Source organism: Erythrobacter sp. LQ02-29 (assembly GCF_022576075.2).
Classification (GTDB): domain Bacteria; phylum Pseudomonadota; class Alphaproteobacteria; order Sphingomonadales; family Sphingomonadaceae; genus Alteriqipengyuania.
In genome coordinates, this window is the sequence record NZ_JANCNT010000001.1 from 575439 (window position 1) to 628368 (window position 52930).

At 66.4% G+C, this 52930-nt stretch carries 63 protein-coding genes (2 of these 63 only partly in view); 22 read left to right on the plus strand and 41 right to left on the minus strand.

The annotated features are described in order from the left end of the window. Nucleotides 1-1380, plus strand: the 3' portion of a protein-coding gene (gene mutS / locus MKP08_RS02755; RefSeq protein ID WP_373418094.1) for a DNA mismatch repair protein MutS. Its footprint begins 1221 nt before the window's first position; the window shows 1380 of its 2601 coding nt (coding positions 1222-2601); its start codon lies off the left edge, out of view; it ends in the stop codon at nt 1378-1380. A gap of 45 nt (nt 1381-1425) precedes the next feature. Continuing rightward, complete coding sequence (locus MKP08_RS02760) at nt 1426-1833, plus strand: YidH family protein (protein WP_241555515.1); 408 nt, start codon at nt 1426-1428, stop codon at nt 1831-1833. 3 nt (nt 1834-1836) lie between these two features. Here the strand turns inward: MKP08_RS02760 and MKP08_RS02765 are convergent, their stop codons facing one another. The 5 genes from MKP08_RS02765 to gluQRS are packed head-to-tail and all read right to left on the minus strand — an operon-like array spanning nt 1837 to nt 4855. After that, nucleotides 1837-2217: a hypothetical protein gene (locus MKP08_RS02765; protein WP_241554782.1), complete on the minus strand. Its 381-nt coding sequence runs from the start codon at nt 2215-2217 to the stop codon at nt 1837-1839. Nucleotides 2218-2268: 51 nt separating this feature from the next. After that, the gene (locus tag MKP08_RS02770; RefSeq protein ID WP_241554783.1) at nt 2269-3138 is read right to left on the minus strand and encodes a 3-hydroxyacyl-CoA dehydrogenase NAD-binding domain-containing protein; all 870 of its coding nucleotides are present in this window, start codon (nt 3136-3138) and stop codon (nt 2269-2271) included. Between the two features lie 37 nt (nt 3139-3175). Further along, entirely contained in the window at nt 3176-3751 is a 576-nt protein-coding gene (locus MKP08_RS02775) for a cob(I)yrinic acid a,c-diamide adenosyltransferase (RefSeq protein WP_241554784.1), read from the minus strand. 27 nt (nt 3752-3778) lie between these two features. Further along, nucleotides 3779-4009 (minus strand): HIG1 domain-containing protein, encoded by a 231-nt coding sequence (locus MKP08_RS02780; protein WP_241554785.1) that lies wholly within the window; start codon nt 4007-4009, stop codon nt 3779-3781. Nucleotides 4010-4018: 9 nt separating this feature from the next. After that, nucleotides 4019-4855, minus strand: a complete 837-nt coding sequence (gene gluQRS, locus MKP08_RS02785) for a tRNA glutamyl-Q(34) synthetase GluQRS (protein ID WP_241554786.1) — start codon at nt 4853-4855, stop codon at nt 4019-4021. 175 nt (nt 4856-5030) lie between these two features. Between gluQRS and MKP08_RS02790 the strand changes: the two genes are divergently transcribed. From MKP08_RS02790 to MKP08_RS02800, 3 genes are all read left to right on the plus strand, one after another. Further along, nucleotides 5031-5594 (plus strand): HNH endonuclease, encoded by a 564-nt coding sequence (locus MKP08_RS02790; RefSeq protein ID WP_241555516.1) that lies wholly within the window; start codon nt 5031-5033, stop codon nt 5592-5594. Nucleotides 5595-6164: 570 nt separating this feature from the next. Continuing rightward, nucleotides 6165-6758, plus strand: coding sequence for a PEPxxWA-CTERM sorting domain-containing protein (locus MKP08_RS02795; protein WP_241554787.1), 594 nt, complete (start codon nt 6165-6167; stop codon nt 6756-6758). Between the two features lie 129 nt (nt 6759-6887). Continuing rightward, on the plus strand, nt 6888-7334 hold the full coding sequence (locus tag MKP08_RS02800) for a DUF3429 domain-containing protein (protein ID WP_241554788.1): 447 nt from the start codon (nt 6888-6890) through the stop codon (nt 7332-7334). Between the two features lie 4 nt (nt 7335-7338). Here MKP08_RS02800 and kynU read toward each other — a convergent pair whose 3' ends face one another. The 6 genes from kynU to dksA form a co-directional block, all read right to left on the minus strand. Continuing rightward, complete coding sequence (gene kynU, locus MKP08_RS02805) at nt 7339-8568, minus strand: kynureninase (RefSeq protein WP_241554789.1); 1230 nt, start codon at nt 8566-8568, stop codon at nt 7339-7341. A 25-nt stretch (nt 8569-8593) separates the two neighbouring features. Then, nucleotides 8594-9388 (minus strand): tryptophan 2,3-dioxygenase, encoded by a 795-nt coding sequence (locus MKP08_RS02810; protein ID WP_241554790.1) that lies wholly within the window; start codon nt 9386-9388, stop codon nt 8594-8596. Between the two features lie 57 nt (nt 9389-9445). Next, nucleotides 9446-9862 (minus strand): DUF4112 domain-containing protein, encoded by a 417-nt coding sequence (locus tag MKP08_RS02815; RefSeq protein WP_241554791.1) that lies wholly within the window; start codon nt 9860-9862, stop codon nt 9446-9448. Nucleotides 9863-9886: 24 nt separating this feature from the next. Continuing rightward, on the minus strand, nt 9887-11347 hold the full coding sequence (locus tag MKP08_RS02820; RefSeq protein ID WP_241554792.1) for an ABC transporter substrate-binding protein: 1461 nt from the start codon (nt 11345-11347) through the stop codon (nt 9887-9889). Between the two features lie 47 nt (nt 11348-11394). Next, entirely contained in the window at nt 11395-11769 is a 375-nt protein-coding gene (locus MKP08_RS02825) for a PilZ domain-containing protein (protein ID WP_241554793.1), read from the minus strand. Between the two features lie 146 nt (nt 11770-11915). Beyond that, entirely contained in the window at nt 11916-12374 is a 459-nt protein-coding gene (dksA, locus tag MKP08_RS02830; protein ID WP_241554794.1) for an RNA polymerase-binding protein DksA, read from the minus strand. Between the two features lie 269 nt (nt 12375-12643). On the opposite strand from dksA, the gene MKP08_RS02835 reads away from it, so the two are divergent. Then, nucleotides 12644-12964: a hypothetical protein gene (locus tag MKP08_RS02835; RefSeq protein WP_241555517.1), complete on the plus strand. Its 321-nt coding sequence runs from the start codon at nt 12644-12646 to the stop codon at nt 12962-12964. On the opposite strand, the gene MKP08_RS02840 is transcribed toward MKP08_RS02835, so the two are convergent. Genes MKP08_RS02840 through MKP08_RS02860 form a run of 5 tightly spaced genes read right to left on the minus strand, consistent with a single transcriptional unit; the run spans nt 12965 to nt 16304 of the window. Further along, nucleotides 12965-14104 (minus strand): GNAT family N-acetyltransferase, encoded by a 1140-nt coding sequence (locus MKP08_RS02840; RefSeq protein WP_241554795.1) that lies wholly within the window; start codon nt 14102-14104, stop codon nt 12965-12967. It abuts the gene before it with no gap. Beyond that, nucleotides 14101-14883, minus strand: a complete 783-nt coding sequence (locus MKP08_RS02845) for a glycerophosphodiester phosphodiesterase family protein (protein WP_241554796.1) — start codon at nt 14881-14883, stop codon at nt 14101-14103. The genes MKP08_RS02840 and MKP08_RS02845 overlap by 4 nt, the downstream gene beginning before the upstream one ends. Then, nucleotides 14855-15316: a RidA family protein gene (locus MKP08_RS02850; protein ID WP_241554797.1), complete on the minus strand. Its 462-nt coding sequence runs from the start codon at nt 15314-15316 to the stop codon at nt 14855-14857. Before MKP08_RS02850 ends, MKP08_RS02845 begins: the two co-directional genes overlap by 29 nt. Further along, on the minus strand, nt 15313-15960 hold the full coding sequence (locus MKP08_RS02855) for an HAD family hydrolase (protein ID WP_241554798.1): 648 nt from the start codon (nt 15958-15960) through the stop codon (nt 15313-15315). The genes MKP08_RS02850 and MKP08_RS02855 overlap by 4 nt, the downstream gene beginning before the upstream one ends. Beyond that, complete coding sequence (locus tag MKP08_RS02860; protein ID WP_371819701.1) at nt 15957-16304, minus strand: DUF3572 domain-containing protein; 348 nt, start codon at nt 16302-16304, stop codon at nt 15957-15959. Before MKP08_RS02860 ends, MKP08_RS02855 begins: the two co-directional genes overlap by 4 nt. Here MKP08_RS02860 and MKP08_RS02865 point away from each other — a divergent pair. The 5 genes from MKP08_RS02865 (at nt 16298) to MKP08_RS02885 (ending at nt 20251) form a co-directional block, all read left to right on the plus strand. Beyond that, nucleotides 16298-16669, plus strand: coding sequence for a response regulator (locus tag MKP08_RS02865; RefSeq protein ID WP_241554799.1), 372 nt, complete (start codon nt 16298-16300; stop codon nt 16667-16669). The genes MKP08_RS02860 and MKP08_RS02865 overlap by 7 nt on opposite strands. 75 nt (nt 16670-16744) lie before the next feature. Further along, complete coding sequence (locus tag MKP08_RS02870) at nt 16745-16990, plus strand: acyl carrier protein (protein ID WP_215229551.1); 246 nt, start codon at nt 16745-16747, stop codon at nt 16988-16990. After that, nucleotides 16987-18237: an aminotransferase class I/II-fold pyridoxal phosphate-dependent enzyme gene (locus MKP08_RS02875; RefSeq protein ID WP_241554800.1), complete on the plus strand. Its 1251-nt coding sequence runs from the start codon at nt 16987-16989 to the stop codon at nt 18235-18237. The genes MKP08_RS02870 and MKP08_RS02875 overlap by 4 nt, the downstream gene beginning before the upstream one ends. A gap of 68 nt (nt 18238-18305) precedes the next feature. Further along, complete coding sequence (locus MKP08_RS02880) at nt 18306-19745, plus strand: cadherin repeat domain-containing protein (protein WP_241554801.1); 1440 nt, start codon at nt 18306-18308, stop codon at nt 19743-19745. 74 nt (nt 19746-19819) lie between these two features. Beyond that, nucleotides 19820-20251 carry an OsmC family protein gene (locus MKP08_RS02885; protein WP_241554802.1) on the plus strand — a complete coding sequence of 144 codons (432 nt, stop codon included), beginning with the start codon at nt 19820-19822 and terminating at the stop codon, nt 20249-20251. A 27-nt stretch (nt 20252-20278) separates the two neighbouring features. On the opposite strand, the gene MKP08_RS02890 is transcribed toward MKP08_RS02885, so the two are convergent. Together MKP08_RS02890 and MKP08_RS02895 are read right to left on the minus strand one after the other, a co-directional pair. Next, nucleotides 20279-21853 (minus strand): bifunctional diguanylate cyclase/phosphodiesterase, encoded by a 1575-nt coding sequence (locus tag MKP08_RS02890; protein ID WP_241554803.1) that lies wholly within the window; start codon nt 21851-21853, stop codon nt 20279-20281. A 118-nt stretch (nt 21854-21971) separates the two neighbouring features. Further along, on the minus strand, nt 21972-22322 hold the full coding sequence (locus MKP08_RS02895) for a VOC family protein (protein WP_241554804.1): 351 nt from the start codon (nt 22320-22322) through the stop codon (nt 21972-21974). Nucleotides 22323-22532: 210 nt separating this feature from the next. Here MKP08_RS02895 and MKP08_RS02900 point away from each other — a divergent pair, with 210 nt between their 5' ends. After that, nucleotides 22533-23021: a TetR/AcrR family transcriptional regulator gene (locus MKP08_RS02900; protein WP_241554805.1), complete on the plus strand. Its 489-nt coding sequence runs from the start codon at nt 22533-22535 to the stop codon at nt 23019-23021. An 89-nt stretch (nt 23022-23110) separates the two neighbouring features. Here the strand turns inward: MKP08_RS02900 and MKP08_RS02905 are convergent, their stop codons facing one another. Both MKP08_RS02905 and MKP08_RS02910 read right to left on the minus strand, forming a co-directional pair. Continuing rightward, complete coding sequence (locus MKP08_RS02905) at nt 23111-23725, minus strand: superoxide dismutase family protein (protein ID WP_241554806.1); 615 nt, start codon at nt 23723-23725, stop codon at nt 23111-23113. Between the two features lie 93 nt (nt 23726-23818). After that, nucleotides 23819-24463, minus strand: coding sequence for a YqaA family protein (locus tag MKP08_RS02910; protein WP_241554807.1), 645 nt, complete (start codon nt 24461-24463; stop codon nt 23819-23821). 257 nt (nt 24464-24720) lie between these two features. On the opposite strand from MKP08_RS02910, the gene MKP08_RS02915 reads away from it, so the two are divergent. The 5 genes from MKP08_RS02915 (at nt 24721) to MKP08_RS02935 (ending at nt 28214) form a co-directional block, all read left to right on the plus strand. Next, nucleotides 24721-25329, plus strand: coding sequence for a hypothetical protein (locus MKP08_RS02915; RefSeq protein ID WP_241554808.1), 609 nt, complete (start codon nt 24721-24723; stop codon nt 25327-25329). Continuing rightward, nucleotides 25322-25903 (plus strand): terminase large subunit domain-containing protein, encoded by a 582-nt coding sequence (locus MKP08_RS02920; protein WP_373418063.1) that lies wholly within the window; start codon nt 25322-25324, stop codon nt 25901-25903. Before MKP08_RS02915 ends, MKP08_RS02920 begins: the two co-directional genes overlap by 8 nt. Continuing rightward, on the plus strand, nt 25860-26180 hold the full coding sequence (locus MKP08_RS02925; RefSeq protein ID WP_373418064.1) for a DUF2793 domain-containing protein: 321 nt from the start codon (nt 25860-25862) through the stop codon (nt 26178-26180). Before MKP08_RS02920 ends, MKP08_RS02925 begins: the two co-directional genes overlap by 44 nt. A gap of 196 nt (nt 26181-26376) precedes the next feature. Beyond that, the gene (locus MKP08_RS02930; protein ID WP_241554810.1) at nt 26377-27519 is read left to right on the plus strand and encodes an OmpA family protein; all 1143 of its coding nucleotides are present in this window, start codon (nt 26377-26379) and stop codon (nt 27517-27519) included. Between the two features lie 110 nt (nt 27520-27629). After that, nucleotides 27630-28214: a superoxide dismutase family protein gene (locus MKP08_RS02935; protein WP_241554811.1), complete on the plus strand. Its 585-nt coding sequence runs from the start codon at nt 27630-27632 to the stop codon at nt 28212-28214. A 24-nt stretch (nt 28215-28238) separates the two neighbouring features. On the opposite strand, the gene MKP08_RS02940 is transcribed toward MKP08_RS02935, so the two are convergent. The 7 genes from MKP08_RS02940 to MKP08_RS14320 form a co-directional block, all read right to left on the minus strand. Further along, a complete protein-coding gene (locus MKP08_RS02940) occupies nt 28239-29843 on the minus strand; it encodes an MFS transporter (RefSeq protein ID WP_241554812.1) in 1605 nt (534 codons plus the stop codon). Nucleotides 29844-29854: 11 nt separating this feature from the next. After that, on the minus strand, nt 29855-30556 hold the full coding sequence (gene queC, locus MKP08_RS02945) for a 7-cyano-7-deazaguanine synthase QueC (protein WP_241554813.1): 702 nt from the start codon (nt 30554-30556) through the stop codon (nt 29855-29857). 52 nt (nt 30557-30608) lie between these two features. Further along, entirely contained in the window at nt 30609-31043 is a 435-nt protein-coding gene (locus MKP08_RS02950) for a hypothetical protein (RefSeq protein WP_241554814.1), read from the minus strand. Nucleotides 31044-31126: 83 nt separating this feature from the next. After that, the gene (locus tag MKP08_RS02955; RefSeq protein WP_241554815.1) at nt 31127-32044 is read right to left on the minus strand and encodes an Hsp33 family molecular chaperone HslO; all 918 of its coding nucleotides are present in this window, start codon (nt 32042-32044) and stop codon (nt 31127-31129) included. 58 nt (nt 32045-32102) lie between these two features. Next, on the minus strand, nt 32103-33035 hold the full coding sequence (gene argF / locus MKP08_RS02960; RefSeq protein ID WP_241554816.1) for an ornithine carbamoyltransferase: 933 nt from the start codon (nt 33033-33035) through the stop codon (nt 32103-32105). Next, nucleotides 33032-34225 (minus strand): aspartate aminotransferase family protein, encoded by a 1194-nt coding sequence (locus tag MKP08_RS02965; RefSeq protein ID WP_241554817.1) that lies wholly within the window; start codon nt 34223-34225, stop codon nt 33032-33034. Before MKP08_RS02965 ends, argF begins: the two co-directional genes overlap by 4 nt. Before the next feature lie 118 nt (nt 34226-34343). Then, nucleotides 34344-35132, minus strand: a complete 789-nt coding sequence (locus tag MKP08_RS14320; protein ID WP_306300113.1) for a cold-shock protein — start codon at nt 35130-35132, stop codon at nt 34344-34346. A 271-nt stretch (nt 35133-35403) separates the two neighbouring features. On the opposite strand from MKP08_RS14320, the gene MKP08_RS02980 reads away from it, so the two are divergent. From MKP08_RS02980 to MKP08_RS02995, 4 genes are read left to right on the plus strand one after another with little or no spacing between them, the layout of a single operon-like run. After that, entirely contained in the window at nt 35404-36198 is a 795-nt protein-coding gene (locus tag MKP08_RS02980) for a TerC family protein (protein ID WP_241554818.1), read from the plus strand. Nucleotides 36199-36205: 7 nt separating this feature from the next. Then, a complete protein-coding gene (locus MKP08_RS02985; protein WP_241554819.1) occupies nt 36206-36604 on the plus strand; it encodes a hypothetical protein in 399 nt (132 codons plus the stop codon). Nucleotides 36605-36611: 7 nt separating this feature from the next. Further along, complete coding sequence (locus MKP08_RS02990; protein ID WP_241554820.1) at nt 36612-37559, plus strand: sterol desaturase family protein; 948 nt, start codon at nt 36612-36614, stop codon at nt 37557-37559. A 42-nt stretch (nt 37560-37601) separates the two neighbouring features. Continuing rightward, nucleotides 37602-39191: a GMC family oxidoreductase gene (locus MKP08_RS02995; protein WP_241554821.1), complete on the plus strand. Its 1590-nt coding sequence runs from the start codon at nt 37602-37604 to the stop codon at nt 39189-39191. Nucleotides 39192-39350: 159 nt separating this feature from the next. Here the strand turns inward: MKP08_RS02995 and MKP08_RS03000 are convergent, their stop codons facing one another. From MKP08_RS03000 to MKP08_RS03055, 12 genes are all read right to left on the minus strand, one after another. Continuing rightward, a complete protein-coding gene (locus MKP08_RS03000) occupies nt 39351-40715 on the minus strand; it encodes an ammonium transporter (RefSeq protein WP_241554822.1) in 1365 nt (454 codons plus the stop codon). Between the two features lie 22 nt (nt 40716-40737). Continuing rightward, nucleotides 40738-41076, minus strand: coding sequence for a P-II family nitrogen regulator (locus MKP08_RS03005; protein ID WP_215229508.1), 339 nt, complete (start codon nt 41074-41076; stop codon nt 40738-40740). Nucleotides 41077-41239: 163 nt separating this feature from the next. Then, complete coding sequence (locus tag MKP08_RS03010) at nt 41240-41935, minus strand: endonuclease/exonuclease/phosphatase family protein (protein ID WP_215229507.1); 696 nt, start codon at nt 41933-41935, stop codon at nt 41240-41242. 4 nt (nt 41936-41939) lie between these two features. Further along, nucleotides 41940-42497, minus strand: a complete 558-nt coding sequence (locus tag MKP08_RS03015) for a pyridoxamine 5'-phosphate oxidase family protein (RefSeq protein ID WP_241554823.1) — start codon at nt 42495-42497, stop codon at nt 41940-41942. 31 nt (nt 42498-42528) lie between these two features. Further along, nucleotides 42529-44097 carry a peptide chain release factor 3 gene (locus MKP08_RS03020; RefSeq protein ID WP_241554824.1) on the minus strand — a complete coding sequence of 523 codons (1569 nt, stop codon included), beginning with the start codon at nt 44095-44097 and terminating at the stop codon, nt 42529-42531. 14 nt (nt 44098-44111) lie between these two features. Further along, nucleotides 44112-44864 carry an SDR family NAD(P)-dependent oxidoreductase gene (locus MKP08_RS03025; protein WP_241554825.1) on the minus strand — a complete coding sequence of 251 codons (753 nt, stop codon included), beginning with the start codon at nt 44862-44864 and terminating at the stop codon, nt 44112-44114. A 4-nt stretch (nt 44865-44868) separates the two neighbouring features. Beyond that, nucleotides 44869-47286, minus strand: a complete 2418-nt coding sequence (gene pheT, locus MKP08_RS03030; protein WP_241554826.1) for a phenylalanine--tRNA ligase subunit beta — start codon at nt 47284-47286, stop codon at nt 44869-44871. Continuing rightward, entirely contained in the window at nt 47283-48398 is a 1116-nt protein-coding gene (gene pheS / locus MKP08_RS03035; protein ID WP_241554827.1) for a phenylalanine--tRNA ligase subunit alpha, read from the minus strand. The genes pheT and pheS overlap by 4 nt, the downstream gene beginning before the upstream one ends. Before the next feature lie 139 nt (nt 48399-48537). Continuing rightward, nucleotides 48538-48897, minus strand: coding sequence for a 50S ribosomal protein L20 (gene rplT / locus MKP08_RS03040; RefSeq protein ID WP_215229501.1), 360 nt, complete (start codon nt 48895-48897; stop codon nt 48538-48540). A 51-nt stretch (nt 48898-48948) separates the two neighbouring features. Beyond that, nucleotides 48949-49152, minus strand: coding sequence for a 50S ribosomal protein L35 (gene rpmI / locus MKP08_RS03045; RefSeq protein WP_215229500.1), 204 nt, complete (start codon nt 49150-49152; stop codon nt 48949-48951). A 139-nt stretch (nt 49153-49291) separates the two neighbouring features. Then, nucleotides 49292-49699 carry a gamma-glutamylcyclotransferase gene (locus MKP08_RS03050; RefSeq protein ID WP_241554828.1) on the minus strand — a complete coding sequence of 136 codons (408 nt, stop codon included), beginning with the start codon at nt 49697-49699 and terminating at the stop codon, nt 49292-49294. A gap of 16 nt (nt 49700-49715) precedes the next feature. Further along, nucleotides 49716-50480, minus strand: coding sequence for an SDR family NAD(P)-dependent oxidoreductase (locus MKP08_RS03055; protein ID WP_241554829.1), 765 nt, complete (start codon nt 50478-50480; stop codon nt 49716-49718). Between the two features lie 117 nt (nt 50481-50597). On the opposite strand from MKP08_RS03055, the gene MKP08_RS03060 reads away from it, so the two are divergent. Then, nucleotides 50598-51347 carry an SDR family NAD(P)-dependent oxidoreductase gene (locus MKP08_RS03060; RefSeq protein WP_241554830.1) on the plus strand — a complete coding sequence of 250 codons (750 nt, stop codon included), beginning with the start codon at nt 50598-50600 and terminating at the stop codon, nt 51345-51347. Here MKP08_RS03060 and MKP08_RS03065 read toward each other — a convergent pair whose 3' ends face one another. Continuing rightward, nucleotides 51348-52166, minus strand: a complete 819-nt coding sequence (locus MKP08_RS03065) for an inositol monophosphatase family protein (protein WP_241554831.1) — start codon at nt 52164-52166, stop codon at nt 51348-51350. It abuts the gene before it with no gap. Between the two features lies 1 nt (nt 52167). Further along, nucleotides 52168-52930, minus strand: the 3' portion of a protein-coding gene (locus MKP08_RS03070; RefSeq protein WP_215229495.1) for a ribose-phosphate pyrophosphokinase. The gene runs 173 nt beyond the window's last position; the window shows 763 of its 936 coding nt (coding positions 174-936); its start codon lies off the right edge, out of view; the stop codon is at nt 52168-52170.

Below are 52930 nucleotides of genomic sequence, written 5' to 3' on the forward strand. Positions count from 1 at the left end.
GCGCTGGTCCCCTCCCCGCCGACGGAGCGGCAGAACGGCGGCTATATCGCGCAAGGGTACGACGCCGCGCTGGACGAATTGCGCGAGGTTTCGGGTAATGCCCGCCGGGCGATCGCGGCGATGGAAGCGCGCTATCGCGACGAGACCGGCATTGCCGCGCTCAAGATCAAGCATAACGGCGTGCTCGGCTATTTCATCGAGGTGCCGAGCAAGCATGCCGATCCGCTGATGGCCCCCGACAGCGGGTTCATCCACCGGCAGACCATGGCGGGTGCGGTCCGGTTCAACTCGCTGCAATTGCATGAGGAAGCGAGCCGCATTTCCGAAGCGGGCGGGCGGGCGCTGGCGGCCGAGGAATCGCATTTCGAGGAGCTGGTGGATACCGTCTGCGAGGCACGCGAGGCGATCGCGGCGACCGCGGGTGCGATCGCCCGGTTGGATGTCGCGGCGGGGCAGGCCGAACGCGCAGCGGAGGGCAACTGGTGCCGTCCAGAGATCACCGACGACACCGCGCTGGCGATCACTGCCGGGCGACATCCGGTGGTGGAGCAGGCGCTGCGCGCCGCCGGGAACGAGCGGTTTGTGCCCAATGATTGCCGCCTCGCGCCCTACGACCGGCTGTGGCTGATCGGCGGGCCGAATATGGGCGGCAAGTCGACCTTCCTGCGGCAGAACGCGCTTATCGTGCTGATGGCGCAGACGGGCGGCTACGTGCCCGCCGAAGCAGCGCGGATCGGGATCGTCGATCGCCTGTTCAGCCGCGTGGGCGCGAGCGACAATCTGGCGCGCGGGCGCTCGACCTTCATGGTCGAGATGGTGGAAACCGCCGCGATCCTGAGCCAGGCGACCGAGCGGAGTTTCGTGATCCTGGACGAGGTCGGGCGCGGGACCAGCACATATGACGGGCTCGCGCTCGCCTGGGCGGTGGTCGAGGCGGTGCACGGGACCAATCGCAGCCGCTGCCTGTTCGCGACGCACTATCACGAACTCGCCCGGCTCGCCGAAAGCTGCGATGCGCTGAGCTTGCACCATGTCCGCGCGCGCGAGTGGAAAGGCGATCTGGTCCTCCTCCACGAACTGGCCGAGGGACCGGCGGATCGCAGCTACGGCCTGGCGGTGGCCAAACTGGCGGGCCTGCCGAAGGAAGTGGTCGCCCGGGCGAAATCGGTCCTCGATAGACTGGAGAAAGGACGCGCCGAAACCGGCGGGCTGGCGGCCGGGCTCGGTGACCTGCCCCTGTTCAGCGCGGCGCTGAAGGCGCAGGAGGAGGAATGCGACAGCTTGCGCGAAACCCTGCGCGCGCTGGACGTCGATGCGCTGAGCCCGCGCGAGGCGCTGGACCGGCTTTATGCATTGAAACGCGAAGCGGGCGAGGACTGACATCCATCAATTGTAAAAGCGCATGCGCGCGCTAGCCTGTTGACCATGGCACAGGACGATCCTGAGGAAGACGATCCGCGGGTGAAGTGGGCGGAGGTCCGAACGGACCTCGCCGAAGATCGCAACATCATGTCGGTGGAGCGCACCTTTGCCGGGTGGTTGCGCACCGCGCTGGCCGCGATCGGCATCGGCGTCGCCTTCAGCGCGCTGTTCGGAGAGTTCGACCCGCCCTGGCTGGCAAAGGCGATCGCCACCGCGTTCATCATGGGCGGCGCGGTGCTGGCCTTCGTCGCTCAGCGGCGCGCCTGCATCACCCTCGCCAAGCTTTCGTCGCACCACTTGAAGCCGGCATCGCTGCCGAACTTCAAGCTGCTATCCTATGGCCTGATCCTGGGTGCGGTGTTGCTCGTCGCCGGGCTGTGGATCCTTAACGACGGGCTTGCCTTAGCCTGACGATCAGCTCTCCGGGACGTCGCTGCCGTCCGAAGTCAGCTCCTTGTCGAGCTTGTTCGACCGGCCGTACTTGTCCTCGTTGTCGTCCATATTGGGCTCGCCGCGATAGGCGTCCATGTCGATCCGGCCGGAGCTTTCCATGTCGCGCATGTGATCGACCGTGTCCTGCGTCGAATCGTTCATCAGACCCGACTTGTTGTCACCCTTCACGCTCTCGGTCGGACTGCGCGTCTCGCGGGTGGTCCCTTCCGCCTCCTCGGCGACTTCCTGGGCCTGGCTGCGGTGATCGTCCTGCTCGTCGTTGTGCATCTCGGGCGCCTGGTCCGCCATGCGCGCTTCCTTGCTCTCGCCGACGTCGGGGGTGGTCTTCTGGTCCTCGCTCATGCTGGTATCTCCTTTGCCCCATGAACGAGCGGCTTCGCGACCCGGTTCCGCCTACCTAGTCGGTACAGGCTCCTCGCCCGAATAATCGTAGAAGCCCCGGCCCGTCTTGCGGCCGAGCCAGCCCGCCTCGACATATTTCACCAGCAGCGGCGCGGGCCGATACTTGCTGTCGCCGGTGGTGTCGTGGAGCACGCGCACGATCTCCAGACAGGTGTCGAGACCGACGAAATCTGCCAGCTGCAGCGGCCCCATCGGGTGGTTGAGACCCAGCCGGCAGCCCTTGTCGATATCGGCGATGCTGGCGGTGCCCTGCCCCAGCACGAACACCGCCTCGTTGATCATCGGCAGCAGGATGCGATTGACGACGAAGCCGGGCTCGTCCTGGCTCAGCACCACTTCCTTGCCCAGGCTTTGCGCGAAAGCGGTCATCCGGTCGGTCGTCTCTTGCGCGGTAGCGAGGCCGGGGATGACTTCGATCAGCCCCATCACCGGCACCGGATTGAAGAAATGCAGCCCGATGAAGCGCGCCGGATCGGGCGCGTGGTTCGCCATGCGGGTAATCGGGATCGAGCTGGTGTTGCTGGCCATGATCGCGCCTTCGCCCAGCACCTTGCCCGCCTTCTCGAAGATCGTCTGCTTGATCGCTTCCTTCTCGGTCGCGGCTTCGACGATCAGTTCGGCCTCGCCCATCGGGGCGTAGTCCGCGACGGGAGTGATGCGGGCCAGCGTGTCGTTCGCCGCCGCCTGATCGATCTTCTCCTTGGCGACCAGCCGGTCCAGCCCCTTGGCGATGCCCGCCTTCGCCTTCTCGGCAGTGGCGAGGTCGATATCGGCCAGCAGCACGTCGATCCCGTGCGCCGCGACCGTCTGCGCGATGCCGGAGCCCATCTGGCCCGCGCCGATGATTCCCACCGTCTTCATGATCGTAATTCCCCTAAATTCGTTTGGCGGGTGCGCGCTAGCGATTGGCGCCCGGCACCCACAGCGGATCGCCGCCTGCATCGGCATTGGCGGCGCGGGCGAGTGTGAACAGATAGTCCGACAGGCGGTTGATGTAGGCGAGCGCCGCCGGATTGACGGGCTCCGCCGCCGCCAGCGCCGCCATGTCGCGTTCCGCCCGCCGCACGGTGCCGCGCGCCAGATGCAGGCGCGCCGCCGCCTCCGTCCCGCCAGGCAGGATGAAGCTGGTCAGCGGTTCGAGATCGGCATTCAGCCGGTCGATCCCCTGCTCCAGCCGGTCGACTTGCGCGGGGACGATGCGCAACACCATTTCCGATGGCGCGAAATCCTCGTCCTCGCCCGCCGGGGTCGCGAGATCGGCGCCCAGATCGAACAGGTCGTTCTGAATGCGGCGAACATCGTCCGCCGGCGCGCCCGACAGCTTGCGTATCGCGAAACCGAGCGCCGAGTTGGCCTCGTCCACCGTACCGATCGCGGCCATGCGCGCATCGTGCTTGGGCCGGCGCGAGCCGTCGACAAGGCCGGTCGTGCCGTCGTCGCCGGTGCGGGTGTAGATCCTGTTGAGCTTGACCACGTCGCGAAAGGGGGGAGGCGCGCGCGCCTAGCTGGCGACCGCGAGCAACACCGCGACCACCACGATGGCGAGCGCCTGATACTTGATGCGGTTGAACATCATCTTGTTCTGCATCAGCTGCAGCTCGCTCGCGCGATCGCTGGACTGATCCTCCAGATCCTCCCGCGTGCTTTGCAGAAACGCGATGATCCCGCGAACCAGCGAATAGACGACGAGGCCCATCAGGATCACGAGGGCGATGATGAGGATAGCGGTCATGGGTTCTATCTAGGCATTCTGCAGCGAAATGCCAGCGGGCCAGCGCCCTGCGCGCAACCGCTGCGCCCATGCCCGCCCGTCCTCGCCCGCGCGGCGGTGATCGGACAACGCCTTCGACCCCCGGCGCTTGGCGAGCTTCTTCCCCTCCGCGTCCAGCAGCAGCCGGTGGTGATGCCAGCGCGGCACCGGCAGATCGAGCAGCGCCTGCAGCAGCCGGTGCGTGTGCGAGGCGGCGAACAGGTCCATGCCCCGCGTCACCAGCGTCACTCCGTCCGCCGCATCGTCCAGCGTCGCGGCGAGGTGATAGCTGGCGGGCAGGCCCTTCCTCACCAGCACCGGATCGCCCGCGGCGAGCGGATCGGCGCGCTGCTCCCCCGCGATCGCGTCGGTCCAGGCAAGCGGCCCGGCGCGCTCCAGCGCCCGCGCCACGTCCAGCCGCCAGGCGACGGGTCCTTCGGGTTCGCCGGTGCGGTGGCGGCAAGTGCCGGGATAGACGGGACCTTCTGGTCCGATCCGCTCCGCCGCCGCCGCGATTTCGGCCCGGGTGCAGGCGCACGGATAGAGCAGCCCCATCCCACGCAACCGCTCCGCCGCCGCCGCGTAACTGGCGATCCTGGTCCCCTGCGTCGGCACCTCCTCCCATTCGAGCCCCAGCCAGGCGAGGTCTTCGCGAAACTCGTCGGCCAGTTCGGGGCGCGAGCGCGGGCCGTCGATATCCTCGATCCGCAGCAGGAAGCGCCCGCCGAGTTCCGCCCGCGCCAGATCGTGCGCGGTGATCGCGGACAGGGCGTGGCCCCAGTGAAGCTGGCCGTTGGGACTGGGGGCGAAGCGGGTAACGATCGTCATATCAGGGGCATCGGTGTTGCGAAGACGACTCGCGCACAGTGGAAAACATTGTGGATAGGATGTCTGTAACAGGCTTGACGCTTTTTGCCGCAAGTGGTGCTTTGATCGAAATCAGCTGGGGACGCACACCGTGTTCAAGTCCGATCTGATCGAAAACCGGTCCCGCTTCCGCACCATGGCGGAGGATGCGGGGTGCAATCTGTCGGCCTGCCCCGCACTGGTGCTGAACGCCGACTACACGCCGCTGTCCTATTATCCGCTCAGCCTGTGGCCGTGGCAGACCGCGATCAAGGCGGTGTTCCTCGACCGGGTGGATATCGTCGAAAGCTACGACCGGCGCGTGCACAGCCCCTCGCTCGACATGAAGATCCCCAGCGTGATCGCGCTGCGCGATTATGTGAAGCATTCGGAATTCCCCGCCTTCACCCGCTTCAACCTGTTCCTGCGCGACCGGTTCGCCTGCCAGTATTGCGGCAGCGGGCAGCACCTGACCTTCGACCATGTCGTGCCCCGTCGCCTCGGCGGCAAGACGACGTGGGAGAACATCATCACCGCCTGCGCCCCGTGCAACATGAAGAAGGGCGGTCGCACGCCAAGCCAGGCGCACATGCACCTCGCCTGCGACCCGATCCGCCCGACCAGCTGGCAATTGCAGCAGCACGGCAAGAGCTATCCGCCCAACTACCTGCACGAAACCTGGCGCGACTGGCTCTATTGGGACATCGAGCTGGAGGAGTGATCGCGGCACGCGTGGAACACCGAAGGGGGTGTTTTGCGAAACTGCGACTTTTGGATTTTCGGCTCAGCTTCAAGGGCTTGTCACGGGAAACCGAACGTTCGGCGTCAACTTCCGGCAACGGATCGGGAGGAGCTACGGCAGACATGACGCGTAGCTAATCGCCGTTGGGCCGGGTAGGAAAGCGGCCATCGCCGACCATACTCAGCAACGCGTAGACCGACGCGCAAGGTGTGGGGAGCGCGAAAGTTGCCGAGGACCCCGCGCTACCCTCAGCGGAGGAAGAAGCGCATGAACAGACGGCGCGATCCGCCCCATCAGGTGGCAATTGCAGCAGCACGGCAGAGCTATCCACCCAATCACACGAAACCTGGCGCGGCAGGCTTTATTGGGACACCGAGCCGGAGGAATAAATCGGGCAGCGAATGCAGGATTACGCGCGCGTTCGGCTCAAAACAATCAGCGCACCCTTGCGTTCCATCGGAATTTTGATTTGTTTTCAAAGAGCCTTTGATGGCTCGCGCGCCAAGGAACTGTTAACCATCGCAGCCGACGGGTAACAGGAGAATGACCTTGCGCAAGATTTCGATTAACCGGGCGATCCTGCTCACCACGAGCGCGCTCGCGCTTGGCCTTACCGCGACCACGGCGCAGGCAGCGCCCTTCATCGTCAAGCTCAACTCTGATTTCAGCGACACGCCGGTGAGCTTCGGCTTCATGGGGGGCACTTTCACCTTCAGCGGCACCGGCGATATCTTCGGGCCCCTCGCTGTATCCACCCGAGGCAACGCAGCCGTGCGCAACGTCTTCGGGAGCCCTTCGGTCGACTTCGTCAACCGCGGCACAGTCACCTATGATGATTCGACGCTGGGCGGATATGGCTCCTTTCCCCGTGCCACGGCGGCCCCCTATTCGAATGGCGACAATTTCCTCGGTTTGCGGGTCGGATCGGCAGGCAACTACTTTTACGGGTTTGCGTATACGACCAACACCACACTGAATTCGTTTGGATTCCAGACCACGCCGAACACCGCAATCACTGCCACCGCCGGCGGCGTGCCGGAGCCGGCTACTTGGGCGCTGATGCTGCTCGGCTTTGGCGCTCTGGGCTGGGCCATGCGGTCGCGCAAACCCCGCCTTCGCAGCGCCGGCCTGTCTTACGCCTGACGGTCGGAGCGCGCGGTATGCGTCGGTTCCTCGTCTGGCGCCGCGCATACCGCCGCTGCCCACATTCGGCGATATCGGACACAAAGCCCTGCATGCGGCATGCTGCGGACCCGATGGGTTGAGACCGGCATGAGCGACCGCGAGACTATCCCCCTCCCCAGCATCATATTCGGCTACGGCCCGATGCTGCCCTTCGTCGCGGGCGCGCTGGGCGTGTGGCTGGGCATGCCCGCGTGGCAGGCGCTGGCGCTGTGGCTGACGCAGGTGTGGGGTGCTCTCATCCTGTCCTTCGTCGCCGGCGTCCGGCGCGGCTTCGCGTTCGAGCGCGAGCGTGCCTCCACCCCGGTCGAGATCGCGACGATGATCCCTTACGTGGTGCTCGCCGGGCTGGGCGTGCTGTTGCCGCCGCTGTGGGGCGTGATGGCGCTGGCGCTCGGCTTCGCGCTGGCAACGCTGCTCGATACCCGCGCGGCGAAGCGTGGCAACGCACCCGCCTTCTTCGCGCGGCTGCGCCCGACCCAGTTCCCGATCGCCGTGCTCAGCCTGCTGGCGATCGCGGCGCGGGCGGTGGTCTAGCGGATCACGTCACCGCCGCCCGACAATTGAACTCGGGCCGCTGCCATTCGCCGCTCGCCAGCACCTCGGCGAGGTGGCGCGCGGCTTCGGCCATGTCCTCGAAGCGGAGGTAGGCGGGTGCGAAGCCCAGCCGCAGGATGTCGGGCGCGCGGAAGTCGCCGATAACGCCGCGCGCGATCAGGGCCTGCGACAGGGCATAGGCGTTCTCGTGGCGGAAGCTCAATTGGCTGCCGCGCCGTTCGGGGTCCTCGGGGCTGACGAGTTCCAGCTCGACACCGTGCGCGGCGAGGCAGGAGCGGAACGCCTCGGACAGCGCCATGGATTTTTCGTGCAGGCGATCGACTCCCATCTCCGCGACGAGATCCACCCCCACCTCCAGCGCGGCGAGGCCGAGGATCGGCGGGGTGCCGCACAGCAATTGCTCGATCCCGCCCGCCGCCTCGTAATCGTCGGTAAAGTCGAACGGGTCGTTATGGCCGAACCAGCCGGTCAGCGGCTGCGCGAGCTGCGCATGGTGTCGCTCCGCCACGAAGGCGTAAGCGGGCGCGCCTGGGCCGCCGTTCAGATATTTGTAGCCGCAGCCGACCGCGAAATCCGCGTGCGCCGCGTTCAGATCGACCGGCAGCGCGCCGCCCGAATGCGACAGGTCCCACAGCACCAGCGCGCCCGCATCGTGCGCGGCCTTCGTCAGCGCGGCCATGTCGAACAGCTCGCCGGTCTTGTAATGCGCGTGGGTGAGGAGGAGCAACGACACGTCTTCATCCAGCGCTCCGGCGATGCTTCCGCGCTCCGCCAGCCGCCGCTCGGCGAGGCCCTGCCGCTCCAGCCCCGCGATCATATAGATGTCGGTCGGGAAATTGCCCGGTTCGCTGAGGATCACCTTGCGACCGGGCCGCATTTCCAGCGCGGCGGCGATCAGCTTGAACAGGTTCACGCTGGTCGAATCGGCGACGATCACCTCGTGCGGCCAGGCACCGAGCAGGGGGGCGATCTTGCCGCCCACGTGCCGGGGCATGTCGATCCAGTCGGCGTCGTTCCAGCTGCGGATCAGGCCGGTGCCCCATTCGCCGCGCACGACCTCCTCCAGCCGCGCGGGCGTCGCCTTCGGCAAAGCGCCGAGCGAGTTGCCATCGAGATAGATCACCCCGTCGGGCAGCGTGAACCGGTCGCGGAATTCGGCCAGCGGATCGGCGGCATCCATCTCGCGGGCGCGGGCGAGAATATTGTCGGTCATGAGCCCTCCCCTTTCCGCTTGATGCTCACAACGCCGTCCTCACGCTCAGCAGTTCGGGGAAGAAGGCCTGCTCCAGCACCTTGCCGAGATAGGGCACGCCGGGCGTGCCGCCGGTCCCGCGCTTGAAGCCGATGATGCGCTCCACCGTTTTCAGGTGGCCGAAGCGCCAGCGCTGGAAATGGTATTCCAGATCGACCAGCTTCTCGGCCAGTTCGTACAGGTCCCAGTTGGCCTCGGGATCGCGGTAGATCGCGGCCCAGGCGGCCTCCACCGCCGCGTTGCGTTCCCAAGGGCTTTCCCGGTCGCGGTCGAACACCTCGTCCGGAATTTCGAAGCCGCGCCGCGCCAGCAACCGGACGCATTCCTCGTACAGGCTCGGCCGGCCCAGTTCGGCGCGCAATTCCGCGGCCACCTCGGGCGTCGCCTCGTGCATGGTCACCATGTCGGGATTGCGCCCGCCGAGGAGGAATTCCATCATGCGGTACTGCGCGCTCTGGAACCCGCTCGATCCGCCCAGATGCGGGCGAAGCTGCGAATAATCGTGCGGGGTCATGGTGCTGAGCACATCCCAGCTCTGAATCAGCTGCCCCTGCGCGCGGGCAACCCGGGCCAGCATCTTGAAGCTGGGCCGCAGATCGTCCGCCACGATGCAACGCCGGGCGCGCTGCAATTCGTGCAGGCACAGCTTCAGCCACAGCTCGCTCGCCTGGTGGACGATGATGAACAGCATCTCGTCGTCGGCACCCGAGACCGGGTGCTGCGCCGCGAGCACGCGGTCGAGATCGAGATAGGAGGAATAGGTGACGTCGCGTTTCGCCATGCCCGTTGCCCTAGCGCGGCCTGGTTGCGCGCGAAACCGGTCTAGTCATCGATCATGCTAGCCATCGATCGTGCGCTGGGCCGGATGATGCTTGTCGAGATGCTTCCGGATGATCTTCAGGTTCTTGCTGTTGGAGCGATAGAGGAAGTCGAACGCATCGCCCACCAGCGGCACCGCGCCCAGCGCGGTGTCGAAGGCGATATGGCCGCCCATGCGCCACAGCTTCCACTTCGGCAGACCGAGATTGCGCGCTTCCCACACGATATAGGCGCCCATCGCCGCGGTCACGAAATCGCCCACCACGGGAATCAGCCCGACGATCGAATCGAGCCCGATCGGGTAGTTCACGCCGGGCACGCGGAAGCTGCGTTCCAGCAATTGCTCCATCGCCTCGATCCGGCGGCGGATGGAGGCGGGATCGTTGCCGGTCGGCAGGTCGATCCCCATCGGGCGGGCGCGCTCACTGTCTGTCATCGTGTCGGGGTCCTCTCTCACCCCTCACGAGGTGGGGGCAGTGGCGATCGGGAACAAGGGATGCCAGCCCCAGCGGTTCTCGGCGAACCCGCCGAGCGAGCCGCGCACCATCGACCAGCGGATCGGCATGGCGAGGGGGATGAACACCTCCGCGCCGGTCAACGCCGCGTCCGCCTCCGCGATCAGGTTCGTGCTGAGCGCCGCGTCCGGCTCCGCCACCGCCTGCGCCGTCAGCAGATCAGCGTCCGGCGAGCAGATGCTGCGCGAGATCGTGCAGTTGAACTGGTTCAGGAACCAGCGGGGGGCGGCGTAGCGGGCGAGCCGGTCGACCAGGCGCAGATCGGCGGGGCCGCCCTCTTCCGCGCGTTCGAGCCGGACGCCGATCGCCGCGAAATCGCGCGCGAGGCCGGCGAACAGCAGATCGCCCCCTTCCCCGCCCGGTAGCGCGATGCGCAGCACCGGCGGCGTGGGGCTGCCGCGCGCCCAGGCCGCGATGCGGCGCGCGGCCTCCGCCTGGCGCTGCGCGATCGTCAGGTCGGGCCAGCGATCCCCTCTGGCCAGTTCGGTCGGCACCACCAGATCGGGCACCATCCGCGTCGCGTAGGTGATCCCGCCCACGTTGAACGGCTGCAACAGCGCCTCCCGATCGATCGCCATCGACAGCGCCTCGCGCCGCGCGGCATCGGCCAGCAGCCCGTCGGCATTGACGAATTCCAGCCCGAACAGGCCCAGCGCTGGATCGAGGCGAATGGTCCCGCGCGACAGCGGCCCGACATCGGCGAACGGCCAGTCTTGCAACCGGCCGTCGAAGACCGCTGCCAGAGCGCCGCTGTGGAACTGTTCGATCGCTTCGCGGGCGGGCAGCGCGCGCAGCGACACGACGCGTCGATCCTCCGCCGCGGGCTCGTCCGGTGCCCTTTCCGGAAAGGTCAGGATCGAGACGTCGCGCTCGGGGACCAGCCGCATCGGGCCGAGGCCCACAGCCGAGCGCCGCTTGCGTATTCCGAGTTCGGGTTGCGCGAGCAGGTGGAGAAATTCGGGCATGGCGCTGGTGAGGCGGACTTCGACCACCCGGTTGGTCAGCGCGCGAATATCGCGAATGCGCGCCAGGTCGAGGCCGAGCGAGGTGCCGGACAGCTCCTTGCGCGCGCGTTGGAGCGAATCGCGCACTTCGCGCGCGGCCAGCTCCGATCCGTCCGGCCAGCGGACCTGCCGCAGGCGAAAGATGAAGCTGCGCCCGTCATCGGTGACGATCCAGCTTTCGGCGGCGGCCGGCACCACTTCGCCCGCCGCGTCCAGCGTGACCAGACCCTCCGCCACGGCCCCGCGCACCTGCTGTTCGGCGTAGGACAGGCGCAATCCGGGATCGGCCGCGATCGGATTGTCGTCGATGGTGGCGAGCGCGACCCCGCCCTGCGGGTCGGAGCGGTCGCACCCCGCGATGGCGAGGGCCAGGAACAGGATCAGGATCGGCAACGCCCGCATCGGGCAAGGCCTAGCAGGCAAGCGGGGCGCGGTCAGCGGGCCAAATGCTAGATCTTGCGCCGGGGTCCGCCGGCGAAGCGGCTATCGTCGACCGCCGGGCGCAGATAGCGCGGCGTTTCGTACCCGTCCTCGCCCTTGGCCGGGCCGGGCGCGCGCACCAGCTTGGGATCGATTTCCTGGTCGAAGGCGATGCCGAAGCGGTCGTCCTGGGTCCAGGCCACGGTCCCGTCGATCCAGCCGATATTGCGCAGATTGATGTCGAGCTTCGCCCCGCGCTGCGGATGGATGTCGCCTTCCGCCATCATGCCGCCGGCAGACAGGTTGCGCACCTTCACGCGCACGGGCGTGCCCTCGCCAGCCGAAACCTCGGCCAGCAGCAGCAGGCTGTCCCGCGAGATGGATCGCGTGTCGACCGCAGACATGGTTTCTCGCTTTCTCCTCTTCGCTGGCCAGCGCCCGGGGCGCGGTGGCGGATATACCGAGATGGTTACGAGATAGCGCGCCGACGGCTAACGAAGGTTTAAGGCCACGGCTAACAAGCCATGAAGCCCGGATCGGTGGCGCGCGATCAATCGTCGCGCGAAATCTTCTCGCGCCGCTCGTGCGCCTCCTGCGCCTCCACGCTCATCGTGGCGACCGGCCGCGCGATCAGCCGCTTCAACCCGATCGGGTCGCCGGTGACTTCGCAATAGCCGTACTCGCCCTCGTCGATGCGCCGCAGGGCCGCGTCGATCTTCGCGATCAGCTTGCGCTGCCGGTCGCGAGTGCGCAGCTCGATGCTCCAGTCGGTCTCGCTCGATGCGCGATCCGCCACGTCGGGCTCGCGCAGCGGGCCGTCCTGCAGGTTCTGGAGAGTGGAGCCCGCATCCGTATGGATGGAGCGTTTCCACTCTATCAGCAGCTTGCGGAAATAATGCTGCTGCCGCTCGCCCATATAGGGCTCGTCGTCGTCGGGCACGTAACCGGCGTCGAGCACGGCGTTGGCCCGCGAGAGTATGGCATTGTCATCGTTGGGCAAAGCGGACATCCGATCCTCTTCAGCTCGTCCCGCCGGGCTCACTGACGAAGCGAGTGCGACCCCGCAACATTCCCCGCCGATCCACGAGCGGGCCTATAGGAGCCGCGCCGGGCGGGCACAAGCGCGCTCTGCAATTGGGCGCGGGACTAAGTGGGGACACCGGGCGGAGGGGTTTCGCAGCCACTACGCGCGCCATGCTTAACGAAGTTTTTACCATGCTATCGCACCTTTCGAGGTGGGGAGCCGGCATGTCCGGCGCAAAACAGGGGGAAACCCGTATGCAGATGAGAGCGATCGAGGCGGCGGGGGACATGCCGCCTTACATGGCCGACGCGCTGGTGGCCGAATGCCTGGCCGCCGCCGCCAACGGGCGAATCGAGGCGCTGTACGATCTCGGCGTGATCTTCTCGACCGGCAGCCACAGCGCGCGCTGCGACATGATCGAAGCGCATAAATGGTTCAACCTCGCCGCCGCGCGGGGGCACGAGGCCGCGTGCTGGTGCCGGGCGGAGATCGCCGAGGAAATGACCGCGCGCGAGATCGCCGAGGCGCAGCGCCGGGCCCGCGAATGGCTGTCCGCCGAACGCAGCGCCGCCTGATCAGCCGCCCTTCCTGAACGGCGTTCGCTGGCCCAGGAACAGCTGGTCGGTCGCCACGCCCTGACGCTCGCGCTCCAGGAAATCGGCGATCGCGGCGCGAAATCCGGGATCCGCGATCCAGTGCGCCGAATATGTCTGCGCCGGTTCGTACCCGCGGGCGAGCTTGTGCCCGCCCTGCGCACCCGCCTCGACCCGCGCCAGCCCGCGCGCGATCGCGGCATCGATCGCCTGGTAATAGCAGATTTCAAAATGCAGGTAGGGGATGTCGCGCGTGCAGCCCCAGTACCGGCCATACAGCGCATCGTCCCCGATCATGTTCAGCGCGCCCGCCACCGGTTCGCCGCCGCTATAGGCGAATACCAGCAGAATCCGGTCGGCCATCCTTTGCCCCAGCAGGCTGAAGGCCTCGCGCGTCAGATAGGGCCGGCCCCATTTGCGCTGCCCGGTATCCTGATAGAAGCGCCAGAACGCGTCCCACACCTCTTCGGTCAGCTCGTCGCCGGTCAGGTGGCGAATCTCGTCCACCGATTCCTGCGCCCGCTCGCGTTCCTTGCGCAGGTTCTTGCGCTTGCGGCTCGAGAGCGCGTTCAGGAAGGCGTCGAAATCCGCGTAGCCACGGTTTTCCCAGTGGAACTGGATATCGGAGCGGATGAGCCAGCCCGCATCCTCGAACAGCGGAAGCTGCGTGGGTGCGATGAAGGTCGCATGGGCGCCCGAAATGCCGTTCTGGTCGCAGAACATCTCCGCCGCGCGCAGCAGCGGCGCGGCCAGCGCCTCGTCCGCCAGCAGCAGGCGCGGCCCGGTCGCGGGGGTGAAGGGCACCGCGATCTGCAGCTTGGGATAATAGCTGCCGCCCGCGCGCTCCCACGCGTCGGCCCAGCCGTGGTCGAAGACATATTCGCCCTGGCTGTGGGATTTGAGATAGGCGGGCAAAGCGGCCAGCGGCGGACCGTCCTCCCCCTGCGAGATCGCGAGCGGCACCGGGTCCCAGCCCGTGCCGGGCCCGACGCTGCCCGAATCTTCCAGCGCGGTCAGGAAGGCGTGCGAGAGGAAGGGATTGCCCGGCCCCGCCAGCGCATCCCACGCGCCGCGATCGAATTCGCCCAAGCTGCCGCGGATGCGCCCGATCAGCTCGCTCATGCGGCCTCCGCTTCGTCGCGTTGCTCGAAGATCGGGGCATCGCAATGCTGCTCGGCCACCGTGCGCTGCGCCGCGCCGCGCACGGTCCAGGTTAGGAGCCCCAGACCCCGGGCGCGCTCCGCCGCGGCGAAGGCGCTGGGCAGGTCGCGGATATCGTAGGCAAGGAAGGCGGGCTTCGCATGCCACAGCGCCGCGTGCCGCCGCCAGGTGCCGATCAGCCCGCGCGCGTTTTCCTCCGTCACCACCAGCCCGTGCGGCATGCCGGGGATTTCAGCCGCGAACCAGCGCGCGATGCGCGGGTCGAAGCTCATCACCGCGAATGGGCCGCGATAGCCCTCCAAGGCGGTGCGCACCGCGCGGCACACCGGAACCACGGGCATTCCGCGCCGCGACTTGATTTCTATCAGCAGCGGGACGCGCCCGGCGATCTCGCCCAGCACGGTGTCGAGCGTCGGGATCGTATCCCCGCCACCGGTCAGCCCGATGGCTGCCAGCTCGTCCGCCGTCCGAGCGGCGACGAGGCCGCGCTGCGCGGTCAGGCGATCCAGCTCCCAGTCGTGGAACACCATCGCCCGCCCGTCGCGGCTGCGCTGGATGTCGCATTCAATGCCGTAGCCCGCGTCCAACGCGGCGCGGAACGCCGACAGCGAGTTCTCCACCCGGCCATCGCCGTGCAAGCCCCGATGGGCGTAGGCCCATTGCCCCAGCCAGTCCGCGATCCCGGGGGCCGGGGGCGGCGCGCGCCGGCGATCAATGGGGGTGAAGAGCGACAATCGCATCCACCTCCACCGCCGCGCCGAGCGGCAGCGCGGCGACGCCGACCGCCGCGCGCGAATGCCGCCCGATCTTGCCGAAAACTTCGAACATCAGGTCCGATGCGCCATTGGCGACCTTGGGCTGGTCGGTGAAATCGGGAGTCGAATTGACAAATGCGCCCAGCTTCACGATCCGGGCCACCCGATCGAGCGGGATCAGCGCCTGGTGCAGCTGCGCCAGGATCATCAGCCCGCACGCGCGCGCCGCCGCGATCCCGTCGTCCAGCGAGACGTCCTCGCCCAGCCGACCCGTCACCAGCTCGCCGTCGATGAAGGGGAGCTGGCCGGAGACGTGGGCGAAATCGTTCTGCACCACCACCGGGATATAGCTCGCGACCGGGGCCGCCGCCTCGGGCAGTTTCAGGCCCAGCTCGTTCAACCTGTTCTCGATGCTCATGCGTCCTCGTCCTCCTTCAGCTGTTCCAGTATCCACGGCAGCGCCTCGTCCCAGCTGTCGATCCGGGCGTGGGCATGGCCCGCCTCCTTGCCGCACGCGATGTGCGGGGCGAGCGAGGGCTCGCCGCACAGGTGCAGACGGATCACGTCCGGCACGGTTTCCGCCGCCGATCCATGATGCTGCGCCAGGTCGTCGATGAAGATCGTCTTGCCCGGTGCGTGGCGTTCGATGATGTCCGCGATCGCGGGGCCTTTCGGGCCTTGGTTGGTATAGACCTCGACCTCCAGCCCGAACTTGCGCAACTGTTCCACCCGGCTTTCGCGCCGTTCGTCGAGCAGGTTGGTCAGGATGACCACCTCGGCATGCTTGGAAATCTCGGCGATCGCCTCCAGCGCGCCGGGAATCGGATCCTGCCGGTCCATCTCGGTGTCGAAGAAGCGGCCCAGCAGGCGCCAGATCTCGGGCTGCTCGACCAGCTCGCCAGTGTACTGCCAGCGCATGGCGTGGGCGAAATCGTTGCCCTGCATGCGGAATTCGATCGCCTGCGTTTCCGCCAGCCAGTCGCGAAAATGGCTGACCATGTGCAGCAGCACCTCGTCGCAGTCGCAGATGACCAACGGGCGTTTTTCGGAGGAAGCGCTCATCGCGCCAGCCTCTCGCGCGCGGCCAGCAGGTCCGCCGGTTCGACGCTCAGCGCGTCGGCGGCCAGCAGCAGGTCGGGTTCGTGATTGGCGAGGAAGTCGAGCACCGCGGCCAGCACCTGCCGGTCGGTCAGCCGGTCGCGCAGCACCTCGGGCGTCAGGCCGGTGAGCGACAGCAGCCGTTCGGCCCGCTGGTCGTCGGTCAGCACCCAGCCGAGCGCGTTCAGCGCCAGCGCGTCGGGGTCGCTGGGGGAATGTTCGTGGGGTTTGGGTTCGCGAATGATTGTCTTGCGTCCTGTGGCTGGCCTAGGGTCGGGGGATCGAAAGGATGAGCCCCGCCGTGACAAAGAGAATACTGGTTGTCGAGGATAACGACCTCAACCGGAAATTGTTCTGCGACGTGCTGCGGGCGCGCGGGCACGAGGTGATGGGCTGTCCCGACGGAGCGAGCACCATGCCCGCCGCGCGCAAGTTCCGCCCCGATCTCGCCATCATGGACATCCAGCTGCCCGATATCTCCGGCCTCGACCTGATCGCGCAGATGAAGCGCGAGGCCGGATTGGCGGACGTCCCCATCCTCGCCGTCACCGCCTTCGCCGGCAAGGGAGACGAGGACCGGATTCGCGATGCGGGCGCGGCCGAATACCTCGCCAAGCCGGTTTCGATCGGGCCGTTTTCCGCCTGCGTCGAGCGCTTGCTGGCCAGCGCGTGATACGCCGCAGAACTTGACAATACCCCCGTGCCCCCGCTTTGCCGCGAGGGTCAGTTTGCTAAAGGACACACCGCCATGGACCGCGCCGAGGTCGACCAGAAAATCCGCGAGCTTATCGAACCGTTCAACAAGAAGGGCGTGGCGATCACCGATGCGACCACCTTCCAGGGCGATCTGGAGTTCGACAGCCTGACGGTGATGGATTTCGTCGCGGCGATCGAGGACGAGTTCGACATCATCATCTCGATGAACCAGCAGGCCGAGATCGAGACCTACGGCCAGCTGGTCGACGCGGTGACCAAGCTGCAGGCAGACGCATGAGCGAGGGGCTGGCCACTTCCGACCAGCCGCAGACCCGCGAAGGCGGCGACCGCGACCTGTTCAGCAAGTTCGACGGGCTGATCGAAACGCGCGAGAACCTGCTCGCCGGCGGGGCCGAGGATCCGTTCAACCTGGTGATGGAACAGGTGCTGTCGCCGACCCGGGCGATCTGCAACGGGCGCGAGACGATCCTGCTGGGCACCTACAACTACATGGGCATGACCTTCGATCCGCAAGTGATCGAGGCGGGCGAGCAGGCGCTGCGCGATTTCGGCAGCGGCACCACCGGCAGCCGGGTGCTGAACGGCACCTATCAGGGCCATCGCGAGTGCGAGGACGCGCTGCGCGAATTCTACGGGATGGACCACGCGATGGTCTTTTCCACCGGCTACCAGGCCAATCTCGGCATCATCTCCACCATCGCGGGCAAGGGCGACTACGTCGTCCTCGACATCGACAGCCACGCCAGCATCTGGGACGGGTGCAAGCTGGGCGATGCCGAGATCGTGCCGTTCAAGCACAACGATATCGAGGCGATGGAAAAGCGCCTGAAGCGCATTCCGGAAGGCGCGGGCAAGCTCGTCGTCCTGGAAGGGGTCTATTCCATGCTGGGCGACGTTGCCCCGCTGAAGGACATGATCCGCGTCGCAAAGGAAAACGGCGCGATGGTGCTGGTCGATGAGGCGCACTCGATGGGCTTCATCGGCGATAACGGCCGCGGCGTGGCGGAGGACCAGGGTGTGCTCGACCAGGTCGATTTCGTCATCGGCACCTTCTCGAAAAGCGTCGGCACGGTGGGCGGCTTCTGCGTGTCCAACCATCCCAAGTTCGAGATCATGCGGCTGGTCTGCCGCCCCTACGTCTTCACCGCCAGCCTTCCGCCAAGCGTGGTGGCGACTGCCTGCACCTCCATCCGCAAACTGATGCAGGGCAGCAACAAGCGCGCGCATCTGTGGGAGAATTCCAAGCGGTTGCATGGCGGCCTGAAGGAGCTGGGGTTCGAGCTCGGCACCGACGAGCCGCAGAGCGCGATCGTGGCGGTCATCATGCCCGACCTGGAACAGGGCGCGGCGATGTGGGAAGCGCTGCTGACCGAAGGGCTCTACGTCAACCTCGCCCGCCCGCCCGCAACGCCCGCCAACATGACCCTGCTGCGCTGCTCGCTGTGTGCCGAACACAGCGAGGAGGAAGTGGGCACGATCCTGAAGATGTTCGAGGCGGCGGGGAAGGCCGTGGGTATCATCTGACATATTGAGAATTTTTGCATTGCAGGTTCGCGCCAGCAATGCGACCACCTCCTTCAAATGGGGGGTACATGATGGGCGGTATCACGATCGGTGGGCGGCGTTATGCTGCGTTGTTTGCGTCATTTGCTCTGGTAGCGTGTGGGGGTGATGACGGGGTATCAACGCCGACAGCCCCGCCGTCCGCCCCGACAAATCAAGCACCGACCTTCACTTCGGGATCTGCGGTCTCGGTAGTCGAGAATTCGGGTGGAACGATATACACGGCCACTGCCACTGATCCCGACGGCGACCCGGTCACCATATCGATTTCCGGTGGGAGCGATGCTTCTGCGTTTTCGATTTCCGGCGGCGCGCTCAACTTTGTCAAAGCGCCCAATTTCGACCAGCCTACCGATGCGGGCTACGACAATCTCTACCAAGTTACCCTGACTGCGAAGGACAGCAAGGGTGGCGCGGCAAACCTCGCACTGACAGTCGAAGTCACGAACGACCGCGAGGGCGTCGCGGTTACGCGCCTTGTTAGCGGCCTCGGGAACGACGCGGTGATCGCAGCCCGAACCCGGGGCTCCGCCGGCCTCATCGCCGTCTCCCAAGACGGCACGGTCCGCGAATTCTTCGGCGGATCGGCGTCCGGCAATCTTACCGGCAACGTCTTCCTGCCCGGAGAAACGGGCCGCGTTCTCGCGGTGGCGCACTTCAACGGGTACGGCGTCGTGATGCTCGATATCTCCGGGAAAGGCGTCTTCGTTCGTACGATCGTCTTGCAGGAATCGAGACAGAACTATTCCATCTCCACGCGGATTGCACAGCCTTCTTCGCAGCAAGCGCGCGGAACACTCTTCATCGGCGGCGACGGGTTCCTGTTCGGGGCGCTCGGCGATCCCGGAGGACAACTCGCGCAGGATCCCACGTCCGGTTACGGCAAGTTCTATCGCGTCCAGGTCGATCCCTATTGCGGCGCTTCCTTGTCAAGTTATTGCATCGCTGCGGAACTGTTCGGTGATGGTGTCCATGCGCCCGCGGGCGGAGGTGGCTACGCGTCACGCAGTTTCCTGCTCGACAGCGGAACCGGGCGGCAGGAAGAAGTCGATTACTTCAATCAGAACGCCCAGCCCCTCGATTTTGGTTGGCCGTATCGCGAGGGAACCTACGAGCGGATAAACAACCCACCGGCCGCCGTTATCGGCCCGTCGCTTACCTACACATACGGCGATGGCTTTTTCCAGGGTCAGGGCATGACGGGCGGAGTCTACTACACCGGCGGCATCGGTAGCCTCGACGACCGGGTTCTGGTGACCGACGCTTCAGGCAAGATCTTCGCCTTCCGTGGCGGTTTCCTGAGTGACGGCATTCTGCATCCGTCCACCGAAATGGAGAACCGGACCGCCGATTTCGTGCCAGATAGTGGCACTCTGGAGCGGCCGGTGGCGGTCGTCCGGGATACCGACGGACGCCTCTATATCCTCGATGGCGATGGGGAGTTGTACGTGGTGAAATCCGCCAGTTGAGAAGAGCGTCCGAAGCGGGGAACGCTTAGCCGGCCCGATCCGTCTATCGCGCGAACCCTAACGGAGAAACGCAGATGAAGACCACCAATTCCGCCACCGCGACCTATGATGGCCTGGGCAAGTCCGGGAAGGGCCACGTCAAGACCAAGTCGGGCGCGCTCGACCATCCCTATGGCTTCAACACCCGGTTCGAGGACAAGCCGGGCACCAATCCCGAAGAGATGATCGCCGCCGCGCATGCCAGCTGCTTCACCATGGCTCTGTCGATCCAACTGGGGAACGCAGGCTTCGAAGACGGCCATCTCGAAACCACCGCCAAGGTGACCCTGGAAGACGATCCGGACGGCGGCTTCAGGATTTCCAAGTCGGCGCTGACGCTGACCGGCAAGGTGGCCGAGGCCGATCAGGCGAAGTTCGAGGAATTGGCGAAGAAGGCCAAGGAAGGCTGCCCGATCTCCAAGCTGCTCGATTGCGAGATCACGCTGGAGACGAATTTCCAGGGCTAGACCGGCCATCGAAGCGCGCGCGGCGGGTCACGCCACGCGTTCGCCCGGCTCATCGTCGCGATCGAGCCGGGCCTCGGTCGCAGGGCGTCCGTAGAGATAGCCCTGCGCGATGTCGCAGCCGAAATCGATGACGCTGCGCGCGCTCTCGGCATTCTCGATTCCCTCCACCGTCACCTGCAGGCCGAGATTGTGGGCCATCGCGGTGATGGTGCGCACGATGGTGCGCGAGGATTCGCTGCTGTGGAGGTTGGCGATGAAGGAGCGGTCGATCTTCAGCTTGTCGAATTCCAGCTCGCCGAGATGCCGCAGCGACGAATAGCCGGTGCCGAAATCGTCGAGCGCTATCTTGATCCCCTGGCGCTTGAACCGGCGAATGATGTCGCAGGCGAGCTCGATATCCGTCACCAAGGCATTTTCGGTGATCTCGATTTCCAGCCGCCCCGGCACCACCCCGGCTTCGGTGAGGATTTGCAGCACGCGCTCGATCAGCCACGCGTCGCCGAACTGCACCGGGGAGAGGTTGACGGCGAAGATCAGGTCCGCCGGCCACTGTCGCACATCGGCGGCGGCGCGTTCGAGCAGGGCGTAGAACAGGTTCGAGATGAGGCCGGCCTCTTCCGCGACGGCAATGAACTCGTCCGGCATGCGCAGGCTGCCATCGTCGAGCCGCCAGCGCGCAAGCACCTCGTATCCGATGATCCGGCCGTCCTCCAGCCGGACGAGCGGCTGATAGAACGGTTCGATCCGCCCGCTGCGCAGCGCATCGCGCAATTCGGCCTCGATCTCCGCCCGGTGGATTGCGACCGTTTCCATGCCCGCTTCGAACAACCGGAAGCCGTTGCCGCGCTGCTGCTTGCATTCGTACATCGCGGCATCGGCCTGCGACAGCACCGCGTCGCCCGACAGGTCCAGCGTATCGACATAGGTGACGCCGATACTCGCGCCGACCGAGACCGGCCCGGCGGCCAGCTGGAAGGGGGGATCGAAGCAGGCCGAGATCTCCTCCAGCCGGGCGATCAGCGCGTCGCCCTGCCGCACGTCCTTCAGCAGGACGACGAATTCATCGCCGCCGAGCCTGCCGACGAAGGCGAGTGGGCCGATATGCTCCGCGAGGCGGCTGGCCGCCGCGATCAGCAGATCGTCCCCTGCGCGGTGGCCGTGAAGATCGTTGATCGCCTTGAACCGGTTGAGGTCGATCAGCAGGAGGGCGAGCGGGCGTTCGTCCGCATCGGTGATCGCTTGATCCAGCACCCGGTTGAAATTGCGGCGGTTGGGCAGGCCGGTCAGCGGATCGTGCATCGCCATGGCCTGCGCCTGCTCTTCCGCCTCGATCCGTCCCTCGAGCTCGGCATTCACCTCGCGCAAGCGGCGCAGGGAGAAGATGGCCATGGCGACGGGCAGCACCATGATCGCGGTCAGGATCTCGTCCAGTTCCCAGCTTTCGTGTCCGTCCGAAAAGTTGACGACATGCTCGAACGCCTGGACCGAAATGAAAAAGGCGAGCAGCGCCGCGAACACGCCGAAGATAATCAGCGCGTCGCGCCAGATGGTGCGCTTCAGGCGCGCACGACTCTGCTCCCTGACCGACCTTTCCCGATACATAATGCCGTAGATTGGCAATGCGCCACTTAACTATTTGCTAATCCGGGCCTTTTCTTCGTATTGCCGCGTAATGAGCGCTTAGTGCCGTGGCAGGCATTGCCGTGAGATCGGCTTGCGCTCAGTCCATCGCCCGGCCGATGCGTACCAGCAGACCGCTGGGATCGCTGACCGCGAATTCGTAGGTCCCCCATGGCTTGGTGTGGGGGCTGCCCTCCTCGATGATCAGGTCGCGCACCGCGTCGGCCACGGCATCGACATCCTCGACATAGAGATACAGGCCGAACGGGTTGTCCTCTATCCTTCGCGGCCAGCCGGGCGCGTGGGTCAGGTGCAGATGCCACCCCCGCCCATCCTCCAGAATGCGGTAGTGGCCGTAATCGCTGACGACCGAGAACCCCAGACGGCGGTAGAACGCCTCGCTCGCGTCCAGATCGCTGGTGGGGACGATCGCAACCGCGCGATGTTCCATGACGCTTCACTCCCTTTCCGATGAGACCCCGGTGTGGCGCGAGCCGTAGCGGTTGGCGAGCGAAAAGGGCGCGTTTCCGGGCCGGTCCGGACCTTCCCCGGCGATTGTCCGGCGCGCCGACGCTTTCGCAACGCTGCGTAACTGGTACACCGGGCCATGGCGGGGCATCGGTCTGTGACTGCGCGGCTGCTTTCAAGCAGCGAGACAGCGATGGTGGACGCCTTGGCCGCCCTTTTGGCGGAGCGGCGCTACGAAGCGATCCGGGTGGCCGATATCATCGCCCGTGCAGGCGTTGGCAAATCGACTTTCTACGAGCATTTCCGGGGCAAGGACGATGTCCTGCTAGCGGCGATGCAGCCGATCCTGCTGGCGCTGACCACCGCCGCATCGGGACGCGCGGCCCATTCCTACATCCGGCCGATGGTCGCGCATCTGTGGGAGCGCCGGTCGATCGTGCGACCGATCCTCGAATCGACCGCCGCCCTTCCACTGGAGCGCCGCCTGGCCGAGGCGATGGCGACGCATGGCGGCCGCCCGGCAGGGGGCGACCAGACGCCGATCCAGTGCGTCGGAATGGCGGCGGCGCAGCTTGCCATGCTGCGGCACTGGCTGTCGGGCCGCGCCGTCGCAACGACCGAAGAGATGACCGGGCGGCTGATCGCCTGCTCCCGCATTGGGGACGGCGACCATCCTTCCTAAGCGACCTTGCGCGCCTTTGGGCCCTCCGCGCGGAACGGGAGCGCGCCGCGAAGCTGCGCTCACCGTTCTTCGCGAGCGGCGGGATGCGCTCAGGTGCCGGTTGCAGCCGGCGTGGCGGCGGCGAAGACGCCGCAGGCGATGCGATCGCCATTGCCGTTCGCTGCGTCCATCTTTGGCGCGTCCGAGCGCTGATGGATCATGAAGGACGATCCGTCGCCTTCCATGATGCCCGCCAGCGTGATGGGCGCGGCGAGCGTATATTCCAGCGTGCCGGTGCCATCCTGGCCGACGGTGATCTTCGCATCCTTGCTGTCGTCGGCCTCGCTCTCGTTGCCGAGGCCCATTGCGGTGTCGAACGGTGCCCAGTGTGGGCCGGAGGCCATGAAGTCCGGCGTGCAGGTGCCGACATCGTGGATATGCGCGCCGTGCGCGCCCGGGGTCATGCCGGTGACGCGGATCATCATCCGCACCCCGTCCGGCGTCTGCATGGCGGTGACGGTGCCCACATCCTTACCATCGGCGGTCGCCAGGGTCGCGCTCGCCTGCGTCGGACCATCCGTTGGCGCGGTCTGCGCCATGGTCTCGGTGGCGGCGGGCGTCTGCTCGGCGGCGGTATCGGGGGCGTCCTGGCTCGCTCCGCAGGCGGCAAGGCCCAGTGGAAGGGTCAGCGACAGGATGGCGGCGGTCATGATGGGTGTGCGCAACGGCTCTCTCCTTTGGTGAACGAACTCCTGCTGTCACAGCCATGCAGGACGCGTTGGGTTCCCGATCGCGCCGCAACCAGCTACCGACCTTGGCTAGCCGAGCGGCCCCGCATGGACCTGCGTCGCACCGGCACAGCGGTCCTGCGCCGCCCCGCCGCCTTCGAGCAGGGTGACGGCCAGCACCCCGCCCACCACCAGCACGATGAACGCCGCGGTGACGAGGCCCAGATACTTGTCGATGAAGCGCTTGATCGGGGCACCGAACAGGCGGAACAGGACACCGACGATCATGAAGCTGATCGCGCGGCTGATCACGGCGGCGAAGAAGAAAGTGACGAGGTTCATCCCGATGAACCCGGCGGTGATCGTCAACAGCTTGAACGGGATCGGCGTCGCGCCCTTGGCGACGAAGATCCAGAAACCCGCCTCGCGCAGATAGCAGGCGGCGACGGGGAAACTCTCGGTCAGGTGCAGTGCGGCGAGCAATTGCTCCCCCACCGTGTCGTACAGCCCCCAGCCGATGGCGTAGCCGAGGAACCCGCCCAGGACCGAGCTGGCGGTGGCCACGGCGGCGAAGCGCAGCGCCTTCTTCGGCTCGGCCAGGCACATCAGGCCCAGCAGCGGGTGCGGCGGCACCGGAAAGAAGCTCGCCTCCACGAAGCAGAACAGCGCCAGCCACCATACCGCGTGGCGATGCGCCGCCTTGTCCAGCACCCAGTTGTAGAGACCCCTGATCATCGGCTGCGCGCCCTTCCCGTAATCGCGCGCCGGGCAAGCGGCGGCGCGCATCGCCTAGACGAACCGTGAAACCGAGGCAATCACGCCTCTGTTAACCCATTTGGCACTTTTCTATTGACATCGTGACGCTCTTTGGTTATAGAAACGGAACATCGCGATAGTGTGACTCGAACGGGCGGCGCTCCTGCAATGGGGGATCTCCCGCTTTCGTTCGGCTGTCGCGCTTCATCATATCAACGGACCTGGGAGGGCCAGCCATGACCGCCAGCAATGCGGAACGGCGGGCGTGGGAGGAACCTTTCCTCGCCGCGCTTCGCCGGGGAGAGAGTGTGGCCGAGGCCTTTCGCGAGGCCGGGGTGGAGCGGTCCACCGCCTATCACCGGCGGCGGCACGATGCGCGGCTCGCCCGCGCATGGGATGCGGCGCGTGAGGCCGGCCAGCGCAAGGCCCTTTGCGGACAGACCGCCCCGCCCGCGCCGCACTGGCGCGCCGCTTTTCTGGAGGAGCTGGCCCACAGCTCCAGCGTTTCGGCCAGCGCGCGGGCCGCCAACGTGCCCGTCGCCACCGCCTACAAGAAGCGCCGCGACGATCCAGCCTTCGCGCTGAGGTGGCGCGCCGCGCTGCACGAGGGGTACGAGCATCTGGAAATGGAGGTGCTGGCCCATCTGCGCGGCAACCTGCCGGAACGCAGGATCGACGTCGCCAATGCGATCCGCCTGCTCGCCGCGCATCGCCAGACCATCGCGGAAATTCGCGCGAGCCAGGATGAGCGCTCCGAAGAAGAGGTCATCGCCTCGATCAACGATCTGATCGACCGGATGCGGCGCGAAGATGGCGACCTGCCGCCGGAGGACGCGCATGGTTGAGATGGCGGACGCACGCGGCCGCTATCTCGGTCGCATAAGGCGTGGCCGACGGGCCGATTTCGTACAGGACATGTCCCAAGACGAACGACTCGCCTTCGACAAGCATTGGGAACTCCAGGCGCATGACGGCCAGATCGCCCCGCCAGGCGAATGGTCGACCTGGCTGCTGATGGCGGGCCGCGGCTTCGGCAAGACGCGCGCGGGGGCGGAATGGACCCGCGCCGTCGCGCAGGCCGACGGCACCGCGCGGATCGCGCTGGTCGGGGCCTCGCTGGCCGAGGCGCGCGCGATCATGGTCGAGGGGCCGAGCGGCCTCTTGGCGGTGGCGGGCAAGAAGCAGCGCCCCCGCTTCGAGCCGTCGAAGAACCTGTTGCGCTGGCCGGGTGGCGCCGAGGCGCGGCTCTATTCCGCCGCCGAGCCGGAAAGCCTGCGCGGCCCGCAGCACAGCCATGCATCCCGGACAGGCGCAGAAGGAGTTCTTCGTCAACGAAGCGCTGGCGCGGCTCGATGTGCTCATCGCGCCCGCTGTCGTGGGGGTAGCCGACACGCCACCCGCCGACCCGGACGAAGGTGACATGTGGCTGGTGGGCACCGCCGCGAGCCAGTCCTGGGCGGACCGGCCCGACCATTTCCCCACCTTCACCGGCGGCGACTGGCTCTTCTGCGCCCCCGTTTCCGGCATGCGGGCATGGGATCGTAGCGCGGCTTGCCACCTCCTGTTTCGCGACGGATGGCACCTTGCCTCACCTCCGCAACTGCCTGATGGCGGAGCGACGATCGATAGCGAAGCGCGCGAGACGATCCGTGACCTAATTGCAACATTGCAAGCTGCAGGCGTGCTTTCGCAATAATTATTGGAACCCATCCGCCGAGTTGCCGTTTGCGCATCACAGGAGGCTGGTCTCCCTCTTTTTTGCCGTACTATCCCAGGATATGAGGCATTCTTGCAACATTGGGCCGGATTAGCCGCTTGCCTCTGTATAGGGGAAAAGTTAGATGGGAGGCCTCTTGGTGGCTTCAATTCCAATTAAGAAGGGGAATTACATAATGCGGAAACTCGTCATAGGAATGGCGATGGCCTCAACGGCCCTAGCATCGCCTGCCCTGGCGCGCGACAACTCTTGGTATGTCGAGGCCGATGGCGGTGTGATGATCGTCGAAGACACCGAATTCGATGTCAACGACGTGTCGGATCAAACCAGCTTCGATTCCGACATCGGCTACGACTTCGGCGGTCTCGTCGGCTACGACTTCGGTCCGTTCCGTCTTGAAGCCGAGGGCAGCTATCGTCGCGCTAGCTTCGACTCGGCTTTCATAGGTTCGAACGGATTCGCCGCAGGTCCTGCCGGTCAGATCTCCGGTTCGGGTGTGGCAGATCCCGTCAACGGCCGCATCAGCTCGCTGAGCTTCATGGTCAACGGTTTGGTCGACTTCGGTGCCGATGATGGCGTTCAAGGGTTCGTCGGCGGTGGTGCCGGTGTGGCTCGTACCGATGTCAACGCGAGCATCAATAACCTGAACGGTGCTGGCGCAGTGGACGGTCTCGACGATTCCGACACCGGGTTCGCCTGGCAGGTACTGGCGGGCGTTCGCGCTCCGTTGACCGACAATATCGACGTCGGCCTGAAGTATCGCTTCTACAACGCGGAAAACGTCGATCTCGTCGATCGCGCTGGCCGCGATCTGAGCACCAAGATGCGCAGCCACTCGCTGCTCGGCACGCTGACCTACAACTTCGGCGCGCCCGCTGCTCCGGCTCCGGTGATGGCACCCCCGCCGCCGCCGCCGCCGCCCCCGCCGCCGCCGCCTCCCCCGCCGCCGCCGCCGCCCGTTCCGGCGTGCAACACCGGGCCGTACATCGTGTTCTTCGACTGGGATAAGTCGGACATCACGCCGGAAGCAGCCTCGGTGCTCAACAATGCGGTTTCGGCCTACGCCAATTGCGGCACTGCTTCGGTCATGCTGGCTGGTTACACCGATACGTCGGGTACCAAGCAGTACAACCAAGGCCTGTCCGAGCGTCGTAACGACTCGGTCCGCTCGTACCTGTCCAGCCGCGGTATCCCCGATGGCCGGATCAGCAGCGAAGGCTTCGGCGAGAACGACCTGCGGGTCCCGACCGCCGACGGTGTGCGCGAGCCGCAGAACCGTCGCGTTCGCATCACCTACGGTCCGGGTTCGGGCATGTAAGGCGATCGATCCGATCGAATTGGAAAGGGGCCGGAGCGATCCGGCCCCTTTTTTGTTGGCGTTAGGATATCCTCTCTTCAGGACCTCCTCTCTCACGAAAAGGATTAGGGATGGCGACCCGAGACTCTCGCAAATCTTTCCGCGGCAGAGCCTTCCACGCCCCTGTGGTCGGCGTACTCCTTCTCGCCGCTGGCGCTCTGAGCCTTTCCGCCTGCGCCACCGCCACAGTCGGCGATCTTCCAATCGAACGTCTAGCCAGTGCTAAGCTCGTCTCCACGGTCGGATCTCCGGTCGGCACGGTCCAACTAATGGGCAGCGGAAACACGATTACGGTAGCCCTAGTGGCCACCGGACTTACTCCCGGCATGCATGGGTTCCACCTGCATCAGACCGGCTCATGCACGCCGCCGGACTTCACGTCGGCCGGCGGCCATCTCAATCCCTACGACAGGCAGCACGGGCTGGAAAATCCCGCCGGCCCCCATCTGGGCGACATGCCCAATCTAGAGGTCGGTCCTTCGGGTACCGTCAGCACCACCGTCGATCTGCGCGGAATGCAGACAGAGTTGATGAAGATACTGTTCGACGCCGACGGTACCGCCGTCGTGATCCATTCGGGCGCTGACGACTACCGGACCGACCCGGCAGGGGACGCGGGAAGCCGCGTGGCGTGCGGAGTGCTTGAAAGGGCCTGACCGTTCCTCGCCCGCGGGCGGCGATTAGATCGGTTCGCCCGCCGCCCTTGCCCGCTCCTGCAGTGTCGCTTCCGCTTTCGGCACGAGGCGGATAGCGACCACCAGGAGGATCAGTCCCACCGGGGCAGCCGCGAGAATGCTCAGCATGCCGGTGGCGAGATCATCCCCATGCTTGGCCGAAACAAGACCGGCGAGATACGGACCGAGCGCGAGGCCGACCAGCGTGGTAGCGAGAAAGAAGGTCGCCGTGGCCACCCCCCGCATCCGTGGCAGGACCAGCGCCTGGCTCGCCGCCGCCGCCGCACCCAGTGCGCTCGCCCCGCAGAACTGCGCGGCGAATGCAACGATAAGAAACACCGTCTGGCTCGATGTGGTGAACATCGTCCAGATGATCGGCAGCGGCGCGATCAGGCCGAAGAGGACCACGAACAGGCGGCCCGATGGGGTCCGGAGATAGAGTGCGTCTGCCATTCTGCCGCCGGCGATGACGCCCAGGAAGCCTGCCACCGCGCTGGGCGCGCCCAGCAGCAGCCCGATCTCCGCCTTGCTGATTGCAAAAGCCCGTTCCGCATAGGGCGCCCCCCAATAGGACGTGGCATAGGCGATAAACGCCACGACGCCGTAACCCAGGATGGTGGTCATGAAGGCGGGCGAACCCCAAGTCAGGCTGAAGGTCACCGGGTCGCGCGAACGCAGCGCGGTGGCCCAGCTGAAGATGGCGTAATAGCCGACGCCGAGGAACAGCCATTGGTCCGAGACCTGCGCGACGACCGCGCCCGGCCCCGACCCGAGCCAATTCGTGAGCCCTATCGCCAGCAGCGCAAACAGGACGATCGCGCCGACATTCACCAGCAGCGCGCCGACACCGCGCCGCGCCGCGCCGAGGATGGTCAGCGGGGGAATGATCTGCAGCAGTTCGTCCACGAAACCGCGGAAGGGCTTCTCCACCGGCTCGCTGGGCATGCCGTCGATCAGGCCGCGAACCGGTTCCTTCAGCGTCAGCACCCATAGCGCCAGCGCGAGCCCCGGGAGGCCGACGATGATGAAGGCCGCCTGCCAACCGGCGAGGTTCAGCGGGCCGCCGTTGGGATAGGCCGATTCCCAGTTCTCCACGATCAACCCGCCGATCAGGAGGGAAAGGCCGCCGCCGAGATACAGGCCGGAGGAATAGATCGCCAGCGCCGTCGCCCGCAGACGTGCCGGAAACCAGTCGGAAATGAGCGAATAGGCAGAAGGGCTCGCCGTCGCTTCGCCCACGCCGACCCCGACCCGCGCCGCGGTCAACAGCGGGGCCGTGCGCGCGAGGCCGGACAGCGTGGTCATGGCCGACCACAGCGCCAGCCCGATCGACATCAGGCGCACCCGGTGCCAGCTATCGGCCAACTTGCCCAAAGGTATGCCGAACAGCGCGTAGAAGATGGCAAAGGCGGTTCCGTACAGGAATCCGAGGTAGGCATCGCTGACGCCAAGATCCGCCTTGATGTCGTTGGCGAGGATCGAGAGGATCTGCCGGTCGACGAAATTGAGGACATAGACCAGCAGCAGGACCGTCAGCGCATACCAGCTATAGCCAGGCACACCGGCATCGCGCGCAGGCTGAGCTGCGGGCACTTCGTCAGCATTCGGCATTCGTTCTCTCCCTAGGCCGGCGGTATGTCGTAGGGATACCGCAGCCCATCCTCCAGACCCGCTTCCGCGAACCCCTTGCGCCGAAGTCGGCAACTATCGCAAGCGCCACATGGCAATCCGTCCGCACGCGGATCGTAACACGACCAGCTCATCCCCGTATCGAGGCCGAGCCGGTCGGCCTCCCGCGCGATGTCCGCCTTTGACATGTACTGCAGTGGCGCGTGAATGACGATCGGGCCGTCCTCCACCCCGATCTTCGTGCCCAGGCTGGCTGTGTGGGCGAAACTGGTGATGAATTCGGGTCGGCAATCGGGATAGCCCGAATAGTCGAGCGCGTTGACACCGATGAAAATGTCGCGCGCTCCGCCGCTTTCGGCGAAGGCGGTGGTCAGCGACAGGAATACGAGATTGCGCGCCGGGACATAGGTGACCGGAATGGCTTCTCCCACCCCTTCTTTTGGCACATCGACATCGTCGGTCAGCGCCGAACCACCGAACTTGCGCAGGTCGAGTGCCAGTTCGACATGACGGGCCGCGCCCAGCTCCGCGGCGATCCGGCGCGCGGCATCCAGTTCGCGGCGGTGCCGCTGACCATAATCGATGGTGAGCGCATGAAGCGCGAAGCCCTGCTCGCGCGCGAGCGCGGCGGACACCATGGAATCCAGTCCCCCGGAAAGGAGAACGACGGCAACGGGTTCGCCAGTTTCAGCCATCGGGCCGGGCTAGCCGAAGTCCTGACGCGGCCCAAGCCCGATCTGCGTTCGTTCAGCAGCCGCCGGTGCGGCGCGCCTCCACGGAGAACGAGAAAGGCTGACCGTTGCTCATGCCTTCCGATGTAAGCTGCACGAGAGTGGAGCTTTCGCGCCGGATGGTGGTGAGGCCGTATCCCGACTTGCTGCAGCTGTACTGCACCGCGACCCGGCTCGGCCCGTCTTCGATGAGATAGCTTTTGCACGGCCCGTTGGAGCGGTGCCGCAGCCGAATGAGCTCGGTCCCCGAACGCAGGCAGATCCTGCTTGTCGCTTTGGTTTCCCGGTCGCGCACTTCCCACATGCCGCTCTGCAGCGGCTGGAGCTTGCCGAGTTCGGGCGCAGCGGCCCGAACCGGGCTGACCAGAGCCAGCGCGGCGATGGTCACGCCGATCGCGCCGCTGCGCAGCCGGACTGAGGATCGCGTCGATGTCGTCCCGGTGCGAAGCATCGCGGGTCCCCCTTCATGGTGTCGATAATGGTGGATGGTGTGGTTCATCAGAGAGCCTATCACCGATAGGTGTCGATTCGGTTTCATGCCGCCACGGAAAAGATCTTGCTGCAGAATGCGCAGTCGACCGGAATGTTTCCGCTTTCGTCACGCATGTCGCGCAAGTCTTCTTCGGGAAACCGGGCGAGCACCGTGCGGTAGTAATCCTGCGAACAGCGGCAGCCGCGCACGATCCGCGGCCCCAGCGTGGTTCGTACCGCGTCCTCTTCGTGGAACAGACGCCAGAGCAGCGCCTCCAGCGAAATCTCGGGATCGAGCAGTTCCTCGTGCCGTACACTGCCGGCCATGACCGACACGTGCTCCCAGTGCGGGTGCTCCTGCCGCGCCTCAATGCGCTCGCGCCCTTCCTCGCCATCGGCCATGTGCTGGATCAGCAAGCCCGCGCCCGAACAGCCATCCGGGCCGGAACGCACCGCGATGCGAATCTGGGTGGGGACTTGTTCCGACTGGAGAAAATAGCTCTCGCACGCTTCGGCGAGCGAATCGGCTTCCAGCGGAACAATCCCCTGATAGCGCCCGCGCCCATCAGCCATGTCGAACGTGATCGCGAGATAACCGCCGGCGAACAGCGCGGGGAGGCCGGGGTTCGCCCCCAGCGAGGCCAACCGCTCGCGATCGAAATCGACATAGCCGCGCAGTTCGCCGCCACGATAATCGCAAACGAGTAGCTTCACCACGCCGCCATCGGTCTGCGCCTGCATGGTCATCTGCCCTTCGTCGCGCTTGACGAGGGCACCGATGAGCGTCGCGATCACGAGCGCTTCGGCCAGGAGATGCTTGATCGCCGGCGGGTAGTCGTGCGCGGCAAGCACGGTGTCGAGCACTTCGTCGAGACGCACCACTCGCCCGCGCACGTCGCGCGCAGGAATGGAGAACGCCATCAGGCGATCCGAATAGGTCTCCTCCTGGGAGATGGTCTGCGACGCGGGATTTTCGGGCATGACCCGAATATGGGAATTTTCGCGCCGCAGAGAAGACCCCGCGGTCCGCAGCTACCCTTCAGAGCAGGCCGAATGCCCACAGCAGGACGGATTTTTGCGCGTGGATGCGGTTTTCCGCCTCGTCGAAGACCAAAGATGCCGGGCCCCCGAACACGCCCTCGGTCACTTCGTCGCCGATATGGGCGGGCAGGCAGTGGAGAAAGCGCGCGTCCGGCTTTGCCCGCGCCATCAGGTCGGCATCGACGCGGTACGGCGCCATCGCCGCCAGCTTCTCCTCGGCATGGGCCTGACCCATGGATATCCAGGTATCAGTCACCACGATATCGGCCCCGTCGGCGGCGGCGCCTGCATCCTGCGTCAAGGTGACGGTCGAGCCTGCGGCCCGGGCCATCTCGACGAATTCGCGCTCCGGCTTGTAGCCCGCGGGCGTCGCGACGCGGACGTTGAAACGCATCAGGCCCGCCGCCTCCAGGATTGAATGGAGCACGTTGTTGCCATCCCCGAACCAGGCGAGTTCGAGGCCGGGCAGGCTCTTGCCGTTCTCCACGATGGTCAGCAGGTCGGCCACGATCTGGCACGGATGCGATCGATCGGTGAGGCCATTGATCACCGGCACCGTGGCGTGGCGCGCCATATCCTCGATCTTCGCGTGATCGTCGGTCCGGATCATGATCGCATCGACCATCCGGCTGAGCACCCGCGCGGTATCGGCGATCGATTCGCCCCGCCCCAGCTGCATCGAGCCCGATTCCATCACCATCGCGCTGCCGCCCAGCTGGCGGATCGCCATGTCGAAGCTGGCGCGGGTTCGGGTCGAGCTTTTCTCGAAAATCATCGCCAGCACGCGGCCTGCGAGCGGCGCATCCGAATCGCACCGCCCCTTCGGCCAGTCGGCGCGGGCCCGCTTGCGGTCGATCGCATCGGCCAGCATGGCCGCGATCGCATCCCCGCCGGCATCGGACAGGTCGAGGAAATGGCGCCGCGCGGTCATCCCGCGGCACCCGGGTCGTAGTCGGCCGCACCCGCCGAGAGCTTTTCGAAGAACTCGTCGATCTCAGCATCGCCGACGACCAACGGCGGCAGCACGCGCAGCGTCTGGTCGCCTGCCGCCACCGTCAACAGCTGGTGCTTGTCGCGCAGGTGCTGGAAAAACGGACGGCTTTCCACCTTCATCCGCACGCCCAGCATCAGCCCGGCGCCGCGAACGCAGTCGAACAGGTCCGGATAATTGCCGATGAACTGGTCCAGCCGGGTACGGATGCGTTCGCCCTTCGCACGCACGTCAGCGAGGAAATCGGGATCGGTCACGACCTCCATCACCGCACTGCCCGCCGCCATGGCGAGCGGGTTGCCACCATAGGTCGAACCGTGGCTGCCGAAGCCCATGCCGCGCGCCGCTTTCTCGGTCGCAAGGCACGCGCCGAGCGGGAAGCCGCCGCCGATCCCCTTCGCACTTGCCATCACGTCGGGCTCCACCCCATACATTTCGTATGCGTAGAGGTGTCCGGTGCGCGCCACCCCGCACTGCACCTCGTCGAACACCAGCATCAGGTCCTGCTCGTCGCAGATCGCCCGCAGCCCCTCGATGAATTCCTGGCTCGCGGGGCGGATGCCGCCTTCACCCTGGATCGGTTCGACCAGGAAGCCCGCGGTCTTCGGGCCGACCATCGCTTTGGCCGCCGCGAGGTCGTCGAACTCGCAATACTGGAAACCGGGCAGCAGGGGCATGAAGCCCTTGTGCATCTTCTCCTGGTTGGAAGCGCTGATCGTCGCCATCGTGCGACCGTGGAAGGCGCTGGTGAAAGTGATCAGCTCGGTCCGGTTCGAATCGCCATCTTCATGCTGGTGATAGGCGCGCGCCGTCTTGATCGCGCATTCGACCGCTTCCGCACCCGAATTGGTGAAGAACACCGTATCGGCGAAGGTGTGATCGACCAGCGTCTGCGCCAGCCGCTCCCCCTGCGGGCTGCCGTAGAGGTTCGAAACGTGCATCAGCGTTTCGGCCTGCTGCTGGATCGCCCCGATCAGTCCGGGATGCGAATGGCCCAGAAGGTTGACCGCGATGCCGCTGGCGAAATCGAGATAGCGCGTCCCGTCCTCGTCGATCAGGTGGCAGTTATCGCCGCGCACGGGGCGGACGTCGCAGCGCGGATAGACGGGCATGAGGGGGGAAATGGCCATGGCGTACCTCTGATGATCGGAAAGCGAAACGACAAATGGCGACCCTTGCGGGCCGCCATCTGGTGTTCTCTAGGTGCCTGTCCACATGCGGTCAAACCGGTGCGGCAAAGGCGCGGGGTCAGTCCTGAACGGGGACGAGATTGACCGCCGAATGCTTGCCTCGTCGGTCGACCTCGAGATCGAACTGGTAACGTTCGCCCTCGTTGATCTGGCCGAGGCCGGACCGTTCCACCGCGCTGATGTGCACGAATGCGTCGGGCTGACCGTCGTCGCGCACGAGGAAGCCGAAGCCCTTCATCGAGTTGAAGAACTTGACCGTGCCGGTCGCCTTCTCACCCGTCAGCTCGCGCCGGGGCGCGCCTGCGCCGGCATCGTCGCGCCGCGCACCGCCGGGGCCGCCACGCGATTCGACCGGGATCACGTCGCCCACGACCTGCAGGTCCTGCGCCGAGATCTTACCGCCGCGATCGACGAGGTTGAATTCCAGCTCCTGCCCTTCGGCCAGGCCTTCCAGCCCGGCGCGCTCCACGGCGCTGATGTGGACGAAGATATCTTCCCCGCCGCCATCCTGCTGGATGAAACCGAAACCCTTCTGGCCGTTGAAGAACTTCACCGTCCCCTTGCCGGTGCCGACGACCTGCGCGGGCATGCGGTTGAAACCGCCGCCACCGCCGCCACCGCCGCCGCCACGCGGGCCGCCGCCAAAACCGCCGCGCCCGCCGCCGCCGGAACGATCGCCGTAGCCGCCGCCACCACCGCCGCTGCCGCCGCGGTCATCGAAACCGCCACGGTCGCCGAACCGGTCGCCGCCGCCGAAATTGCCCCCACCCTGAAACGGATCGAAGCCGTCTTCGCCGAAACCATCGCGCTTGTCGCGCCCACGACGACGCCCTCTATCGTAACCCATAATCCTGTCAGTACCCTGGTCTTCTGCAACCGCCTCTCAAACCGGGCCCGGCAAGGCGAGACGGCCCCTTGCCGGACAAACTTGCAGGGTCGAACGCGAGCGAAACTGCATACCCCCGTTAGTTTTCGCGATGGGTCATAGCGCGATTCCGGGTCGAGCGCGAACAATTTAAGGTGGTATTTCAGGAAAGCGCATAATCCTGCGCTGCGGCGAAACTATCTTGCTTTCGACACTCTTGCCGCTTTGGACCGGTTTGGCCAAAGATGCGCGGATGGATATCCTTTCGCTTCTTTCCGATCCCGCCGCATGGGCAGCGCTCCTGACCCTGATTGCGCTGGAAGTCGTGCTCGGCATCGACAACCTCATTTTCATAGCGATCCTGTCGAACAAGCTTCCGCCGGAGCAACAGGAAAAGGCGCGAAAAATCGGGCTTTTGCTGGCGCTCGTCATGCGTATCGGTCTGCTGCTGCTGATCGGTTGGCTGGTGACGTTGCAGACCCCTCTGTTCGATCTGGGCCTGTCGGGCAGCCCGAACGCCTATGGCGAGCCGAGCTTTGAGACGGCGTTTTCCGGTCGCGACCTGATCCTGCTCGCGGGCGGGTTGTTCCTACTGGGGAAGGCCACGCGCGAAATCCATCACAATATGGAGCCGCATGCCCCCGATCGCGACATGCGCCACGGCCCGGCGACGCAGGCGACCCTCACCTTCGGTTCCGCCATCGTCCAGATCATCGCGCTCGACATGGTGTTCTCGATCGATTCGATTCTCACTGCCGTCGGCATGACCGACGAGATACCCATCATGGTGACCGCGGTGGTGATCACCGTGGGTATCATGCTGTTCGCGGCCAATCCGCTGGCGCGTTTCATCGAACACAACCCCACGCTGGTGATGCTCGCGCTGGCTTTCCTGGTGATGATCGGGCTGGTGCTGATCGCCGACGGCTTCGGGTTCCATGTTCCCAAGGGCTATATCTACGCCGCCATGGGCTTCTCCGTCGCGGTCGAACTGCTGAACATGTTCCAGCGCCGCCGCAGCGCCTCCGGCGCGAGCGGAGAGGGGTGATCGTGCGATGGGCGACATGCTGCTCCAGGCAGGTCTGTCGCTGGCGGCGATCCTCGCCCTGTTCGGCATCGCCGCATGGCTCGGCCTGGGCCGGGGTACGCGGATAGCGGATGCGGCCCACGCGAAGGCGCTGGCGCAGGAGGCGGATGGCGGCTTCGAACCGGTCGATGCGCTGGTCGGGCCCGACGGGCGCACCGCGCTGGTGCGGGGGGATGACGACCGGTTCATCGCGATCAAGGTCCACGGGGCGCATTTCGCCGCTCGGCCGATATCGCGCGAGGCGATCGCGATCGGGCGCGACGGAACGCTGGCTATCGCGAGCGGCGATCGCCTTTTCGGCAGGCTCGCGATCGCCCTGCGCCAACCCCCGCCGGATTGGCTGACCCGCGCACAGCGGGTGGATTGACGCCGCGATGCCCGAATTCAGCCCCATCAACTACGCCATTCCGGCCTTCGTGCTGCTGGTGCTGGCCGAGATGGTGTGGGCGCGTTTGCGCCGGCCCGCGGCCTACGAGCCGCGCGATACGCTGACCTCGCTCGGCATCGGGCTCGGCAGCACGGTCATCGGCGCGATCACCGGCATCGCCACGCTGGCGCTGTTCCTGTGGCTCTACCAGTTCCGGCTGTTCGATTTCGGCGCGCGGTGGTGGCTGGTGTGGTGGGCCTGGCCGATCTGTTTCGTGGCGGACGATTTCGCCTATTACTGGGCGCATCGGCTGGGGCACCGGGTGCGCTGGTTCTGGGCGGCACACGTCAACCACCATTCCAGCCAGCACTACAATCTCAGCACCGCCCTGCGGCAGAGCTGGACCGGCTTCTTCGCGATGGGTTTCATCTTCACGATGCCGCTCGTCCTGCTGGGTTTCCACCCCGCGATGATCGCGATCTGCCACGGCTTCAATCTGATCTATCAGTTCTGGATTCATACCGAGGCGATCGGGCGGATGCCGCGCTGGTTCGAGGCGGTGATGAACACGCCGAGCCATCACCGCGTCCACCACGCGACCAATCCACGCTATCTCGACCGCAATTTCGCGGGCGTCTTCATCGTGTGGGACAAGGGGTTCGGCACGTTCGAGCCCGAGCGCGACGACGAACCGATCCGCTACGGCATCGTGAAGCAGCTCGGCACTTTTCATTTCCTGTGGAGCGTATTCCACGAATGGATCGGCATGGGCCGCGACATCGCCCGCGCGCCGTGGCGGTACAAGCTGTCCTACCTGCTGCGCGAACCGGGCTGGAGCCATGACGATAGCCGGGAAACCTCCGACATGATCCGAGCGCGCTGGGCGCGGCGGAGCGGCCAGCCGCGCCCGCGAGAGGACCGGCCCGAACCTCCACGCGAAAGGCGATTGTCGTAACCACGGCCCCTGCCTAGTCTTTCCGCCGAGGAGAGGTAGTTCATGGATCAATACGATTACATCGTGATCGGCGGCGGCAGCGCGGGCAGCGCGGTGACCGGTCGGCTGACGCAGGATGGAACGCGGCAGGTCTGCCTGATCGAGGCGGGCGGGCGCAACGATACGCTGGCGGTGAAGACGCCGGGCCTGATGCCCTTCATCGGGAAGCGGCAGAACTATCGCTACGAGACCGTCCCGCAGAAGGGGCTGAACGGGCGACGGGGCTACCAGCCGCGCGGGCGCGGGCTGGGGGGATCCTCCGCGATCAACGCCATGCTCTACCTGCGCGGCCATCCATGGGATTACGACAACTGGGCCGCCATGGGCTGCACCGGCTGGAGCTGGGACGAGGTGCTGCCATGGTTCCGCAAGTCGGAAGCGAACGAGCGCGGCGCGAGCGAATGGCACGGCGCAGGCGGCCCGCTGTTCGTGTCCGACCAGCGCTCGGTCAATCCCGCCAGCGCCGCCTTCGTCGAAGCGGCCGCGTCGCTGCAATTACCGCTGAACGAGGATTTCAACGGTGCCCGGCAGGAAGGCTTCGGCACGTTCCAGGTGACTCAGCACAAGGGCGAGCGCTGGAGCGCGGGGCGCGCCTTCGTGGAGCCGGTGCTCGACCAGCCCAATGTCCACTTGCGAACCAACACGCTGGTGGAGCGCCTGCAGATCGAGGGCAATTGCGTGACCGGCGTGGTGGTGCGCAAGGGGCGCGGGCACCAGACGCTGATCGCGCGGCGCGGGGTGATCCTGTCCGCCGGCGCGTTCAACTCGCCCCAGATCATGATGCTGTCCGGCATCGGGCCGGGCGGGCACTTGCGCGAGCATGGCATCCAGGTGGTGCAGGACCGGCCTGATGTGGGTGCCAATCTGCAGGACCACGTCGATTACGTGTCGAGCTGGCAGACCACAAGCGACGTGCCGGTCGGCGATTCGCTGGCCGGGATGCTGCGCACGGCGAAGGCGCTGGTCCAGCATCGCCGCAGCCGCAGTGGGCCGATGACCACGCCCTATGCCGAAACCGGCGGCTTCCTGAAGCTGCGCGACGGTGCGCCTGCGCCCGACATGCAATGGCATTTCGTGCCTGCCATGCTGGAGGATCACGGACGTACCCGTGTGAAGGGGCACGGCTTCTCGCTCCACGCCTGCGTCCTGCGGCCCGCGAGCCGGGGCACCGTGCGGCTCGCCTCTCCCGACGCGGCGGAAGGGCCCGCGATCGATCCGAACTTCCTGGGCGATCCGGCCGATATCGCCCTGCTGCGCGACGGCGTGCGCCTGTCGCAGCGGATCGGGGGAACCCCTGCCCTGCAGGCCTTCGGCCCGACTGACCGCTATCCCGTCGATCCGTCGGACGAGGCCGCGCTGGACCAGCTGATCCGCGACCGCGCGGACACGATCTATCACCCGGTCGGCACCTGCCGCATGGGCGGCGACGCGGACAGCGTGGTCGATCCGACGCTGAAAGCGCGCGGGCTGGAACGGCTGTGGATCGCCGATGCCTCGATCATGCCCAGGATCGTGGGCGGCAACACCAACGCCCCGTGCATCATGATCGGAGAGCGCTGCGCCGATTTCGTGCAGGCCGCCGAGCGCGCCTAAGCCGGGGGCTTTCGCGGCTATCTCTCATGCGCGCACAAAAAAGGGCCGGAGCACTTGGCCCCGGCCCTTGCAAGGTGGCTTGTTCGCAGGAGGAACATGGTTTGGCGGGGCCGGGGCCCGGGAGAGGAGAGAGAGGCCCCGGCCCCGCCAATTCGGTAATCAGTTGTAGGCGCGCTCTCCGTGTTCGCCGATGTCGAGACCTTCGACTTCGACCTCTTCGGAGACCCGCAGGCCGGTCAGCGCCTTGACGATGAAGCCGATGATCAGCGTACCGACGGCGGCCCACACAATGGCGACGATCACGGCGATAATCTGCGTCATCACCTGTCCGCCCATCGAATAGTCCGCCGGATCGCCCGGCCCGCCCAGCGCGGGGCTGTAGACGATACCGGTGCCGATCGCGCCGACGATGCCGGCCACGCCGTGGATGCCGAACACGTCCAGCGCGTCGTCATATCCCAGCTTCGGCTTGAGCTTGGCGACAGCGAAGAACGCCACGGCGGAGGCGATGAAGCCCAGCACGATGGCACCGAACGGGCCGCTGTTGCCCGCCGCCGGCGTGACCGCGACGAGACCGGCGATGATGCCCGAGCACCAGCCGAGCGCGGAGCCCTTGTGCCCGGAGAACTTCTCCATCAGCATCCAGCCCAGGCCCGCCGCCGCGGTGGCGACGAAGGTGTTGATCATCGCCAGGCCGGCGGTTCCGTCCGCCTCCAGCTCCGACCCGGCGTTGAAGCCGAACCAGCCCACCCACAGCAGCCCGGTGCCGACCATGGTCAGCGTCAGGCTGTGCGGCGGCATCGGCTCCGCCGGATAGCCCCGGCGCTTGCCCAGCAGCATGGAGAGCACCAGGGCCGAGACACCGGCGTTGATGTGCACCACGGTGCCCCCGGCGAAATCGAGCGCGCCCATGTCGAACAGCAGCCCGCCTTCGGCCCAGACCATGTGGGCGATGGGGAAATAGACGACCGTGAGCCAGATGATCCCGAACAGCATGACGGCCGAGAACTTCAGCCGCTCCACCGTCGCGCCGAGGATCAGCGCGAGCGTGATCGCCGCGAAGGTCATCTGGAAGCTCGCGAACACGTATTCGCTGATGACTTCGTCGCTGAACGTGGCGGCGGTGCTGTCGGAGGTGACGCCGCTGAGGAAGTATTTGCCCCAGCTGAAGAAGGCGTTCCCCTCCGGCCCGAACGCGGTGCCGTAGCCCCACATCACCCAGACGAGCATGGCGAGCGCGGTCGCGCCCCCGATCTGCGTCATGGTCGAAAGCATGTTCTTGGACCGGGTGAGGCCGCCATAGAACAGCGCCAGACCCGGCAGGATCATCATCAGGACGAGGATGGTCGACGTCATCATCCAGGCGTTGTTGCCCGGATTGGGAACGGCGGCGGCGGTTTCGGCGGTGGCCGCCGCGATCGGCGAGCCAGCGACCGCGTCTGCCGTTTCCTGAGCGAAGGCGGCGGTGGCGGCGAGCCCGGTAACGAGCGCTGCGCCGGAGCCGCGTAGGAGTGTACGGATCATTGTCTGTTGTCCCCCTCGGATATCAGAGTGCGGTATCGCCGGTCTCGCCGGTGCGGATGCGGGTGGCGCTGGCGAGATCGAGCACGAAGATCTTGCCGTCGCCGATGGATTCCGTCCCGGCGGTCTGCTGGATCGTTTCCACGACCTTGTCGGCGAGATCGTCCGCGGCGGCGATTTCGAGCTTCACCTTGGGCAGCATGTTGGTCGAGTATTCGGCCCCGCGGTAAATCTCGGTCTGCCCCTTCTGGCGGCCGAAGCCCTTGACCTCGGTTACGGTCATGCCCGCGACGCCGATCCCGCCGAGTGCTTCGCGCACCTCGTCGAGCTTGAACGGCTTGATGACGGCAATGATGAATTTCATGCGTCCCCCTCATGCACTGAATAGCCGGACCCGTTTCCGGCTTCCGACTACGGCAGCAAAAGCCGTGCCAGTGCAGAGGAAAGGCGCTATTTCAATGTACTGAGGGTTACGGGCCAGGAGGCATCGCCTGCCCTGTTGGTTAGAAATTAGGCAGCGCCTAATATTAGGGCAGCTCTAGGGCTGCCCAGATCGGTAGATGGTCGGAGGCGCGGGTTGCCAGCGCACTGTGGTGGACGCCCTGCTCTACGATGCGCCAGCTCTTCGACACCACCATGCGATCGAAACGCGCGATCGGACGCACACCGGGATAGCTGCGCCCCGGGGACAGTGCGCGCCATTGCGGGCCGAATTCGTCCATCGCCCCGGCGGAGCTGCGCCACTGGTTGAAATCGCCCATCAACACTTCGGGGCAGGCGGGGGTGGCGGCCTCCATATGGCCGAGCAGGTGGCGGACCTGGCTGCGCCGCCGCAGGCCCGACAAATCAAGATGCGTGCCGACGATGCGAAAGAGATGGCCCTCGTGCTCCAAATCCGCGCACACGGCCCCGCGCGGCTCCAGCGTCGGCATGTCGAGCGGCTCGCAATGGGCGATGGTCATCGATCGGCGCACGAGCAGCGCGTTGCCGTGCCACCCGATCGACCGGGGCCGCCGCGCGATCGGTACGACCTTCCACGGCGTATCGTCCAGCGCGGCGCGCGGCAGCACCGTCTCGCGCTCGCCCAGCCGCTCGTCCGCCTCCTGCAGGGCGATGACGTCGGCATTCAGCTCGCGCAGGACCGCGATGATCCGCGCCGGGTCGCGGCGCCTGTCGGTGCCGACCGCCTTGTGGATGTTGTAGCTGGCAAGCTTCAGCCGCACGCGCCTATTCGCCGGCGATATAGCGGTCGGTCGGGCGGGCCGGCAGCCCGTCAATGCTGACGGTTCGCTGCGCCATCTTGGCCGCCCATTTCACCGGATCGGCCTGCGCGTGGTATTTGTGCAGCGTGCCGCGCTCGCGCTCGAGCGTCATCAGCGGCACGCCCCAGCCGCAGCTGGTCTGCACGCTCTCCACTGCAATATCGAAGATCTGCCGCGTGCCGGGCATCAGCTCGAAATGCGCCGCCAGGTCCACCCACTCCGCATCGGCGGGCAGCACCGGCCGACCCCGGCCGTAGATGCGCAGGATCAGCGCAGGCTGTTCGAAATTGCAGAACATCACCGTGATCCGCCCGTCGGCGAGCAGATGCGCGTTGGTCTCGTTCCCCGATCCGCCCAGGTCGAGATAGGCAACCCGGTCGGGTGCCAGCACGCGAAACGCATCGTAGCCCTTGGGGCTCAGATTGATGCGCGCATCGGGGGCTGCGGTGGCGACGAAGAAGACCGGCTGGCGCACGATCATCGCCATGTGGTCGTCGGTCAGCGTGTCGGTGAAATCGGCCATTGCGCCATGCTAGGTCCGAACGCGCCGCCTGTCACCGCTCCTTGGTGGCGGAAAACGACAGCTCGGTGTGCTTTTCCGCCTGGTAGCTCACGTCCCACGGGCTTTTGGCGAGGAACACCAGATCGCCGTCGCGGTCGCGGGCGAGATTGGCGCGGTTGAAACTCTCGAATTCGTCGAGCGGCTTACCCTCGCCCTTCACCCAGCGGGCGGTGGCGAAGGGCGCGGGCTCCAGCGCGGCCTCGACCTTGTATTCCGCTTCCAGCCGGCTGATCAGCACTTCCAGCTGCAACTGGCCGACCACGCCGACGATGTGCTGCGCGCCGATCTCCGGGTAGAAGACCTGGATCACGCCCTCTTCCGACAGATCGTCCAGCGCCTTGCGCAACTGCTTGGTCTTGGTCGGGTCCCGCAGCTGGACGCGCCGCAGGATTTCGGGCGCGAAATTCGGCAGGCCGGTGAAGCGCACGTCGTTCTTCTCGGACAGCGTATCGCCCACGCGCAACGTGCCGTGATTGGGGATGCCGATGATGTCGCCGGGCAGCGCGGTGTCGGCGATCTCGCGGTCCTGCGCGAAGAACAGGATTGGCGAATGCACCGCGATCGGCTTGCCGAGGCCCGACGGCGTCAGCTTCATGCCACGTTTGAAGGTGCCCGAAACCTGCCGCATGAACGCGATCCGGTCACGGTGGTTCGGGTCCATGTTGGCCTGCACCTTGAAGATGAAGCCGGTGACCTCGTCGCGGGCCGGCGAAATCTCGCCCTCGTCGGCGGGCTGGGGCCGCGGATCGGGCGCGTATTTCGCGATCGCGTCGATGATGGCGTCCACCCCGAACTGCTTCAACGCGCTGCCGAAATAGACCGGGGTCAGGTCGCCGTTGCGATAGGCCTCGAAATCGAAATCGGGATAGCCCTCGCGCGCCAGCAGCCCCTCTTCCGCAACGCGCGCGACCCCGTCTGCAGACAGGTGCTCCGCCAGCTTCGGGTCTTCGGGGCCGTCGAAGGACAGGCTCTTGCCGCGAAATTCCTTCGCATCGCCTTCGGGCAGTTGCAGCTCGTCCCGCTCGAAATCGTACACCCCTTCAAACAGGCCGCCCATACCGACCGGCCAGCTCATCGGCGCGGTGTCGAGCGCCAGCTTCTCCGCGATCTCGTCGAGCAGTTCGAAGGCGTCGCGCCCCTCGCGGTCGATCTTGTTGACCAGCGTGATGATCGGCACGGAGCGCAGGCGGCAGACCTCGAACAGCTTCAATGTCTGCGGCTCGATACCCGCCGCCGCGTCCAGCACCATGATCGCCGAATCGACCGCGGTCAGCGTGCGATAGGTGTCTTCGGAGAAATCCTCGTGCCCCGGCGTGTCGAGCAGGTTGAAGGTGATGCCGTTGCGTTCGAAGGTCATCACGCTGGAGGTGACCGAGATGCCACGCTGTTGCTCGATCTTCATCCAGTCGGACCGCGCGCGCCGCGCCTGCCCCCGCGCCTTGACCTCACCCGCGAGATGGATCGCGCCGCCTTTCAGCAGCAGTTTCTCGGTCAGCGTGGTCTTGCCCGCGTCGGGGTGCGAGATGATCGCGAAGGTGCGGCGGGGATTGGCATCGGACATGCTGGGTTCTCGGATCAGTGGTTCTCGCGCGCCACCCGGAAGCCCGCGAAATCCTGGTTCACCGGCATCAGCTCGAGGCGGTTGATATTAAGATGCGGCGGCAGCTCGGCGATCCAGCGGATCGTGTTCGCGATATCCTCGCCCGTCATCGGATCGACCCCGGCATAGAGCTCGTCCGACGCCTCCTGGCTGCCGGTGCGTACCTTGGTGAATTCGGTCTCTACCATGCCCGGCTCGATGCTGGTCACGCGCACGCCGGTGCCGTGGAGATCGGCGCGCAACGCCAGCGTGAAGTGGTTCACGAACGCCTTGCTGCCGGCATAGACGTTGCCGCCGGGATAGATGTAGCTGCCCGCGACCGAGCCGATCGAGATGATCGCGCCCTTACGCTCGATCAGGCCCGGCAGCAGCTTGCGCGTCAGCGTCACCAGCGCGGTGACATTGGTGTCGATCATCGTCTGCCAGTCGTCGAGATTGGACTCCTGCGCGGGCGAAAGGCCCTGCGCCAGGCCGGCATTGTTCACCAGCAGATCGATCCCGGCGAAGGCATCGGGCAGCGCGGCGAGCGCTGCATCCATCGCGTCGGTATCGCGCACGTCGAACACCGCTGCGTGGACCTTGTCCGCGCCTAGTTCCTCTACCAGCGCATCGAGCCGCTCCTTGCGCCGCCCGGTCGCGACACAGCGCCAGCCGCTGGCGACCAGCGCGCGCACGGTGGCCTCGCCGATCCCGGCGGTGGCTCCGGTAACGAAAGCGGTCCTGCTCATCGGTCTATCCTCTCAGCTCCGCGCCCTGCTTCGCCGCGGCGGCGACGATGCGGTCGGAGATCGCCTTGATCTGTTCTTCGGTGAAGCTTTTCTCGCCCGGTTGCAGCACGACCTCGATCGCGACCGACTTGCTGCCCTCGGGCACGCCCTGCCCGGCGAAGACGTCGAACACGCGCGCGTCGGCGATCGCCTGCTTTTCCGCCCCGCGCACCGCGCGCAGCAGATCGCCTGCGGCAAGCTCCTCGGGGACGAGGAAGGCGAAGTCGCGCGTGATCGCCTGCAGGGCAGGCGGGCTGAAGGCGCTGCGGGCGAAGCTCGGCTCGCCCTTCTTGGCCGGCAGCGCGTCGAGGAAAATCTCGACCGCGACCACTGGGCCGTCGATGTCGAACGCCTTCAGCGTTGCGGGATGCAGCGCGCCGAAGCGGGCGAGCACGTTCTTGGGGCCGAGCCGCAGCGTCGCCGACTGGCCGGGATGGAACTGCGCGCCAGCGCCGTCCATCACCATCAGCCTGTCCACCGGCGCGCCCGCAGCGGCCAGCAGCGCCTCGGCCTCCGCCTTGGCATCGAAGGCGTTGAAACCGGTCGCCTTGCCGGTCGCCCAACCGCGCGGGGTGCGATCACCAGCCAGCAGCACGCCGAGCGTCGGCCTCTCGTCGCTCATGCCGTTCTCGCCGCGAAGGTAGCGGCGGCCGATCTCGAACAGCCGCGTAGCGTCCGCCCCACGATCGGCATTGCGCTTGGCCGCGCCGATCAGGCCGGGCAACAGCGAGGGGCGCATGGCCTTCATGTCCTCGCTGATCGGGTTTTCGAGGACCCAAAGGTCCGAGCCGTCAGTAGCGAACTGTTCCGCTTGCGGCACCGGAAGGAAGGACCAGGTCACCGCCTCGTTCAGTCCGCGACCCGCGGCGGCGCGGCGCAGGCGGCGCTCGAGCAATTGCTGCCGCGTGGCGGTGGGCGTCGCTACGCCCCAGTCCTTTCGATTGTTTGGGCGCGGCAGCGCCACGCTTTCCACCCGGTCGAGCCCATGGATGCGCACGACCTCCTCGACCAGATCGGCCGGGCCCTCGATATCGTGGCGCCGCGCGGGCGCGACGACGGTCCAGGTGCGCGCGTTCTGCGTCACTTCGAAATCGAGACTGCGCAGGATTCGCGCCTGCTCCTCGCGCTCGACGGTGACACCGCCCAGTTGCGTGGTGAGGTCGGGATTGAAATTGAGCACGGTGCCGCCGACCGGCGGCTCGCCCGCGCGCACCACCTCGCTCGCCTCGCCGCCGCAGATGCGGAGCACGAGGTCGGTCAGGATCGCGAGCCCGTCGTCGAGGAAGGCGGGATCGACCCCGCGTTCGAACCGGGTGCGCGCATCGCTGGCGAGGCCGAGCTTGCGCCCCGTCACCCCGATCCGCGCGGGATCGAAATAGGCGATCTCAAGCAGCACGTCGGTGGTACCTTCGGTGACACCCGAATGCTCGCCGCCCATGATCCCGGCGATGTCGTGGACCTGGGCTTCGTCCGCGATCACCGTCATGGTGTCGTCGAGCGTGTAGGTCTTCTCGTTCAGCGCCTCGACGCTCTCGCCGTCCCGCGCCCGGCGCGCGGTCATCGCGCCCGAGAGCTTCGCGAGGTCGTAGGCATGCGCGGGCCGCCCGAAGGCGAGCATCAGGTAATTGGTGATGTCGACGATCGCGCTGATCGGGCGCTGGCCCGCCGCGATGAGGCGGCGCTGCATCCATTCGGGGCTGGCGCCGTTCGACACGCCGCGGACTACGCGGCCGTAGAAGGCGGGGCAGCCCTCCGGATCGTGGGTGCGGATTTCGACCGGGCACGCGCCCTGCGCCGCAATTTCGGGCACCGCGAACGGCTTGAACGTGCCGAGCCCCGCCGCGGCGAGGTCGCGCGCGATCCCCATCACGCCCATGCAATCGGGCCGGTTGGCGGTAATGGCGACGTCGATCACCGGCGAGGCGGCGTGGTAGTCCGCGAAGCTCGTGCCCACCGGCGCGTCCTCGGGCAGCTCGATGATGCCCTCATGCGCGTCGCCCAGCTCCAGCTCGCGCACCGAGCACATCATGCCGTTGGATTCGACGCCGCGGATCGCGCTCTTGCGTAGTTGCATGCCGTTCGACGGGACCACCGCGCCGGGCAGGCCGAGTACGCCCTTCATGCCCGAGCGCGCATTGGGCGCGCCGCACACGACGGTCAGCGGATCGCCTTCGCCGGTCGAAACCTCCAGCACCTGCAGCTTGTCGGCATCGGGATGCGGCTTTGCGGTCAGCACCTCGGCAACGCGGAAGCCGGCGAGCTTCTGCGCCGGGTCCTCGATCCCCTCGACCTCGTGGCCGATGCGGTTGAGCGCGTCGGCAACCTCCCCGACCGTGGCATCGGTTTCGAGGAAATATTTCAGCCATTCGAGCGAGAACTTCATGCCCCTACTCCCACCGGCGCGCCCACGCCGCCCGACAGGGTCGGCTGGTCGACTGCGCCGAAGCCGTAGTGCGACAGCCAGCGGGCATCCCCGTCGAAGAAGGCGCGCAAATCGTTCATCCCGTATTTGAGCATGGCGAGGCGGTCGATCCCGCAGCCGAAGGCGAAGCCCGAGTAACGCTCAGGATCGACGCCCGCGAATTCCAGCACGCGGCGGTTGACCATGCCGCTGCCGAGCAGTTCCATCCACGCATGGCCCGGCGCATCGCCGTCGCCGCCGACCACGCGGCGTCCACCCTCGGTGGCGTAGCCGACATCGACCTCGACGCTCGGCTCGGTGAAAGGGAAATAGCTGGGGCGCAGGCGCAGAACGATGTCGTCGCGCTCGAAGAACGCCTTGAGGAAGGTCTCGAGCGTCCATTTGAGATGGCCGAGATGGATGCCCTCGTCGATCACCAGCCCTTCCACCTGGTGGAACATCGGCGTGTGCGTCGCGTCGCTGTCGGAGCGATAGGTGCGGCCCGGCGCGATGATGCGCAACGGCGCGCCGTGATCCTGCATTGATCGGATCTGCACCGGCGACGTATGTGTGCGCAGCAGCATCTGGTAGCCGTCCGCGTTCCGATCGGGGAAATAGAACGTGTCGTGCGCCGCGCGCGCGGGATGCGTTTCCGCCATGTTGAGTGCGGTGAAATTGTGCCAGTCGGTCTCGATTTCCGGACCGGTGGCGACCGCGAAGCCGAGATCGGCGAAGATTTCGGCCAGCTCGTCCATCACTTGGGCGACCGGGTGGACCGTCCCGCGCGGGGCTTGCGGCGCGGGCAGCGTCAGGTCGAGCCGCTCGCTCGCCAGCCGTTCCTCCAGAGCCGCCGCCTCTAGCGCGGCCTTGCGGTCCTCCACCGCCTCGGCGACGCGGGCGCGCAGGCCCTGAATGCGCGGGGCTTCGCTCTGGCGCTCTTCCGGGCTCATCTTGCCCAGCGTCTTCATCAGCTGGCTGATCCAGCCCTGCTTGCCCAGCGCCTCGACGCGGATTGCCTCGACGGCGTCGACGCCATCGGCGGCGTGCAGCCGCTCCAGCGTGTCGGTGACCTGTTGTTCTTGTTCGGTGCTCATCGTCGGTGCCGATTAAGGGGGACAAAGAAAAAGCGCCACCCCCGCATGGGCGGGAATGGCGCTTCCTGAAATCAAAGCGTCGTCAGGTCAGGCCGGAAGCGCCCTTCGACAGGCTCAGGACAGGCGACGCCCGGCCAGCTTACGCAGGCAGCGCGTCCTTGGCCTGCTTGACGATGTGGCTAAACGCCGCACCTTCGTTCATCGCCAGATCTGCCATGACCTTGCGGTCGAGCTCGATCCCGGCAAGCTTCACGCCGTGCATGAACTGCGAATAGGTCAGGCCTTCGGCGCGGACCGCGGCGTTGATCCGCTGGATCCACAGCGCGCGGAAGCTGCGCTTCTTAACCTTGCGGTCGCGATAGGCGTACTGGCCGGCCTTCTCGACCGCCTGGCGCGCGACGCGAATGGTGTTCTTGCGACGACCGCGATAGCCCTTGGCCTGGTCGAGCAGCCGCTTGTGCTTCTGGCGCGTGGTGACGCCGCGTTTGATGCGAGGCATAGTATATCCTTCCTAAATCGGTGCGGCCGGGCATTCGCCCGACCCGCCAAATCAATTCAAACCGTAGGGCGCCCATTTCTTGACGTGCGCGACGTCGGCGTCCGACAGCACGCTGGTGCCGCGGTTCTGGCGGATATACTTCGCATTGTGGCTCATCAGGCGGTGGCGCTTGCCCGCGACACCATGCTTGACCTTGCCGGTGGCGGTGAATTTGAAGCGTTTCTTCACACCGCTCTTGGTCTTCAGCTTGGGCATTTTCATCTCCTGTCGAGAAGTTTCGATAATCAGGGACACATCCGATCCGCCCTGGCAGCCCTAACAGCCAGGCCGATCATCCGATTCATGTGTCGGTGAGGTGGGCGCACATAGCGCCTGCCGCGCAGATTGCAAGGCTTCAGCCGCCGTAGGGCCGCCGTCCGCTCTCGTCCAGCCAGCGGGCGAAATCGCCGTGCTCGATCCGCTCCAGCCCCTCGACCGGACCGCGCCAGCAATAGGCGCCCGCCGGAATCGCGGGGCCACCGGGCGCCGAGACCTGGATCGAGCGGCGATCGTAATCCTCGCCCGCCCGTTCGAAGATATCGATCGTCGCCATCACCTGCGGCTCCACCTCGTGCACCATGCCGCGCACCGGCCCGGCGGCGGGGTCGGGCACAAAGGCGGGGAACGGGCCCTCCGCATCCTCCACCACATAGAGCCGGCCCGTGGCGACAGCCGGAAAGCCATCGTCGATCTTGTCGGCCAGCCGCCGCGCCGCGCCTTGCGCGATATCGCCCAGCAGGACGCCGTAGAGAAACAGCCGCATCGTTCCGGTCCCCCGATCAGTGCTCGTAGATCATCTTCACCGTCATGCCGCCATCGACATTGACGTGCTGCCCGGTGACGAAGCCTGCCCCCGCGAGATATTCGATGGCCTCCGCGATATCCTGCGGGCGGCCGACGCGGCCCGCGGGGTGTTGCTCCCGGTCCTTCGCGCGGTGGTTCGGGTCCTCGCGCTCGGCTTCCTTCTGCCAGTCGCGCGTCTCGATCCAGCCGGGGCGAATCGCGTTGACGCGAATGTCGGGGCCAAGCGAGACCGCCATGGCATGGGTCAGCGCGTCGACCCCGCCCTTCGCCGCGGCATAGGCAAAGCTTTCGGGTTCGCTCATCACCGCGCGGGTGCTGGAGATATTGACGATGCTGGCCCCTTCCGCGCGGCGCAGTAGCTTGACCGCCGCGCGGCTGCACAGGAACGCGCCGGTCAGGCTCGCATCGATCCACGCCTGCCATTTGTCGAGCGCGAGGCCCTCCAGCGGCCCGGCATAAGGATCGGCGATCCCCGCATTGTTGACCAGGCAGGTGAGCGGCGCATCGCCCAGCCACTCGCCGATCGCGGCGAACGCCTGCTCCACCTCGTCCTCCACCCCGACGTCGCATTCAAGCGTCAGGCAGTCGCTCGCGGGGAGCAGCCCGGCCAGCTCCGCCAGCGCCGCGCCATCCTTATCCAGCGCGGCGACGCGCCAGCCCAGGCCGTGGAAGTGCAGCGCGCTCGCGCGCCCGATCCCGGCGCCGCCGCCGGTGATCACTATCGATTTGCGTTCGCTCATGTCCGGTCAACGCCCCACGTCCATCCCTGTGCCGAAGTGCCGAGCCAATCGGCGGAACGCGCGGGCCGGAGCGGGATTTGAACCGCGTACCCCCGCTCATTCGAAAGGAACCACCCCATGCCCCGCTTCACGAACCGCGCCGTCCTCGTCACCGGCGGCACCTCGGGCATCGGCAAGGAAACCGCGCGGCAATTGCTGGCGGAGGGCGCGCGCGTGCTGCTGACCGGGCACAGCCCCGACCATATCGAGCAGACGCGCAAGGACATGCCCGAAGCGACCGTGATCGCCAACGACGTCACCGCCGATGGCGCGATCGACGAATTGCTGACGGCGATCGACGAGTTCGCGCCCGACGGCCTCGACGGCGTATTCCTCAACGCAGGCTACGGCGCGTTTCGCGACATGGCGGAGGTGGATGGCGAGCATCTCGACCGGCATTACCAGGTCGATCTGCGCGCCCCGATCCTGCAGGCGCAGGCGCTGGGCGACAGGCTGAAGGATGGCGGCAAGATGCTGCTGATCGGATCGGGCACCGTGGGCGGCGGGCGGGCCGACACCATGGTCTATTCGGCGATGAAGGCGGGCATCCGCCAAGCTGCGCGTTCGCTCGCCACGCATTACGCGAAGCGCAAAATCAACGTGAACGTGGTCACCCCGGGCCTGACCAATTCCAACTTCCACGACCGCGGCGGCATGGGCGAGGAAGAGCAGAAGCAATACAAGGAAAAGGTCGCCGGCATGGTCCCGCTCGGCCGGGTGGGCGAGCCCGATGACGTGGCGAAGGCGGCGCTGTTCCTCCTGTCCGACGATGCGAACTACATTACCGGCACCGAACTGCGCGTCGATGGCGGGCTGACCATGGCCTGATCAGTCGTGGTCGTGGTGGTGGTGCGCGGACGCCGCGCCCATCGCCTCCAGCACGTCCTCCAGCCGCGCCGGATCGCCCAGCGCCAGCACCGTACCGTCGCTGTCGGCGTCGAGCGGATGACCCTGCCAGTCGCTCATGGTGCCGCCCGCGCCCTCCACAATGGGGACTAGCGCGGCATAATCGTAGAGCTGCAAGCCCGCCTCGCACACGATGTCGAGATGGCCGGAGGCGAGCAGGCCGTAATTGTAGCAGTCGCCGCCATAGACGATCAGGCCCTGCTTGCGATTGCGCCCGACCTCGCTGGCGAGCGCCATATAGCCTTCCGCATGGTCTGGCCCGAAATAATGCGGACTGCTGGTCGCCAGCATCGCGCCGTCCAGCGCGCGGCAGGACCGGGTGGTGACGGGCGCGCCGTTGAAGGTGGTCGGCTGGCCGATCAGCCCGGCCCAGCGCTCGCGCGCCACCGGCTGGTCGATCACGCCCAGCACCGGCCACCCGTCCTGCACCAGCGCGATCAGCGTGCCGAAGATCGGGCGACCAGCCATGAAGCTGATCGTACCGTCGATCGGATCGAGCACCCATTGCCGACCCGCGCTCTCGTTATGCGTGCCGTATTCCTCGCCGATGATCCCGTCGTCGGGCCGCTCCGCCTCGATCAGCTGGCGCATCGCCGCCTCCGCAGCGCGGTCCGCCTCCGTCACGGGGGAGGCATCGCCCTTGCGATCGTCCGCCCAGTCGCCGCGGAACAGCGGGCGGATCGCCGCACCTGCCGCATCGGCCAGCCGCTGGGCGAAGGCGAGATCGGCGGCGCTGGCCATCCTAGTCGAACAGGCTCGAAACCGAACTCTCGTCGGCAATGCGGCGCACCGCCTCGCCGATCAGCGGCGCGATGGTGAGGATGCGGATCTTGTCCGAATCGAGCGCCGCGTCGGTCGGACGGATCGAATCGGTGATCACCAGCTCCTTCAGCGCGGAGCCATCGACGCGGGCGACAGCCCCGCCCGACAGCACGCCGTGGGTGATATAGGCCGCGACCGAGCTGGCACCCTGGTCGAGCAAAGCCTGCGCTGCGTTGCACAGCGTGCCGCCCGAATCGACGATATCGTCGATCAGGATGCAGTGCCGCCCGTGCACGTCGCCGATGATGTTCATCACTTCCGATTCGCCGGGCCGGTCGCGCCGCTTGTCGACGATGGCGAGCGGCGCATTGTCGAGCCGCTTGGCCAGCGCCCGCGCGCGCACCACGCCGCCCACGTCGGGGCTGACCACCATCAGGTCCTGATCGCCGTAGCGGGCCTGAATGTCTGCCGCCATCACAGGCGCGGCGTAGAGATTGTCGGTCGGAATATCGAAGAAGCCCTGGATCTGCCCGGCATGCAGATCGACCGCCAGCACGCGATCGGCCCCGGCCTGCGTGATGAGGTTCGCCACCAGCTTGGCAGAGATCGGCGTGCGCGGGCCGGGCTTCCGGTCCTGCCGGGCATAGCCGAAATAGGGGATCACCGCCGTGATCCGGCGGGCGGAGGCGCGGCGCAAAGCGTCGATCCCGATCAGCAGTTCCATCAGATTGTCGTTCGCGGGG

What these genes read in the sequence shown, in the direction of transcription:
- MKP08_RS02760 (WP_241555515.1), top strand. Translation starts at nt 1,426, where the DNA reads ATGGCACAGGACGATCCTGAGGAAGACGATCCGCGGGTGAAGTGGGCG.
- MKP08_RS02765 (WP_241554782.1), bottom strand. Translation starts at nt 2,217, where the DNA reads ATGAGCGAGGACCAGAAGACCACCCCCGACGTCGGCGAGAGCAAGGAA.
- MKP08_RS02770 (WP_241554783.1), bottom strand. Translation starts at nt 3,138, where the DNA reads ATGAAGACGGTGGGAATCATCGGCGCGGGCCAGATGGGCTCCGGCATC.
- MKP08_RS02780 (WP_241554785.1), bottom strand. Translation starts at nt 4,009, where the DNA reads ATGACCGCTATCCTCATCATCGCCCTCGTGATCCTGATGGGCCTCGTC.
- gluQRS (WP_241554786.1), bottom strand. Translation starts at nt 4,855, where the DNA reads ATGACGATCGTTACCCGCTTCGCCCCCAGTCCCAACGGCCAGCTTCAC.
- MKP08_RS02790 (WP_241555516.1), top strand. Translation starts at nt 5,031, where the DNA reads ATGGCGGAGGATGCGGGGTGCAATCTGTCGGCCTGCCCCGCACTGGTG.
- MKP08_RS02800 (WP_241554788.1), top strand. Translation starts at nt 6,888, where the DNA reads ATGAGCGACCGCGAGACTATCCCCCTCCCCAGCATCATATTCGGCTAC.
- kynU (WP_241554789.1), bottom strand. Translation starts at nt 8,568, where the DNA reads ATGACCGACAATATTCTCGCCCGCGCCCGCGAGATGGATGCCGCCGAT.
- MKP08_RS02810 (WP_241554790.1), bottom strand. Translation starts at nt 9,388, where the DNA reads ATGGCGAAACGCGACGTCACCTATTCCTCCTATCTCGATCTCGACCGC.
- MKP08_RS02815 (WP_241554791.1), bottom strand. Translation starts at nt 9,862, where the DNA reads ATGACAGACAGTGAGCGCGCCCGCCCGATGGGGATCGACCTGCCGACC.
- MKP08_RS02820 (WP_241554792.1), bottom strand. Translation starts at nt 11,347, where the DNA reads ATGCGGGCGTTGCCGATCCTGATCCTGTTCCTGGCCCTCGCCATCGCG.
- MKP08_RS02825 (WP_241554793.1), bottom strand. Translation starts at nt 11,769, where the DNA reads ATGTCTGCGGTCGACACGCGATCCATCTCGCGGGACAGCCTGCTGCTG.
- dksA (WP_241554794.1), bottom strand. Translation starts at nt 12,374, where the DNA reads ATGTCCGCTTTGCCCAACGATGACAATGCCATACTCTCGCGGGCCAAC.
- MKP08_RS02835 (WP_241555517.1), top strand. Translation starts at nt 12,644, where the DNA reads ATGCAGATGAGAGCGATCGAGGCGGCGGGGGACATGCCGCCTTACATG.
- MKP08_RS02840 (WP_241554795.1), bottom strand. Translation starts at nt 14,104, where the DNA reads ATGAGCGAGCTGATCGGGCGCATCCGCGGCAGCTTGGGCGAATTCGAT.
- MKP08_RS02845 (WP_241554796.1), bottom strand. Translation starts at nt 14,883, where the DNA reads ATGCGATTGTCGCTCTTCACCCCCATTGATCGCCGGCGCGCGCCGCCC.
- MKP08_RS02850 (WP_241554797.1), bottom strand. Translation starts at nt 15,316, where the DNA reads ATGAGCATCGAGAACAGGTTGAACGAGCTGGGCCTGAAACTGCCCGAG.
- MKP08_RS02855 (WP_241554798.1), bottom strand. Translation starts at nt 15,960, where the DNA reads ATGAGCGCTTCCTCCGAAAAACGCCCGTTGGTCATCTGCGACTGCGAC.
- MKP08_RS02870 (WP_215229551.1), top strand. Translation starts at nt 16,745, where the DNA reads ATGGACCGCGCCGAGGTCGACCAGAAAATCCGCGAGCTTATCGAACCG.
- MKP08_RS02875 (WP_241554800.1), top strand. Translation starts at nt 16,987, where the DNA reads ATGAGCGAGGGGCTGGCCACTTCCGACCAGCCGCAGACCCGCGAAGGC.
- MKP08_RS02880 (WP_241554801.1), top strand. Translation starts at nt 18,306, where the DNA reads ATGATGGGCGGTATCACGATCGGTGGGCGGCGTTATGCTGCGTTGTTT.
- MKP08_RS02885 (WP_241554802.1), top strand. Translation starts at nt 19,820, where the DNA reads ATGAAGACCACCAATTCCGCCACCGCGACCTATGATGGCCTGGGCAAG.
- MKP08_RS02890 (WP_241554803.1), bottom strand. Translation starts at nt 21,853, where the DNA reads ATGTATCGGGAAAGGTCGGTCAGGGAGCAGAGTCGTGCGCGCCTGAAG.
- MKP08_RS02895 (WP_241554804.1), bottom strand. Translation starts at nt 22,322, where the DNA reads ATGGAACATCGCGCGGTTGCGATCGTCCCCACCAGCGATCTGGACGCG.
- MKP08_RS02900 (WP_241554805.1), top strand. Translation starts at nt 22,533, where the DNA reads ATGGTGGACGCCTTGGCCGCCCTTTTGGCGGAGCGGCGCTACGAAGCG.
- MKP08_RS02910 (WP_241554807.1), bottom strand. Translation starts at nt 24,463, where the DNA reads ATGATCAGGGGTCTCTACAACTGGGTGCTGGACAAGGCGGCGCATCGC.
- MKP08_RS02915 (WP_241554808.1), top strand. Translation starts at nt 24,721, where the DNA reads ATGACCGCCAGCAATGCGGAACGGCGGGCGTGGGAGGAACCTTTCCTC.
- MKP08_RS02920 (WP_373418063.1), top strand. Translation starts at nt 25,322, where the DNA reads ATGGTTGAGATGGCGGACGCACGCGGCCGCTATCTCGGTCGCATAAGG.
- MKP08_RS02930 (WP_241554810.1), top strand. Translation starts at nt 26,377, where the DNA reads ATGCGGAAACTCGTCATAGGAATGGCGATGGCCTCAACGGCCCTAGCA.
- MKP08_RS02935 (WP_241554811.1), top strand. Translation starts at nt 27,630, where the DNA reads ATGGCGACCCGAGACTCTCGCAAATCTTTCCGCGGCAGAGCCTTCCAC.
- MKP08_RS02940 (WP_241554812.1), bottom strand. Translation starts at nt 29,843, where the DNA reads ATGCCGAATGCTGACGAAGTGCCCGCAGCTCAGCCTGCGCGCGATGCC.
- queC (WP_241554813.1), bottom strand. Translation starts at nt 30,556, where the DNA reads ATGGCTGAAACTGGCGAACCCGTTGCCGTCGTTCTCCTTTCCGGGGGA.
- MKP08_RS02950 (WP_241554814.1), bottom strand. Translation starts at nt 31,043, where the DNA reads ATGCTTCGCACCGGGACGACATCGACGCGATCCTCAGTCCGGCTGCGC.
- MKP08_RS02955 (WP_241554815.1), bottom strand. Translation starts at nt 32,044, where the DNA reads ATGCCCGAAAATCCCGCGTCGCAGACCATCTCCCAGGAGGAGACCTAT.
- argF (WP_241554816.1), bottom strand. Translation starts at nt 33,035, where the DNA reads ATGACCGCGCGGCGCCATTTCCTCGACCTGTCCGATGCCGGCGGGGAT.
- MKP08_RS02965 (WP_241554817.1), bottom strand. Translation starts at nt 34,225, where the DNA reads ATGGCCATTTCCCCCCTCATGCCCGTCTATCCGCGCTGCGACGTCCGC.
- MKP08_RS14320 (WP_306300113.1), bottom strand. Translation starts at nt 35,132, where the DNA reads ATGGGTTACGATAGAGGGCGTCGTCGTGGGCGCGACAAGCGCGATGGT.
- MKP08_RS02980 (WP_241554818.1), top strand. Translation starts at nt 35,404, where the DNA reads ATGGATATCCTTTCGCTTCTTTCCGATCCCGCCGCATGGGCAGCGCTC.
- MKP08_RS02985 (WP_241554819.1), top strand. Translation starts at nt 36,206, where the DNA reads ATGGGCGACATGCTGCTCCAGGCAGGTCTGTCGCTGGCGGCGATCCTC.
- MKP08_RS02990 (WP_241554820.1), top strand. Translation starts at nt 36,612, where the DNA reads ATGCCCGAATTCAGCCCCATCAACTACGCCATTCCGGCCTTCGTGCTG.
- MKP08_RS02995 (WP_241554821.1), top strand. Translation starts at nt 37,602, where the DNA reads ATGGATCAATACGATTACATCGTGATCGGCGGCGGCAGCGCGGGCAGC.
- MKP08_RS03000 (WP_241554822.1), bottom strand. Translation starts at nt 40,715, where the DNA reads ATGATCCGTACACTCCTACGCGGCTCCGGCGCAGCGCTCGTTACCGGG.
- MKP08_RS03005 (WP_215229508.1), bottom strand. Translation starts at nt 41,076, where the DNA reads ATGAAATTCATCATTGCCGTCATCAAGCCGTTCAAGCTCGACGAGGTG.
- MKP08_RS03015 (WP_241554823.1), bottom strand. Translation starts at nt 42,497, where the DNA reads ATGGCCGATTTCACCGACACGCTGACCGACGACCACATGGCGATGATC.
- MKP08_RS03020 (WP_241554824.1), bottom strand. Translation starts at nt 44,097, where the DNA reads ATGTCCGATGCCAATCCCCGCCGCACCTTCGCGATCATCTCGCACCCC.
- MKP08_RS03025 (WP_241554825.1), bottom strand. Translation starts at nt 44,864, where the DNA reads ATGAGCAGGACCGCTTTCGTTACCGGAGCCACCGCCGGGATCGGCGAG.
- pheT (WP_241554826.1), bottom strand. Translation starts at nt 47,286, where the DNA reads ATGAAGTTCTCGCTCGAATGGCTGAAATATTTCCTCGAAACCGATGCC.
- pheS (WP_241554827.1), bottom strand. Translation starts at nt 48,398, where the DNA reads ATGAGCACCGAACAAGAACAACAGGTCACCGACACGCTGGAGCGGCTG.
- rplT (WP_215229501.1), bottom strand. Translation starts at nt 48,897, where the DNA reads ATGCCTCGCATCAAACGCGGCGTCACCACGCGCCAGAAGCACAAGCGG.
- rpmI (WP_215229500.1), bottom strand. Translation starts at nt 49,152, where the DNA reads ATGCCCAAGCTGAAGACCAAGAGCGGTGTGAAGAAACGCTTCAAATTC.
- MKP08_RS03050 (WP_241554828.1), bottom strand. Translation starts at nt 49,699, where the DNA reads ATGCGGCTGTTTCTCTACGGCGTCCTGCTGGGCGATATCGCGCAAGGC.
- MKP08_RS03055 (WP_241554829.1), bottom strand. Translation starts at nt 50,480, where the DNA reads ATGAGCGAACGCAAATCGATAGTGATCACCGGCGGCGGCGCCGGGATC.
- MKP08_RS03060 (WP_241554830.1), top strand. Translation starts at nt 50,598, where the DNA reads ATGCCCCGCTTCACGAACCGCGCCGTCCTCGTCACCGGCGGCACCTCG.
- MKP08_RS03065 (WP_241554831.1), bottom strand. Translation starts at nt 52,166, where the DNA reads ATGGCCAGCGCCGCCGATCTCGCCTTCGCCCAGCGGCTGGCCGATGCG.